Genomic DNA, 55,456 nt, shown 5'->3' on the forward strand with positions numbered 1-55,456 from the left:
GTTCGGCTGGGCGCAGCTTGCCGCTGGCGTCGGGGTTGTTCAACTGCATTTGCGCCAGGCTGTTGGCACCGGAAAGGGCGTCCACCCAGGGGTAGGCCGACTTTATGAGCACTGCATTGCCTGGGCCGTGTGCGCTGAAGTTGAGCGAGTCACCTCCGCGGGCGTAATACATGTAGATATGCCCGCCATCGAGAAACAGCGCCCTGCGCTTTTCTGTGTAGCCAAGCGAGGCATGGCTGCCCTTGTCAGTCAGGTAATAGGCCTCGGTTTCGATGATCCGTGCGGCCAGCCACAGGTCGCCATGCCGATGGCGGATGACCTTGCCCAGCAGGGCTTTGGCCAGGGTCTGGGCGTCTCGGTCGAAGAAGCTGTCGGGCAAGGCGCGGGCAGGGCAGGGGGTTGTGTCTGGCATGCTGGCGGTTCGTCGTGGTCAGGCGCGGATGATAGCAACGATTGGCTTAATCGAGGCTGAACCAAGACAGTTCGATAAGGCCGGTTACATCTTTCCTACAGATTCTTGTCTGCCATTTTCTACCATCCGCCACCCGCCGCTGGGCGTATACCTGCGCGGCAGTTATAATCAGCCGATTTCCCCTTCGCCAAGACACCGAACCCATGACTGAGTCCGTTCTTGACTACATGACCCGTTTGGGTCGCGCCGCTCGCCAGGCCTCCCGGGTGATCGCCCGCGCCAGCACTGCGCAGAAGAACCGCGCCCTGCAGGCTGCTGCCGATGCACTGGACGCCGCGCGTGCCGAGCTTACCGCAGCCAACGAACAGGACCTGGCCGCCGGCCGTGCCAACGGTCTGGAGCCTGCCCTGCTCGACCGCCTGGCCCTGACCCCAGCGCGTATCGACGGCATGATCACCGGCCTGCGCCAGGTGGCCAGCCTGGCAGACCCGGTCGGCGCCATCCGCGACATGAGCTATCGCCCGTCGGGTATTCAGGTCGGCAAGATGCGCGTGCCGCTGGGGGTGATCGGGATCATCTACGAATCGCGCCCGAACGTGACCATCGATGCCGCCAGCCTTTGCCTGAAGTCAGGCAACGCCACCATCCTGCGCGGCGGCTCCGAGGCCATTCACTCCAACCGCGCCATCGCCACCTGCATTCAGCGTGGCCTTGCCGAGGCCGGCCTGCCGGCCGCCGTGGTTCAGGTGGTCGAGACCACCGACCGTGAGGCGGTTGGCGCGCTGATCAGCATGCCTGAGTTTGTCGATGTCATCGTCCCGCGGGGCGGCCGTGGCCTGATCGAACGCATCAGCCGCGATGCCCGTGTGCCGGTCATCAAGCACCTGGACGGCATCTGTCACGTCTATGTTGCCGAGCACGCGGACCTGGACAAGGCCTTGCGCGTTGCTTTCAACGCCAAGACTTACCGTTACGGTATTTGCGGTGCGATGGAAACCCTGCTGGTCGACCAACGTGTGGCTGAAGGTTTCCTGCCGGAAATGGCCCGCCGTTTCCAGGAAAAGGGCGTCGAACTGCGCGGGTGCGAGCGTACCCGTGCGCTGATCGAGGCCAAGCCGGCCAGCGAAGACGATTGGCACACCGAGTACCTCGACGCCATCCTGTCGATTCGTGTGGTCGATGGCCTGGACCAGGCCATCGAGCACATCAACCACTATGGCTCGCATCACACCGATTCGATCATTACCGAACACCAGGGCCAGGCCCGTCAGTTCATGGCCGAGGTGGACTCGGCATCGGTGATGCTCAACACCCCGACCTGCTTCGCCGACGGCTTCGAGTATGGCCTGGGCGCGGAGATCGGTATTTCCACCGACAAGCTGCACGCCCGCGGCCCGGTCGGCCTGGAAGGCCTGACCTGCGAGAAGTACGTAGTGATCGGCGATGGCCAACTGCGCGGCCAGGAGTCCTGCTGAGTTGAGCAAGGCCCAGGCAGTCCGGCGCATCGGCATTCTTGGCGGTACTTTCGACCCCGTGCACATTGGCCACCTGCGCAGCGCGCTTGAGGTCGCCGAGTTCATGGGGCTGGAAGAGATGCGCCTGTTGCCCAATGCCCGGCCGCCACACCGCGACACCCCGCAGGTGGCGGCCGAAGATCGCCTGGCGATGGTGCGTGGGGCCGTGCAAGGCGTCGAACGCCTGAGCGTGGATGCCCGCGAGCTTGAGCGCGACAAACCGTCCTACACCATCGATACGCTGGAGTCGGTCCGCGCCGAACTGGGCGCTGCTGACCAGCTGTTTCTGGTGTTGGGCTGGGATGCCTTCTGCGGCTTGCCTGGCTGGCACCGCTGGGAAGAACTGCTGCAACACTGTCACATCCTGGTGCTGCAACGCCCGGATGCCGACGTTGAACCCCCTGACGAGCTGCGCAACCTGTTGGCCGCGCGCTCCGAGAGCGATCCCACCGCCATGTCCGGCCCGGCGGGTAGTATTTCGTTCGTCTGGCAGACACCGCTTGCGGTGTCGGCTACACAGATCCGACAGCTGCTGGCCAGCGGCAGGTCGGTGAGGTTCCTGGTGCCGGACGCCGTACTGGCCTACATCGAGGCGCATGAACTGTATCGTGCGCCTAACTGACGGTGCCCTGTGGGCGCCTCATCCAACGAGTTGAACGAGTTTTATATGAGCAAGCAGAAAATCAATGGCGAAGAACTGGTCAAGCTGACCATCAGCGCGCTGGAAGACGTCAAGGCCCAGGATATCCAGGTCATCGACGTTCGCGAGAAGCACAGCCTGACCGACTACATGATCATTGCCACCGGTACCTCCAATCGCCAGATCAACGCGATGCTGGAAAAGGTCCGTGAAGCGGTCAAGAAAGAAGGTGCGCAGCCGCTGGGCGAAGAAGGCAAGGGCGACAGCGACTGGGTGCTGCTGGACCTGAACGACGTCATCGTGCACATGATGACCGCCGCTGCCCGCCAGTTCTACGACCTGGAACGCCTGTGGCTGGGTGCCGAGCAGAGCCGCGCCGCCGATGCCAAGCACCACAGCCCGGAAAACGCCAGCGACTACTTCACCGACAAGCTCAAAGACCGGGAATAAGGAAGCGTCGTGCGTCTGCGCCTGATCGCGGTCGGCTCGCGCATGCCCAAGTGGGTCGAGGAAGGCTGGCATGAATATGCCAAGCGCCTGCCCCAGGAGCTGTCGCTGGAGCTGGTGGAAATTCCGCTGAACACCCGTGGCAAGAATGCCGACGTCGCCCGCCTGATTCGTCAGGAGGGTGAGGCCATGCTGAGCAAGGTTCAGCCCGGGGAACGCATCGTCACCCTCGAGGTCCATGGCAAGCCCTGGAGTACCGAGCAATTGGCGACCGAGCTGGACCGCTGGCGGCTGGATTCGCGCACGGTGAATTTGATGGTGGGCGGCCCGGAAGGGCTGGCGCCTGAGGTTTGTGCGCGCGCCGAGCAACGCTGGTCGCTGTCGCCGCTGACCCTGCCGCACCCGTTGGTAAGGATACTCATCGGCGAGCAGATCTACCGCGCCTGGACCGTGTTGTCCGGGCACCCTTACCACAAATGAGCCTGTAAGCAGTCCGATGTCGCAGCCGATCCGCCTCAAGGACCACGAGAAAGACGCCCGCCTGGTGCGTAACCGCGTCGTGGTCGGCGCCGTCGCGATCATGCTGCTTGTCTGCGTGTTGATCGCACGCCTGTACTACCTGCAGATCATCCAGTACGACTACCACTCCACGTTGTCAGAGAACAATCGGGTGCACGTGCAGCCGATCCCGCCGACGCGCGGGCTGATCTTCGACCGCAATGGGGTGATCATCGCCGATAACCGGCCGAGCTTCAGCCTGTCCATGACCCGTGAACGTGCGGGTAACTGGCAGGAAGTGCTGGACAATATCGTGGAAGTGCTGGAGCTGACGCCGGACGATCGTGCACTTTTCGAAAAACGCATGAGGCAGGGGCGAAGGCCGTTCGAGCCAGTGCCGATCCTGTTCGAGCTGAACGAAGAGCAGATCGCCCGCGTGGCGGTCAACCAGTTCCGTTTGCCTGGCGTCGAAGTGGTCGCCCAGTTGGTGCGGCATTACCCGCAAGGTGCGCATTTCGCCCATTCGGTAGGGTATGTCGGGCGGATCAACGAGAAAGAGCTCAAAAGCCTAGATCCTGTGAACTACAGCGGCACCCACCATATCGGCAAGACCGGCATCGAGCGCTTCTACGAAGCCGACCTGCACGGCCAGGTCGGTTACGAGGAAGTCGAGACCAACGCTCGCGGGCGCGTGCTGCGGGTCCTCAAGCGTACCGACCCGAAACCTGGCAAGGACATCGTGCTGAGCCTGGACATCAAGTTGCAGGAAGCTGCCGAAGCGGCCCTGGGTGGGCGCCGCGGTGCGGTGGTAGCGCTCGACCCGCGCAACGGCGAAGTGCTGGCGATGGTCAGCCAGCCGAGTTTCGACCCCAACCTGTTCGTCACCGGCATCAGTTTCAAGGCCTACGCCGAGTTGCGCGACTCGATCGACCGGCCGCTGTTCAACCGCGTGCTGCGCGGCTTGTACCCGCCGGGTTCGACCATCAAGCCGGCGGTTGCCATCGCCGGCCTCGACAGTGGTGTGGTCAACGCCGGCAGTCGTGTGTTCGACCCGGGGTATTACCAACTGCCCAACTACGATCACAAATACCGTAACTGGAACCGCAGTGGTGATGGCTGGGTCGACCTGGATACCGCAATCATGCGTTCCAATGACACCTATTTCTACGATCTTGCCCACAAGATGGGTATCGATCGGCTGTCCATCTACATGAACAAGTTCGGCATCGGCCAGAAAGTTGCCCTGGACATGTTCGAGGAGTCGGCCGGGCTGATGCCGTCGCGTGAATGGAAGCGCGCCACCCGCCGCCAAGCCTGGTTCCCAGGTGAAACCCTGATTCTGGGCATCGGCCAGGGCTACATGCAGGCAACACCGCTGCAACTGGCCCAGGCCACAGCGCTGATCGCCAACAAAGGCGTTTGGAACCGCCCGCACCTGGCCAAGACCATCGAAGGCCAGCCGCCCGTGGACCCGAACCCGATGGAAAACATCATCCTGCGTGACAAGTCCGACTGGGCCAAGGTCACCCACGGCATGGAGCAGGTGATGCACAACGCCCGCGGTACTGCACGCAAGGCTGCGGCCGGTGCCCAGTACCGCATTGCCGGCAAGAGCGGTACCGCGCAGGTGGTAGCGATCAAGCAGGGCGAGAAATACGACCGCAACAAAATTCAGGAGCGCCACCGCGACCATGCGTTGTTCGTCGCCTTCGCCCCGGCCGACGATCCGAAGATCGTGGTTTCGGTGATGGTCGAGAACGGCGAGTCCGGCTCCGGTGTAGCCGCACCCGTGGTGCGGCAGATCATGGACGCCTGGCTGCTCGACGAGAACGGTCGGCTCAAGCCTGAGTTCGCTCCTGCCACTGTCGCCCAGGAAACGGCCCCGTGAAGAACAATTTCGATCGCATGCTCTCCAGCGAGGACGTGATGCGTCGACGCGCCAGCTTCCTGCAGCGCATCCACATCGACGGCCCCTTGCTGGTCATCCTGCTGACCCTCGCCGCCGGCAGTCTGTTCGTGCTCTATTCTGCCAGCGGCAAGAACTGGGATTTGCTACTTAAGCAGGCCACTTCATTCGGTATCGGGCTGGTGTCGATGTTCGTCATCGCTCAGCTTGAACCCCGCTTCATGGCGCGCTGGGTGCCTCTTGCCTATCTCACTGGGGTGCTGCTGCTGGTCGTGGTGGACGTCATGGGCCATAACGCCATGGGTGCCACGCGCTGGATCAACATACCCGGGGTAATACGCTTCCAGCCCTCGGAGTTCATGAAGATCATCATGCCGGCGACCATCGCCTGGTACCTGTCCAAACGCACCTTGCCGCCTCATTTGAAACACGTGGCCATCAGCCTGGTGCTGATTGGCGTGCCGTTCATCCTCATCGTCCGCCAGCCGGACCTAGGTACGGCGTTGCTGATCCTTGCCTCCGGCGCCTTCGTGCTGTTCATGGGCGGCCTGCGCTGGCGCTGGATCCTCAGCGTGCTGACGGCGGCCGTGCCTGTGGCGGTGGCCATGTGGTTCTTCGTCATGCACGACTACCAGAAACAGCGTGTGCTGACGTTCCTCGACCCTGAAAGCGACCCGCTGGGCACCGGCTGGAACATCATCCAGTCCAAAGCGGCCATTGGCTCGGGTGGCGTGTTCGGCAAGGGCTGGCTGCTGGGCACCCAGTCGCACCTGGACTTCCTTCCCGAGAGCCATACCGACTTCATCATCGCCGTGCTCGGCGAGGAGTTCGGCCTGGTCGGCATCTGCCTGCTGCTGATCGTCTACCTCTTGCTGATCGGTCGTGGGCTGATGATCACGGCTCAGGCGCAGACCTTGTTCGGCAAGCTGCTTGCAGGCAGCCTGACCATGACCTTCTTTGTATATGTATTCGTCAATATCGGTATGGTCAGCGGCCTATTGCCCGTGGTGGGCGTGCCGCTGCCCTTCATTAGTTATGGCGGAACTTCGTTGGTGACGCTGCTGTCAGCGTTTGGCGTTCTCATGTCGATCCATACGCACCGTAAATGGATCGCACAGGTTTGAAAAAGGTGAAGAATTTCATGCAAGCAGTGCGTAACTGGGCTGCCCGTTTTGCGCCGTGGTTCGGCGCGGTGGGCCTGTTCGCCGCTGTCCAGCAGGCGCATGCCGGCGATTATGACGGCTCGCCTCAGGTGGCCGAATTCGTCGGTGAGATGAGCCGCGACTATGGCTTTGCCAGCGAGCAGTTGATGGGCGTGTTCCGCGAGGTTCAGCGCAAGCAATCGATCCTGGACGCCATATCGCGGCCGGCCGAGCGGGTAAAACCGTGGAAGGATTACCGACCGATGTTCATCACCGACGCGCGCATCGCCCGCGGTGTGGACTTCTGGCGCCAGCATGAAGCGGTGCTGGCCCGGGCGGAGCAGGAGTACGGCGTACCGGCGCAGTACATCGTCGCGATCATCGGTGTGGAAACCTTTTTTGGCCGCAACACTGGCAACTACCGTGTGATCGATGCCTTGTCGACCCTGGGCTTCGATTACCCGCCGCGCGCCGAGTTCTTCCGCAAGGAGCTGCGTGAATACCTGCTGCTGTCGCGCGAAGAGCAGCTCGACCCGCTGACCCTCAAAGGTTCATACGCCGGTGCCATGGGCCTGCCGCAGTTCATGCCGAGCAGCTTTCGCAACTACGCGGTGGACTTCGATGGCGATGGCCACATCAATATCTGGAACAACCCTGACGATGCCATCGGCAGTGTCGCCAGCTACTTCAAAGAGCACGGCTGGGTGGCTGGGCAGGGCGTGGTCAGTCGTGCCCAGGTCAGTGGTGCGCGGGCAGACGAAGGCCTGACCACGGGTATCGAGCCGGTGAAAACGGTCGCAGAGTTGCAGGCGCTTGGCTGGTCGAGTCATGATGCGTTGCGCGGTGATCTGCCAGTCACCGCCTTCCGTCTGGAAGGCGCAAACGGGCCTGAATACTGGTTGGGCCTGAAGAATTTCTACGCGATCACTCGCTACAACCGCAGCGTGATGTATGCCATGGCGGTGCATCAGCTTTCGGAACAGCTGGTCCAAGCACGGGGCGTCAAGTAATGCGCGCAATGATTTCTGCCAATACCTTCAAGTTGCTGGCCTGCATGGCCGTCGGCATGCTGCTGGTCAGTTGCTCCTCCAGCCGGCCGGCCCCCCAGAAAAGCGGCAATACCGTTCGTGCGCAGCCTGGCCTGGATATCAACCGTGCCCACAAGGACGGTGCGCCGTGGTGGGACGTGGATGTGAACAAGATCCCGGACGCGACGCCGACCGTGCACACTGGCAACTACAAGGCCAACCCTTACACGGTGCTGGGCAAGACCTACTACCCCATGCAGGACTCGCGCAACTACCGTGCCGAAGGCACCGCCTCCTGGTACGGCACCAAGTTCCACGGGCAGAACACCGCCAATGGTGAGTTGTACGACCTGTATGGCATGAGCGCAGCCCACAAGACCCTGCCACTGCCGGCCTACGTGCGGGTGACCAACCTTGCCAACGGGCGCAGCGTGATCTTGCGGGTTAATGACCGTGGCCCGTTCTACTCCGACCGCATCATCGACCTGTCCTATGCCGCAGCCAAGAAGCTCGGCTATGCCGAGAGCGGCACCGCGCACGTGCGGGTCGAAGGTATCGATCCCCAGCAATGGTGGGCTCAGCGTGGCCAGCAGCCGCCGTTGATGCTCAAGGAGCCTAAGGCCACCCAGCCTCAGGCGATTGCGGCCAGCACCGGGCGTGTCGAGCAATGGTCGCCGCCGGCGCAGCAACACGCAGCGCCCGTAGTGCCAGTGCAAGTGGGTGGCAACAATGTGCCGGCAGGCAACGGTGGCAGCTTCCTGCAGGTGGGCGCGTTTGCCAACCCGGACGCCGCCGAGCTGTTGCGTTCGAAGCTGAGCACCATGGTCAGCGCACCGGTGTTCATCAGCTCCATCGTGCGCAACCAGCAGACCCTGCACCGCGTGCGCCTGGGGCCGATCAGCAGCCAGGGCGAAATCCAGCAGGCGCAGGACAGCATTCGCCTGGCGAACCTTGGCCAGGCCAAGCTGGTCACAGACTGACGGCAGCGGCAAGCGGCAAGCGGCAAGCTTCAAGAAGAAGCCAAGGTGCGCGTCGCCTTGTCTTGCAGCTTGAGGCTTGAGCCTCTAGCTGTCTGTTTTGTCATGAATTGACGGGCGCGGCCATGTACAATGTCCGCTTTTGCCCGCAGCGACATAAAGCCGCACTTCCTGGGCTCGGCCCTGAGCCGCAAAAACTAGACTGACTGGCGCTGGGCACACGATGTGGCCCAGGGAACATCTCAGACCATTAGCGATTTTCGAGAGACGGATGAACATCACCAACCTTGCCAAACGACTTTGCCTGCCCGTACTGCTGATGATCACGCCTGCTGCCTTTGCGGCAGAGCAGATGATGCCGGCACCACCGCAACTGGCAGCCAAGTCCTACGTACTCATGGACGCGTCCAGCGGCAATGTGCTGGTCGAGAACAACGGTGACGAGCGCCTACCGCCGGCCAGCCTGACCAAGCTGATGACCGCCTACATCGCCACCCTGGACATCCGCCGTGGCCAGATCGGCGAGAACGATCCGGTCACCGTCAGCGAGAATGCCTGGCGCACCGGTGGTTCGCGCATGTTCATCAAGGTCGGTAGCCAGGTCACCGTCAGTGACCTGCTGCATGGCATCATCATCCAGTCGGGCAACGACGCATCGGTCGCCTTGGCCGAGCACATCGCTGGCAGCGAAGATGCCTTTGCCGACATGATGAACAAGACTGCCGCCGACCTGGGTCTGTCCAACAGCCACTTCATGAACCCGACCGGTCTGCCGCACCCGGACCACTACTCCTCGGCCCATGACATGGCTACCCTGGCGCGCGCGATCATCAACGTCGACCCGGCCCACTACGCGATCTACTCGCAGAAAGAGTTCTTCTGGAACAACATCAAGCAGCCAAACCGCAACCTGCTGCTGTGGCGTGACAAGACAGTCGATGGCCTGAAGACCGGCCACACCGAAGAAGCCGGCTACTGCATGGTGGCCTCGGCTGTACGCGACGGCCAACGCTTGATCGCGGTGGTGTTCGGCACCAACAGCGAGCAGTCCCGTGCTGCCGAAACCCAGAAGCTGCTGACCTATGGCTTCCGCTTCTTCGAAACCCAGACCTTCTATCAGAAGGGCACGGAACTGACCCAGGCCCCGGTCTGGAAAGGCGCCACCAGCATCGTCAAGGCCGGCCTGGCCGACGACCTGACCCTGACCATGCCCAAAGGCCAGATGAAGCGCCTCCAGGCTTCGATGACCATGAACCCGCAGCTCACCGCACCGATCGCCAAAGGTGACGTGATCGGTAAAGTGGAAGTCAAACTGGACGAGAACGTGGTTCACAGCGCCGACCTGATCGCCCTCGATGGCGTAGAGGAAGGTGGTTTCATCCGTCGTATGTGGGATAGCATCCGTCTATTCTTCTACGGGTTGTTCAACTGATACGTGACCTGCACGCCCCCTTAATCCTGCGGGGGCGTTGTTGTTGCCACGGCTTACGAGGCCGTTTCCGCCATGAGCGAACCTGACGTCAAGTCGCACAAGATCGAATTCCCCTGCGCCGATTACCCGATCAAGGTCATCGGCGATACCGTTGTCGGCTTCAAGGACATGGTGATCGAGGTCCTGAGCAAGCATGCCAAGGTCGACCTCGCCACTTTGGCCGAGCGCCAGAGCAAGGAAGGCAAGTACACCACGGTGCAGTTGCACATCGTTGCCGAGAGCGAAAATCAGCTGCACGATATAAACAGCGCCCTGCGTGCCACCGGCATCGTGAAAATGGTGCTCTGATGTCCCTTTGTCTCGGTTTTCGCGAGCTTGGCCTGCAGCCCTATGAACCGGTGCTGGAAGCCATGCGTCGCTTCACCGAGCAGCGTAGCCCGGACAGCCAGGATGAAATCTGGCTGGTAGAGCACCCCGCGGTTTTCACCCAGGGCCAGGCCGGCAAGGCCGAGCACCTGCTGGTACCGGGCGATATTCCGGTGGTGCAGACCGATCGGGGTGGCCAGGTGACCTACCACGGCCCCGGGCAACTGGTTGCCTACCTGCTGCTGGACGTGCGCCGCCTTGGCTTTGGTGTGCGCGAACTGGTCAGCCGCATCGAACAGACGCTGATCGAGCTGCTTGCCAGTTACGGTGTCAGCGCTGCGGCCAAGCCCGATGCGCCGGGTGTCTATGTCGATGGAGCGAAAATCGCCTCCCTCGGCCTGCGAATCCGCAATGGCCGTTCTTTTCACGGCCTTGCTCTGAACGTGGACATGGACCTTGCGCCATTCCGCCGAATCAACCCCTGCGGGTATGCGGGGCTGGCCATGACCCAGCTGCGTGACCTGGCAGGCCCGATCGAACTCGACGAGGTCAGGACAAGGCTGCGCGGACAGCTGGTCAAGCACCTCGACTATGCTGAGCAGACGACCCTGACGGGCGGAATCGACTGAATATGACAACTGTGCAAGAAGCCGTGCCGAACCTGATACCTACCCAGGATGCCACCCCGCGCCCAGCGCCGAAGAAGGTGGAAGCTGGGGTCAAGCTGCGTGGTGCCGACAAGGTGGCGCGCATTCCGGTGAAGATCATCCCTACCGATGAGCTGCCCAAGAAACCCGACTGGATCCGCGTGCGCATCCCGGTTTCCCCTGAGGTAGACCGCATCAAGCAACTGCTGCGCAAGCACAAGCTGCACAGCGTGTGCGAAGAAGCTTCCTGCCCGAACCTGGGTGAGTGCTTCTCCGGTGGTACCGCCACCTTCATGATCATGGGCGACATCTGCACCCGTCGCTGCCCGTTCTGCGATGTCGGCCACGGCCGGCCGAAACCGCTGGATGTGGACGAGCCGAAAAACCTGGCTGTTGCCATCGCCGATCTGCGCCTGAAGTACGTAGTGATCACCTCGGTGGACCGCGACGACCTGCGCGACGGTGGTGCCCAGCACTTCGCCGACTGCATCCGCGAGATCCGCGCGCTGTCGCCGGGCGTACAGCTGGAAACCCTGGTGCCGGATTACCGTGGCCGGATGGATGTGGCCCTGGAGATTACCGCGCAAGAGCCACCGGATGTTTTCAACCACAATCTTGAAACCGTACCGCGCCTGTACAAGGCCGCACGTCCCGGTTCGGACTACGACTGGTCGCTGGACCTGCTGCAGAAGTTCAAGCAGATGGTGCCGCACGTACCGACCAAGTCTGGCCTGATGCTCGGCCTGGGCGAGACGGACGAAGAAGTGATCGAAGTGATGCACCGCATGCGTGAGCATGACATCGACATGCTCACCCTCGGGCAGTACCTGCAGCCTTCGCGCAGCCACCTGCCAGTGCAGCGTTTCGTGCACCCCGACACCTTCGCCTGGTTTGCCGAGGAAGGCTACAAGATGGGCTTCAAGAACGTCGCATCGGGCCCGTTGGTGCGTTCGTCCTACCATGCCGACCAGCAGGCTCACGAAGCCAAGATCAAGCTCTGATCCTGGTTTGAGCCGTACATGCCGATGCACGCCGAAAGGCGGCATCGGCTTTTTTGTTTTTGTGCCCAGCGCTGCAAGGAGTTGCGATGAATTGCGCCGAAACGTTTGAACACCGCCTGCCCGCCGCGCTGCCGGACAATGCCTGCTTTGCCATTGTCGCTCCGGCGGGGCCGGCAAGGCTGGATGCGCAAAAGGCTGGCCAGTGGTTTGCCGAGCGCGGTTATCGCTGCCGTATCTACCCTGGAGTGGGGCATGCCGAAGGCTATCTGGCGGGCTCCGATCAGCAACGGTTACAGGATCTGCACGATGCCTTCGCTGACCCGACCATCGACGCAGTCCTGTGCATGCGCGGTGGCTATGGCAGCATGCGCCTGCTCGATCAGCTCGACTTCGACCTGATCCGGCGCAACCCCAAGCCGCTGATCGGCTACAGCGACATCACTGCGCTGCACACGGCTATCTATCGTCATAGCGGCTTGATCAGCTTTCATGGAGCGATGCTCAACGCTGACCTGCTGGGTGCCAAGCTCGCACCGACCGAGTCGTCGCTGATGGCGCAGTTGAGTGGGGCGTTAGGGGAGGGTGATGCCATCGTGCACCCGGCTGAATTCGTCTTGAATTGCGTGGTGCCTGGTGTTGCCAGGGGGCGTTTGCTGGGCGGCAACCTGTCGATTCTGGGGGCGACCCTGGGAACACTGGCGCAGATCGATACGAAGGGCTGCATCCTGTTCATCGAGGACGTCAACGAGCCGCTTTACCGGGTGGACCGGCTGCTGACCCAGTTGCGTCTGGCAGGCAAGTTGGCGGGGGTGAAGGGGGTGCTGGTGGGGGATTTTGCCGGTATCACCGTGGCGGCGTTGACGCCCCTGTTGCTGGACATCTTCGCGCCGTTGGGTGTGCCAGTGCTGTCCGGGTGGCGCAGCGGGCATTGTGACCCGAACGTGTGTTTGCCGCTGGGTGCAGAGGTGGTGCTGGACAGCGAGGCGCGGAGCCTGGTATTGGCGCAGGATTTGTTCAAGGGGTGAGATTGTCGGGGCCGCTTTGCGGCCCTTTCGCGACGCAAGGCCGCTCCTACAGGGGGATGAGCGATTTCTCGTGTCGCGATGGGGCGCAAGGCGCCCCCGGCATTATCACCGTTGACGCAGGCTATCGAGCAACTTGTGCGTCGGGTACCCATCTGCTGGCCACCCAAAACCCTGCTGCGCATTGCGAATGGCCTTACGGGTATTGGCACCGATGATGCCATCGGGGTTGCCCGCATCATGCCCGTTGGCGTTGAGCAGGTTCTGCAGCTCCATGCGCTCGCTGCGGCTCAGCGGCAAGTCTTCTTTGGGCCAGCTGCCTGCGATGAAGCCCCAGCCCGAAAAACGATCGCCCAGCAAGCTCACGGCCAGTGCATAGGACGATGAGTTGTTGTACTTGAGAATGGCGCGGAAGTTGTCCAGCACCAGGAATGCTGGGCCACGGGCGCCGGCCGGCAGCAGCAGGGCTGCGGAAAGTTCGTTGCTGCCCATCGGCAGTTTGGTGCCCGCCGGCAGTTTCACACCCAATTGCAACCACTCACTGACGGGCTTGCGCAGCGCGCCATCGGCCAGCCAGAAGTCGAAGCCTGCAGGTACCTGAACCTCGAAACCCCATGGTTGCCCGCGCTTCCAGCCGGAGCTTTGCAGGTAATGCGCAGTCGATGCCAAGGCATCCGGAGTGCTGTTCCAGATATCGCGGCGGCCGTCACCGTCGAAGTCCACTGCATGGGTGTTGTAGGTGGTGGGAATGAACTGGGTCTGGCCCATGGCGCCGGCCCAGGAACCACGCATGGCCTCTGGCTGGATGTCACCATGCTGGATGATCTGCAGCGCGGCAATCAGCTGATCCTGGGCAAACTGCGGGCGGCGGCCTTCATACGCCAGGGTCGCGAGTGAGCGAATTACCGACTTGCTGCCTTGGAACTGGCCAAAGTTGCTCTCCATGCCCCAGACCGAGACCAGGACCTGACGGTCTACACCATAGCGCTGTTCGAGGCGGGCCAGCAGCTCGGCATTCTGCTCAAGCAGTTTCTTGCCGTTTCGCACTCGCAGCGGCGACAGTGCTCCCTCCAGGTATTCCCACACCGGGCGGGTGAATTCGGGCTGGCTGCGGTCTGCCTTGATCACATCCATGTCCGGCGTCACGCCAATGAACGCGCGGTCGAAAGTGCTTGCCGAGATACCAGCCTGCAGCGCTTGCTGGCGGAAGCCGGCCTGCCATTGGGCAAATGTTTGCAGCGGCTGAATTTCAGTGCTGACGTCGGGCGTGGCGCTGGGCAGAGTCACTACCGGCGCGGGCTGGGCGGGGGCCAGCGGCAGGGCGTCGGCGGCGGTGGGCTTTTCCGCGCAGGCGACGAGCAGGATTAAGCTGGAGGCCGCGAGCAGCTGGCGGGATTTCCAGCGAGGGGTAAGACTGAAGGGCATGCACAGATCCAGAATTTCAGGTCAGGTGCCGACCATATCATGCCTGCGCTTTCGATGCTTTCATGCGGCCAAAAAGTAAGAAGCCTCCCAATCTCTCGATTGGAAGGCTTCGCGGCGGTAGCTGCCTTTGCCCTTGTCCGGTCGCTCCTGGCGGCAGCGGAACAAGGGTTGGGCGACGATGGATTTGGCCTTGTTGGGGCCGTGCTTCTTCGGCTTTTTGCTCATGGCGGGATTCCCGGGTCGGGTGGGTTTCGGGGCGGACTCTAGGCCTGTAGAGAGGCCGGGGCCAATTGATTGTGTCAATGGTTTGAAATACCGGGGCTGCAAACAAGCTCCCAGTATTTGAGTCACTCAGGCGGTAGAGCCAACCGCTGCCCGGCCATGAGCAATGACAAGCGTGACAGCCCGGTCCATGGTGACCCCACGGCTTGCCCCTTGATCTGCGCATCGATGCGCTGGGCATCCTGCAGCAGCTGCGCCCAGCGCTGCGCCGACAGGCGCTGCAGGGCTTTGCTGACCAGCGGCCGGCGCTTGTCCCATACCGGTGGGCGGGCCTGGCTGAAGGCCTTGTCCAAGGGCACACCCTGGCTGAACTGCTGCGAAAGCCCCGCCAGCAGACGCAGTTCGCGCGCCAGGGCCCACAGAATCACAGGTGGCTCCACGCCTTCACCGCGCAGGCCTTCGAGCATGCGCAGGGCATGCGCAGCTTCGCCATTGAGAATGGCATCGACCAGGCCGAAGACATCGAAGCGCGCGCTGTCGGCAACGGCCGCCTGCACCGTGTCTACGGTGATCTGGCTGCCGTCGGCGAGCAGCTTGAGCTTTTCGATTTCCTGGGCAGCAGCCAGCAGGTTGCCTTCGACACGTGCGGCAATGAGGTCGACCGCATCACGCTGGGCCGAAAGGCCGGCCTGTGCCAAACGCTGGTTGATCCATTGCGGCAACTGCTGGGCATCCACCGGCCAGATCTGGATGAACTGGCAGTGGCTGCCCTCGATCAGGGCCTTGCCCCACTTGGTCTTCTGCGCACTGCCATCGAGTTTGGGCAGGCTGACCAGCAGCAGGGTATCCTCGGCAGGGTTGGCGCAGTATTCCATCAGCGCCGCTGCGCCTTTGTCACCAGGCTTGCCCGAGGGCAGGCGCAGTTCCAGCAGCCGGCGTTGGGCGAACAGGGACAGGCTGGCGCCCGCCTGCAGCAGGGTGCCCCAGTCGAAACTGGCGTCGGCGCTGAACACCTGGCGCTCGTCAAAGCCCTGCTGACGCGCAGCATTGCGTATGGCGTCGGCGGCTTCCTGGCACAGCAGCGGATCGTCGCCACTGACCACATAGACCGGGGCCAGAGCGCCTTGCAGGTGCTTGTTGAGTTGGGCGGGGGCGAGCTTCATCGGAAACAGGCGGGGCACCGGAGTGCCCCGCACGGGCTCAATTGCCCGGAATTTCCAGCGGCGATTGCTGCGGCGTTTCCGCCTGCTGGCTGCGCGCGGCCTCCAGTGCGGCGGCTTCGGCCTTGGCGCGTTCGTCAGCTTCGCGCTGCAACTGGTCCAGCTGAGGCGGCGTCAGCATCTGCAGGCGCACGACCATGGCGTTGACCAGGTCGCGGCGCATTTCTTCGCGGGCAACAGTGGCTTCCTGGTCGGAACCGGTGATGTTGCCGCCGTCGCGTACATAGATTTTGCGCACTTCCAGCTTGTCGCTCATCAGCTCCAGGTTGTTCAGGCCAAGGATGCTGTAGCTGAGCACTGTGGTCAGTTCGTACTCGGCAGATTGGTTGCTGCTGGCGTAGGACGCTGCGCGCTGGGTTTGCTGTTCGTTGGTCAGTACCAGGCGATACGGGGCGCCGGTGTGCACATTGACGCCGCTGCGCTCCAGTACTTCGCGCAGTTGAGTCACGGTCGGGCCGTAGGCATCACGTGCACTGACGTCCATTTCCTTGACGCTGAGCTCGGAGGTGCCGGTGCCGCGCAGCTGGAAACCGCAGGCGCTGAGCATGATGGCCAGGCCCAATACCAGCAGATTGCGTTTGATCATGTTGTTGCTCCCTTGTGGGCCGATACCGCCCACCCGCACTGGCTGCAGGTGGGCGTTGCCATCAGTTGGCGACGATGTTGACCAGCTTGCCTGGCACTACGATGACCTTGCGGATGGTCAGGCCATCGATGAAGCGCAGGACATTTTCGTTGTTGCGGGCGGCGGCTTCGATTTCTTCGCGGCTGGCGGCTGCAGGCATTTCTACCTGGCCACGCAGTTTGCCGTTGACCTGGACCACCAGGGTTACGGTGTCCTGCACCAGAGCGCTTTCATCGACAACTGGCCAGCCAGCATCGATAACCGCTTGCTCATGGCCCAGCGCCTTCCACAGTTCGTGGGAAATGTGCGGGGTGATCGGGGCCAGCAACAAGGTGACGGCCTCCAGGCCCTCTTGCAGCAGCGCACGGTCTTGCTCGGTGCCCTGGGGGGCCTTCTCCAGGACGTTCATCACGGTCATCACCTGGGCGATGGCGGTGTTGAACTTGTGGTACTGGCCCACATCGGTGCTGGCCTGCTTGATCGCGGCGTGAATTGCACGGCGGATGACCTTCTGCTCGTCGTTCAGCGTGGCGAGGTCCAGTTTACCCGGCAGGCCCTGGTTGACGTGGCCCTGGGCCAGGCGCCAGACACGACGCAGGAAGCGGCTTGCACCTTCGACGCCAGAGTCCGACCATTCCAGGCTCATGTCGGGCGGCGAGGCGAACATCATGAACAGGCGGCAGGTGTCGGCGCCGTAGGCTTCGATCATCGACTGTGGGTCGACGCCGTTGTTCTTCGACTTCGACATCTTCTCGGTGCCGCCGATTTCCACCGGCAGGCCGTCGGTCTTCAGGCGTGCGCCAATGATTTTGGCCTTGGCATCGCGCTCGATTTCGACGTCGGCCGGGTTGAACCAGTCCTTGCCACCGTTGCTGGCGACGCGGTAGTAGGTATCGGCGACCACCATGCCCTGGGTCAGCAGGTTCTTGAACGGTTCATTGGAGGTGACCAGGCCTTCGTCACGCATCAGCTTGTGGAAGAAACGCGCGTAAAGCAGGTGCAGAATGGCGTGTTCGATGCCGCCGATGTACTGGTCGACCGGCAACCAGTGGTTGGCCGCTTTCGGATCGACCAGGCCCTTGTCGTAGTTCGGCGAGGCGTAGCGGGCGAAGTACCAGGACGACTCGACGAAGGTGTCCATGGTGTCGGTTTCACGCTTTGCCGCGGCGCCGCATTTCGGGCAGCTGCACTCGTAGAACTCGGGCATGCGCGCCAGTGGCGAACCGGCGCCGTCCGGCACCACGTTCTCTGGCAGGGTGACCGGCAGCTGGTCTTCCGGCACCGGCACGTCGCCGCAGGACGGGCAGTGGATGATCGGGATCGGGCAGCCCCAGTAACGCTGGCGGCTGATGCCCCAGTCGCGCAGGCGGAACTGGGTGCGGGATTTGCCCAGCTCCTTGCGGATCAGGGCTGCCTCGATGGCGTCGAAGGCGCCAGCGAAGTCCAGGCCGTCGAACTCGCCGGAGTTGATCAGCTGGCCGTGCTCGCCGTAGGCCGCCTGCCATTCGCTGCCGACTTCGTCGCCGGCGCTGGTGCGCACCACAGCCTTGACCGGCAGGTTGTACTTGTGGGCGAACTCGAAGTCGCGCTCGTCGTGGGCCGGTACGGCCATTACGGCACCGTCGCCGTAGTGCATCAGCACATAGTTGGCGACCCATACCGGCAGCTTTTCACCGCTCAGGGGGTGCTCGACCAGCAGGGAAGTGGGCATGCCCTTCTTCTCCTGGGTGGCCATGTCGGCCTCGGCAACGCTGCCGCTCTTGCACTCGTCGATGAATGCCTGCAGCGCCGGGTTGCCCTGGGCGGCCTGGGTAGCCAATGGGTGCTCGGCGGCAACGGCAACGTAAGTCGCGCCCATCAGGGTGTCCGGACGGGTGGTAAAGACTTTCAGCGTACCTTCGTGGCCGATGCTCGCCTGATCGTACGGGAACTGTACTTCCATGCCGCGCGACTTGCCGATCCAGTTGCGCTGCATGGTCTTGACCTGCTCAGGCCAGCCCGGCAGCTCGTCGAGGCTTTCCAGCAGCTCGTCGGCGTAGTCGGTGATGCGGAAGTAGTACATGGGGATTTCGCGCTTTTCGATCAGCGCGCCCGAACGCCAGCCGCGGCCGTCGATGACCTGCTCGTTGGCGAGCACGGTCTGGTCGGCCGGGTCCCAGTTCACGGTACCGTTCTTGCGGTAGATGATGCCTTTTTCGAACAGGCGGGTGAACAGCCACTGTTCCCAGCGGTAGTAGTCCGGCTTGCAGGTGGTGACTTCACGTGCCCAGTCGATGGCAAGGCCCAGGCTCTTGAGCTGGGTCTTCATGTAGTCGATGTTTTCGTATGTCCACTTGGCCGGGGCGACGTTGTTTTTCATCGCCGCGTTTTCCGCGGGCATGCCGAAAGCGTCCCAGCCCATCGGTTGCAGGACGTTCTTGCCCAGCATGCGCTGGTAGCGGGCAATCACGTCGCCGATGGTGTAGTTGCGCACGTGGCCCATGTGTAGCTTGCCGCTCGGGTACGGGAACATCGATAGGCAATAGTAGGTGTCTTTGCCTGGCTGTTCGGTAACAGCGAACGACTGTTGCTCGTCCCAGAAATGCTGGGCGGCGGCTTCGATATCACGGGGCGTGTATTGTTCGTGCATGGCTACTTTTGGCTGAGAGAGAAGAGACCTTGTTCCAGGCAGCGGAACCTCGCTGCGTCCGGCACTCCGGTGTCGTGAGAGTGAACGCCGTAGCATACAGTAGCGCCGCGCATCGTGGGAAACCCTGATTGCGAATGGCCGCTGGTCGCTGCACCGGGCTGCTTTTCGAAGCGGCGCTAAGCTCAGGTGTGGGGGGAGATATTCTTTATCTTCAATGAGGTGAACGGATGGGAGAGACGCAGCTACCCGCAATCAAACCGGAGCTTTACGAACGCCTGATCGACCGTCTTGGCCTGGCCCTGGAAGTCGCCAGAACGTCGGTACGATTGCGCGACGAGATGCCAGCCGAGCTGGAGTTGCGTGGCCTGAGCCATGCAGAGTTCGAAGTGATCAAGGCTTACCTGGACTCGGTCCCGGAACGCCGTAATGCCTGCGCCGGTAGTTACCCGCATGCGGAACCGACATCGGCGAAGATCATCTGGCTCAAGGACAAGAAACGCCCCGCCACGACGGCGACACCCAGGACGCTGCCACATCGCTAGCCGTTCAGGGCGCCCGGCGCAGGCCATCGCGCCCCGGTAATTCAACAAACACTTCACTCGATCGGCGCCGGCAGCGCACTTGTTGACCGGCGCCGATCCTCATAGGCTGCACGCCTGCCAAGGAGGTGTAGCCGATGCCGATTCGATTTTTCATCAAACAATGGTTGATGCCGCCGGGCATCCTGTTCCTGCTGTTGCTGGCGGCCTGGTGGTTGCGCGCCCGGCGCCCGCGGCTGGCGGCGCTGTGCTTTGTGCTGGGGCTGGGTGGGTTGTGGTTGATGAGCCTGCCGCTGGTGGTGCAGCACGGTGCGCGCCTGCTGGAAACCGAGCCCCCGCTGGCATCCGGCGATTGGGCCAGCCTGGCGCGCAGGGCGGATGCCATCGTCGTGCTCGGCGCAGGGCGTGAGCGCGGTGATCCGGCCTGGGGCGGTGAGGACCAGCCCTCGGCAACGGCGCTTGAGCGTATGCGCTTTGCCGCGCGACTGGCCAAGGCTTCGGGCTTGCCGGTGCTGACCAGTGGCGGTTTGCACTACGATACCCCGCCGAGCGAGGCGCGGCTAATGGCGGATCGGCTGCGTGAAGATTTCGCTGTCGAGGTCAAATGGAAGGAAGAGGCCAGCCGAACCACGTGGGAAAATGCCCAATTCAGCGCGCAATTACTCAAGCCACTGGGTATTGGGCGTGTGGTGCTGGTGACCCAGGCGTGGCACATGCAACGTTCGCGCTGGAGCTTCGAGCAGGCCGGGTTTGAAGTGATACCGGCGCCGATGGGGTTCCTTGGGCGGGACCATGCGCGGCCGTTTGCCGGGTTGCTGCCGGAAAGCCGGGCGATGTGGCAGAGCGGGCAATTGCTGAATGAAGCGGTAGGGTTGGCGGGCTATCGGTTGTTCTATTGATTCAAGAGAGCACTCGAGCCCGCGTAGGAGCGGCCTTGTGTCGCGAAAGGACTGCGCAGCAGTCCCAGGATATCTGTGGCGCCGCTGATATCCTGGGGCCGCTTCGCAGCCCATCGCGACACAAGGCCGCTCCGGCCTGATCAGACGGTTTTGGCTATGCGCCCCGCCAGCAATGCCCAACCCAGCAGCAAGGCACAGACAATCGCCAGCGGCCACGAGCGCCACTGCAGGTACGGCGTCAGTTGCTGCATCGGGACCACTTCGCCATACAGCACGGCCCGCTGGAACTGCGGAACCTGGGCCGTGATCCGGCCAAACGGGTCGATCAGGGCGGTGACGCCGTTGTTGGTGGCGCGGATCATCCAGCGGCCGGCTTCCAGCGCGCGCATCTGCGCCATCTGCAGGTGCTGCAGCGGGCCGATCGAGGTGCCGAACCAGGTGTCGTTGCTGATGGTCAGCAACAGGTCGCTGCGCGCCGCCAAGCCCGCAGCGAACTCGGGGTAGACCACCTCGTAGCAGATGTACGGGGCAATCTGGTAACCCTTGGCCTGGAGCAGTGGCTGGTCCTCAGGGCCGCGGGCGAAGTCCGACATCGGCAGGTTGAAGAACTCGATCAGGCCGCGAAGCATGTCCTGCAGTGGCACGTATTCGCCGAAGGGCACCAGCTTCTGCTTGAGGTAGGTGCCATCGCCTTCGCCTGTCACGGTCACGCCGTTGTAGTAGCGGCGTTGCTGATGCACCACTTCGCGCACCGGCACGCCAGTGATAAGTGCCGAATGCCGGTCGGCGGCAAAACGCCCCATCACGTCGATGTAGCCTTGGGCCTGGTCCTTGAGGATCGGCACGGCTGTCTCTGGCCAAACCAGCAGATCCACCGGTTTTGAGCTGAAGCTCATGTCGCGGTACAGCGCCAGTTGTGCATCGATGTGCGCCGGGTCCCATTTCAGCTCTTGTTCGACGTTGCCCTGCAGGGCTGCGACCGTCAGTGGGTCGCCAGCAGGCTTGGTCCAGGCGTGGTCTTTGAGGGCCATGCCGACAGCCCAGGGGGCCAGCAGCAACAAGGCTCCCACGGCAAGGAACGATGGGCGTGCACGCAGGCGGTGCAGGTTGCACAGCAGCGCCGCGCTCAATGCCAGGGCGAAAGAGATCAGCCACACGCCGCCCAGCGGCGCCAGGCCAGCCAAAGGCCCGTCCAGTTGGCTGTAGCCGGCATAAAGCCAGGGGAAGCCGGTCAGGAACCAGCCACGGAAAGCCTCTTGCAGCAGCCACAGGGCGGCAAAGCACAGCGCATCGGCCAAGGGGGCTTCATTGCGGCGCAGCCAGCGCGCCCACAGCCAGGTGGGCAGGGCAAAGAACCAGGCAAGGGCGGCGAAGAACGCCACCAGCAGCACGATCGCCAGCAGCGGCGAGGCGCCGCCGTAGGTGTTCATGCTGACGTAGATCCACCAGGTGCCGGCCCCGTACAGGCCAAACCCGAACCACCAGCCGCGCCACATGGCCTGGCGCGGGGTGAGCTCGCGCAGGCCGAGGTAGAGCACCGCGATGGACAACAGGGCCAGCGGCCAGATGTCGAATGGCGCCAGGGCCAGAAGGGTAGAGGCGCCGGCCGCCAAGGCCAGCAGGTTACCGGGCCAGCCGGGGCGGGTGATCCAACGCATGTTTGTCCTTAGCGGGTGATCGGGGTCAGGCGCAGCAAGTGTATCCGCCGGCTGTCGGCATTGAGAATACGGAACTTGTAGGGCCCGATCTCAGTGGTCTCGTTGCGCTTGGGCAGGTGGCCGAAAGCGCTCATCACCAGGCCGCCAACCGTGTCGAACTCATCATCGGAGAACTCGCTGTCGAAGAACTCGTTGAAGTTCTCGATCGGCGTGAGCGCCTTGACCAGGAAGTCGCCGCTGGGCAGTGGCTTGATATAGCTGTCTTCCTCGACATCATGCTCGTCTTCGATGTCGCCGACGATCTGTTCGAGCACGTCCTCGATGGTGACCAGGCCCGCCACGCCGCCGTACTCGTCGATGACGATGGCCATGTGGTTGTGGTTGGCGCGGAACTCGCGCAGCAGCACGTTCAGGCGCTTGGACTCGGGCACGAACGTGGCCGGGCGCAGCAGGTCCCTGATGTTGAAGCTGTCGCCGTTCTCTTTGAGGATCAGCGGCAGCAGGTCCTTGGCCAGCAGGATCCCGAGCACATCGTCATGGCTTTCGCCGATCACCGGGTAACGCGAGTGCGCGGCGTCGATGACGGCCGGCAGGAATTCGCGAGGCGACTGGGTAGCCTTGATGCTGATCATTTGCGAACGCGGCACCATGATGTCGCGTACCTGCAGGTCGGCGACCTGGATGGCGCCTTCGACGATGGTCAGCGCTTCGCTGTCGAGCAGCTTGTTCTGATGGGCTTCGCGCAGCAGCTCGAGGAGCTCCTGGCGGTTTTTCGGCTCATGGGCAAAAGCCTGGGTCAGTTTACCCAGCCAGGACTTCTGCCCGTTGCTCGATCGATCTTCGCTCATGGCGTTTCTCGTGATCCTTGCAGTATCAGTGTGTGATTGAATCGTTTTCATCATCGGCATACGGGTCAGGGTGACCCAGTTCTGCCAGCAATTCCCGTTCCAGCGCTTCCATTTCCTCGGCCTCATCGTCTTCGATGTGGTCGTAGCCAAGCAGGTGCAGGCAGCCGTGGATGACCAGGTGCGCCCAATGCGCTTGCAGCGACTTGCCCTGTTCGGCAGCCTCACGCTCGACCACCGGCACGCAGATCACCAGGTCGCCCAGCAGCGGGATATCGAGCAGTTCATCGGGCACATCGGCCGGGAACGACAGCACATTGGTCGCGTAGTCTTTGTGCCGGTAGGTGTGGTTGAGCTCGCGGCCTTCGGCTTCGTCGACCAGACGGATGGTCATTTCCGAGTCGGCGCTGCGCTGGCGCAAGGCCAGTTCGCACCAGGCGCGCAAAGCGGCATCGTCAGGGGTGGCGGCATCCGTGGCGCGCTGCAGGTCAAGTTCAAGCATCTTTGCCGGGCGCCTCGGGCTTGGCCTGGCGGGCATCGAAGCGGTCATAGGCCTCGACAATGCGCTGCACCAGTGGGTGACGAACCACATCTTTGGGTTGGAAGTGGGTAAAACTGATACCCGGAACGTCCTTGAGCACCTCGATCACATGAGCCAGGCCCGACTTGGTGCCACGTGGCAGGTCGACCTGGGTGATGTCGCCGGTGATCACCGCAGTGGAGCCGAAGCCGATACGGGTCAGGAACATTTTCATCTGCTCGAGCGTGGTGTTCTGGCTCTCGTCGAGGATGATGAAACTGTTGTTCAAGGTACGGCCGCGCATGTAGGCCAGCGGGGCGATCTCGATCACCTGGCGCTCGATCAGCTTGGCCACGTGCTCGAAGCCGAGCATTTCGTACAGGGCGTCGTACAGCGGGCGCAGGTACGGGTCGATCTTCTGGGCCAGGTCGCCAGGCAGGAAGCCAAGCTTTTCGCCGGCCTCGACCGCCGGGCGCACCAGCAGGATGCGGCGCACCTGCTCGCGCTCCAGGGCATCGACGGCGCAGGCCACGGCCAGGTAAGTCTTGCCGGTACCGGCCGGGCCTACGCCGAAGTTGATGTCGTTGGCCAGGATTTCCTTGACGTAGCGCTGCTGGTTGACGCCGCGTGGGCGAATGTTGCCCTTGCGCGTGCGCAGGGAAACGCTGACCTCGTTGACTGCCGGGTTTTCGATGTTCTCGACGGTCGATTCCTGCAGGTACAGGTGCACGGTTTCCGGCGACAGCTCGGTGGCCTTGGCCTCGCGATAGAGGCGGCGCAGCAGTTGCTCGGCAGCAGAGGTGGTCTTGGGTTCGCCGATCAGCTCGAATTGATTGCCGCGGTTGCGGATTTCGATAGCCAGGCGTTGTTCGATCAGGCGCAAGTGCTCGTCGAACTGGCCGCACAGGTTGGCGAAGCGGTGGGCCTCGAAGGGTTCGAGGATGAAACGATGAGGTTGTATGGGTGCGTTCAAGGTCGTTTTTAGCCGCTCGACGGCAATAATGGTGAACTCAAGAATAACCCTTGAAGGGCAGGGGCGAAAGCACTGAAACGTTCAACGGTATCGGCGGCACAGATCAACGGGCCTGTCTGTTATGATGCGCGCCTTTTCTTACGCATGTGTTATCCCGGCAAACATGAGCAAACGCGAACCCGCCATCTATAAAGTGATCTTCCTCAATCAGGGGCAGGTCTTCGAGATGTATGCCAAACAGATCTATCAGAGCGACCTGTGGGGCTTCCTGGAAATCGAGGAATTCGTTTTTGGGGAGCGCACCCAGATCGTGGTCGACCCGAGCGAAGAGAAGCTCAAGAACCAGTTCGAAGGTGTGATCCGCAGCTTCGTGCCGATGCACTCGATCGTGCGTATCGACGAGGTCGAGCGCCTGGGCACGGCCAAGATCAGCGAAGCCAAGGGAAGTGGCAATGTGATGCCGTTCCCTATGCCGATGCCAGAGAAGTAAAGCGAGTCAGGGGAGCGGCGAGAACGGCGTGCGCCCTTCGGCGCTTTGCAGTTCCAGCAGGTATTTGCGGAAGATCTGGCCGAGCACCTGGGTGGCATGCTCCAGTTCATCGCGGGGCATCTGCTCGGTGACTTCGTCGGCCATGTCCAGCGCATCTTCGGCGCCGTTGACCGCCGCCATTTTCAGCAGGATATAGGCCTGTACGTTGTTGGCCTCGACCCCTTCACCATGAAAGAACATGCCGCCAAGGCGATACTGGGCTTGTGCATGGCCCTGCAGCGAGGCTTTTTCGAACCAGTCCAAGGCCATTTTCAGGTCTTTGGGGGTTTGCGCATAGTAGTACTCACCCAGTTCGTACTGCGCCTGGGCGTCCCCGGTCGCCGCCATCTGCTCGCAAGCCTTGAGGGCGTTTTGCTGGTCCTCTGGCTGGACATTGAGCGTGCAGCGCCCCGTTGCAGGAATCAGCAACGAGTTACCGCCCTCCGCCAGTGCCAGCAGGGGCTGAAGAAGCAACAGGCAGCCCAGGGCAAGGGCGCGGCCGGTGCGGTTCATGGGGATCGACTTACCTCTGCAAAGCTACGGCCAATGTCTCTGGTGGCACATTATGGGATAAGCAGCGCCAACCTTACAAAGTTTTACTCGAATTTATGTACCGGTGGGAAAAGTTACTGGTGATGGACGGGCATTTATCGCCAGAGCTCTTCGCGGGTTTACCCGGCGAAGAGCTCTGACCGCGCTTTACTTCAGTGCGGCAAATGCCCGCTCAGCCGCATCCAGGGTGATCTGCAGCTCCTTGTCACCGTGTGCGATCGAGGTAAAGCCGGCCTCGAACGCGCTAGGTGCCAGGTAGACGCCACCGTCGAGCATCAGGTGGAAGAAGCGCTTGAAGCGCTCGGCATCGCTGGCCATCACGTCATCGAAGGTGACGATATCGTCGGCGCCGCTGAAGTACAGGCCGAACATGGCACCTGCCTGGGTTGTCACGAACGGCACGCCAGCGGCATCTGCGCGCTGCTGCAGGCCGTCGAGCATGCGGCTGGTGAAGCCGCTCAGCTCGTCGTGGAAGCCCGGGCGGCTGATCAGCTTCAGCGTGGTCAGGCCTGCGGCCATGGCCAGCGGGTTACCCGACAGGGTACCGGCCTGATACACAGGGCCCAGCGGAGCGATGCAGCCCATGATCTCGCGCTTGCCGCCGAAACAGCCGACCGGCATGCCGCCGCCGACGATCTTGCCGAAGGTCGACAGGTCCGGCGTGATGCCGTAGTAGCCTTGGGCGCCGCCCAGCGAGACGCGAAAGCCCGTCATCACTTCGTCGAAGATCAACACTACGCCGTGCTTGTCGCACTGCTCGCGCAGGCCTTCGAGGAAGCCAGGCGCTGGGGGTACGCAATTCATGTTGCCGGCCACTGGCTCGACGATGATGCAGGCTACGGTCTGGCCGACTTCCGCCAGGGTCTTCTCGACTGCAGCGATGTCGTTGAACGGCAGGGTCAGGGTGTGCTTGGCGAAGTCCGCCGGCACGCCTGCCGAGCTTGGCACGCCCTGGGTCAGCAAACCGGAGCCGGCCTTGACCAGCAAGCTGTCGGAGTGGCCGTGGTAGCAGCCTTCGAACTTGATGATGGCGTCGCGGCCGGTGTAACCCCGGGCCAGGCGGATCGCGCTCATGGTGGCTTCGGTGCCGGAGCTGACCATGCGTACCATTTCCATGGACGGCACCAGCGAGCAGACAAGGTCTGCCATCTCGGTTTCCATGGCGGTCGGCGCGCCGTAGGACAAGCCGTGCTGCAACTGGTTGCGCACCGCGTCGAGCACCTGTGGGTGGCCGTGGCCGAGGATCATCGGGCCCCACGAACCCACGTAGTCAACATAGCGCTTGTCGTCTTCGTCGACGACATAGGCGCCCTCGGCATGCTTGAAGAACAGCGGGGTGCCGCCGACGCTCTTGAAGGCGCGGACCGGCGAGTTGACGCCACCTGGGATGTGCTTCTGGGCTTGGGCGAACAGGGATTCGGAACGGGACATGGGATCTTCTCTTGAAATCAGGAAGCGAACAGGGCGTTGAAGGCGCGGGCGCGGCGGGTGACTTCCTGCGCGCTGTCGGCACCGAACAGGCCATGGATCACCGCCAGCAGGTCGGCACCGTGGGCGACCAGCGGAGCGGCGTTGTCGAGGGTGATGCCGCCGATCACGGCGAGCGGCAGTTTGACCTGGGCCCGGGCCTGCGCGAGCAGGCCAACATCGGCAGCGGGTGCACCGGGCTTGGTCACGGAATTGAAGAAACGGCCAAAGGCGACATAACTGGCGCCTTCGCTGGCGGCCTGGGCGGCCAGGTCGAGGCTGGCGTGGCAGGTCGAGCCAATGATGGCCTGGCGGCCCAGCAGCGCACGCGCCGGGGTCAATGGGCCGTCGGTCTGCCCCAGATGCACACCGACGCCCAGGCGCGCAGCCAGTTCGGCGTCGTCGTTGATGACCAGCTCGGTGCCGTAGCGCTCGCAGAGCTTGAGAAGCGCTTGGGCTTCGCGCAGTCGACGGGCGGCATCATCGCTTTTATCGCGGTACTGCAGCAGGCGCACGCCGCCTTCCAGTGCCGCCTCGACATGGGACAGGAAACGGCCGGCGAGCAGCTGGCTGTCGGTGATTGCATACAGACCGCGTAGCTTCATCAGAAAGCCTCGTATCAGGAGCAGAAGTCCAGGGGCAGGCGGCGCGGGACGAACTGGCCCTTGCCCAGCTGCTCGGCGTCACGCAGGGTGCGCCAGGTGTAGTCGAGTGCACTGCGCACGGCGCTTTGCAGGGCTTCGCCCAAGGCCAGGCGGCCGGCCAACGTGCTGGCCAGGGTACAACCCGAGCCGTGGTAGCTGCCAGGCAGGCGCTGGCAGGTCCAGGTATGATGCTGGCCATCGCGGCTGTACAGGCGGTTGTGGATTTCGTCTTCGTCGCCGTGGCCACCGGTGATCAGCAGGTGTTTGCAGAACGGCAACAATTTTTCGGCACACTCGTCTGCCGTACCTTCGGGCAGTTCGGCAAGAATGCGGGCCTCGGGCAGGTTAGGGGTGGCGATGGCGGCCAGCGGCAACAGGCGCTCGCGCAGGGCATAGCCGACCTCGTCCTTGCCCAGCCGGCCACCGCCACCGGCGCGCAGCACCGGGTCGCAGACCACCGGCAGGTGCGGGTGGGCACTGAGCAGTTCGGCGACGGTATCGACCATTTCGATCGAGCCGAGCATGCCCAGCTTGACCGCGGCTACCGTGGAGTCGGCCAGTACGGCATTGGCCTGGGCCAGCACCCACTCGCGGTCGAGCACGCGGAAGTCGGAAACATTGACGGTATCCTGCACGGTCAGGGCGGTCACCGCAGGTGCGGCGTGACAGCCTTGGGCGATCAGGGCTTCGATATCTGCCTGCAAGCCGGCACCGCCACTTGGGTCGTGGCCGGATAGACAGAGGACAACGGGGCGGGAGCTGTAGGTATTCATGGTCGGCGAGCTTACCACCAAACCCTTTTGTACGGATCGTCCTACAAACGGGTTTTGTTGATCGATGGGTCAGCTTTGTGCTTTTAGCTGGCCTGAAAGCACTGATCTAGAGCCTTTTAAGCTTAAATCAAGATGGCCCGTTGCCAGCCTTCAAAGCTATGCTAGAGTGCTCGGATAACTCGATAAACGGGCTTTGCCGGAATTCGTCGTCTCATAGGGATAGGGGGCCATTGCGACGTGTCCGGGCACGCCATGCTGGGGCCGTATGCGCTATTTGCTGATTTTGCTTCTGGGCTGCTTGCCCGTGCTGGCCACTGCGGTCGATTTCGACGACACCACCCGGTACCTTTCGCTGGGCAGCACCATGCAGGTCTATGAAGACCGCGAGGGCAGCGCCAGCATCGCCCAGGTTACCGCGCCCACCTTCGCCAAGCGTTTTCGCCTGCACCGTGAACAAGTGCTGAATGCCGGCTATTCGACTTCGGTGTTCTGGCTCAAGGTCGATTTGCGCTACCTGGCCTCGGCCAACCCCGCACCGCGCCAATGGTTGCTGGAGCTGGCGTACCCGCCGCTGGATCACCTCGAGCTCTATCTGCCGGGCGCCGATGGTACCTACCGCCTGGCACAGCGTACCGGCGATGCCTTGCCCTACGACAGCCGGCAGATCCGCCAGAACAACTACCTGTTCGAACTGCCGCTGCAGCCCAATCAGGCGACCACCGTCTACCTGCGCCTGCACAGCCAGGGCTCGGTACAGGCGCCGTTGGCGCTGTGGTCTGCCGAGGCCTACATGGAAGAGCAGCCCACGCGCCTGTATGTGCTGGGGATGATCTACGGGGTGTTGCTGGTGATGCTGGTGTACAACCTGTTCATCTTCCTCAGCGTTCGGGACGTCAGTTACCTCTACTACATCCTCTATATTGCCTCGTTCGGCTTCTACCAGGTGTCGGTCAACGGCGCAGGGGTGGCGTACTTCTGGCCGAACAGCCCCTGGTGGGCGAATGCCGCCACGCCCTTGTTCATCGGTGCTGCCGGCTTGTTCGGTTGCCAGTTCGCCCGCCACTTCCTGCGCCTGGGCACGATCAGCCGAGGGTTCGATCGGCTGCTGCAACTGTTGATGCTCGGGGCAGTGCTGGTGATGCTGCTGGCGGTGAGCATGCCCTATGGCATTGCCTTGCGCATGGCCACTGTGCTGGCCCTGCTGTTCACCGTCAGCATTTTCACTGCGGGGCTATACGCCTGGGTGCGCGGTCTGCGCGTGGCTCGCTGGTTCATCATTGCCTGGACGGCGTTCCTGCTGGGCGGGCTGGTCAATACCCTGATGGTGCTGGGGTACCTGCCCAATGTGTTCCTGACCATGTATGCCAGCCAGCTCGGTGCGGCGCTGGAAGTGGCGTTGTTGTCCCTGGCCCTGGCCGACCGTATCAACAGCATGCGCGAACAGCAGGCGCAGACCCTGCGTGATACCGGGCGGACACTGGAACAACTGAACCAGCAGCTGGCCAGGAGCAACCACCTCAAGGATGAATTCCTCGCCACGATCACCCATGAACTGCGCACCCCGATGAACGGTGTTATCGGCTCGCTGGAGCTGATGCACACGTTGCCGCTGAGCGCCGAGATGGCCCAGTACCACCGCACGGCGGTGGGCTCTGCGCAGAACATGATGGACATGGTCGACGATATTCTTACCCTCACCGAGCTGCAGGCAGGTCGCCTGCGCGCGCAGCCGGTGCCGTTCAGCTTGCGCCGCACGCTTCAGGACCTGCGTGCCGGCTACGCTGGAACGGCCCTTGGCAAAGGGCTTTACCTGAGCCTGGACATTCCCGCAGAGCTGCCGGACGAACTGCTTGGCGATGCGCATAAGTTGACGCGCTGCCTGGGTTGCCTGGTAGACAATGGCCTGAAGTTCACCCACCAGGGCGGCGTGATGGTTCAGGTGCGCGGCCGTCGGCTTGGGCCCGACAGCCTGGCGCTGACTTTCACTGTCAGTGACAGCGGCATCGGCTTCGATGACCTGGACCAGGCGATCCTGTATCAGCGCTTCTTCCAGGTCGATGGCTCGATGACCCGGCGCTACGGTGGCCTGGGCATCGGCCTGTCGATCTGCCGGCAGTTGGGCGAGGTGCTGGGGGGCACGTTGATGCATGAGTCTACGCGGGGGTTGGGGAGCCGTTTCGAGTTGACGCTGAATGTGGCGATAGCGCAGGTGCAGGTAACGGCGGGCAGGGCGGCTTCGGGGGTTACCCGGTTCTGAAGGCTGCCGGGCGCATGCCACGATGGTGTGCGTTGCCACCTGTTTAGTCATTATTGTCACTTTGACTGGCCCACAGGGAGTGCTTCACTGGGACTTTCATGCATACCCGGCCCCAGGAGCTCCCGATGAACCTGCACCAGTACGCTGAAACCCACGAAGTCACCAATCAGCCACCGTCCCTCGACGGCGCCAACCTGTACCGCCTGGACCTGCCACTGCAGGAGTGGTCGCGGCGTTTCGGTGCCGGCTGGGCCGAATCGCGGATCGATGCCTACGGTGCCTTGGCCGGTGGGCCCCTGATGGCCGCAGGCTTTCTGGCCAACGCGCACAAACCAGCGTTCAGCAGCCATGACCGTTACGGGCACCGCATCGACCTGGTGGAGTTCCACCCCGCCTACCACGAGCTGATGCGTACGGCCGTCGAACACGGCCTGCCGTCGTTGCCCTGGGCCGAGCCGCGCCCCGGTGCCCATGTAGCCCGGGCATCGATGACTTACCTGCACAGCCAGGCAGAAGCCGGTACCGGTTGCCCGCTGACCATGACCTTTGCCGCTGTCCCCGCACTCAGGCTGCAGCCTGAGCTGGCCGAGTACTGGTTGCCGAAGATTCTCGCCCGCGAGTACGACCCCCGCAACGTCGGCGATCAGCACAAGGCAGGTGTGACCATCGGCATGGCCATGACAGAAAAGCAGGGCGGTACCGATGTACGCGCCAACACCACCCGCGCCTATCCTGTCGGCAGCCCGGGGTCGGGCCAGGCCTACGAGCTGGTTGGGCATAAATGGTTCTGTTCGGCGCCGATGTGCGACGCCTTCCTGACACTGGCGCAGACCGACAAAGGCTTGAGCTGTTTCCTGTTGCCACGCCATCGCCCGGATGACAGCCGTAACCAGTTCTACATCCAGCGCCTGAAGAACAAGCTCGGCAACAGCTCCAATGCTTCCAGCGAAGTGGAGCTGCGTGGCGCTCTGGCCTGGATGGTCGGCGAGGAGGGGCGGGGAGTGCCAACCATCATCGAGATGGTGGCCATGACCCGCTTCGACTGCATGGTCGGCTCAAGCGCCCTGATGCGCCAGGCCTTGACCCAGGCCACCCACCACTGCGCACACCGCAAGGTCGGCGGCCGGGTGCTGAGCGAGCAGCCGCTGATGCAGAACGTGCTGGCCGATCTGGCACTGGAAAGCGAAGCGGCCCTGGCCTTGAGCCTGCGCATGGGGCAAGCGCTAGAGCAACTCGATGATCCGCAGCAGGCGCACTTCGCCCGGTTGGTCACGGCGGTGGGCAAGTACTGGATCTGCAAGCGCGCGCCCGCGATGATCAACGAAGCTGCCGAATGCCTGGGCGGCGCCGGTTATGTCGAGGACAGCATCCTGCCGCGCTTGTACCGCGAAGCACCGGTCAATTCCACCTGGGAAGGTTCGGGCAACGTCCAGTGCCTGGATGTGCTGCGGGCCTTGTCCAAGGAGCCGGGCGTGCTCGACGCGCTGTTCGCTGAACTGGGCGATGGCCATGGCGATCCACGGCTGGCGGCGCACATCGGCAATCTCAAGGGCGCGTTCGCCGACACGGGCGACATTCAGTATCGTGCCCGGCAGCTGACCGAGGACATCGCCCTGGCCCTGCAGGCCAAGCTGTTGCTGGAAGCGGGCAACACCTCAGTCAGCGATGCCTTCATCGGCAGCCGGCTGGCCGGCGGCGGTCGCGTTTACGGGGCATTGCCGCGCGGCGCCGATGTCCAGGCGCTGGTGGCACGGGCCACGCCGGTCTGGCCCGGCTGACAGGGGGTGTTTTTACCGGCGAAGGCAGGCAAGATGGCTGACATGCATGTCCAGACAGGAAGCACAGTGTGAGCCAAGCCTTTGTAGTCGTTGATACCCCCGAACAGGCCGTCGACCGTCTGGCGGCCTTGCATGAACAGGCCACCGGGGCCCTCAGCCAGGCCCTCAAGCGTTACCTGAAGGACCGCACCGAGCCGGACGCCGACGAGCGCGCCGTTTACCGCTACCCGGCCTTGCGCCTGACCTATTACAGCCACGGCGAAGTCGCCGCCACCACCCGTGCCTATGCCAAGGTACAGGTGGCGGGCACCTACAGCGTCACAGTCACCCAGCCTGCGGCATTTCGGGGTTATCTGCTCGAGCAGTTGCGCCCCTTGATGCACGACTACACCGTGACCGTCGAGGTAGGTGTCAGCGAGCAGAACATCCCGTACCCTTACGTGGTCGACCAGGGCGATGAACTGGCGGGCAGCGGCATCACTGCCGCCGAGCTGGCACGGGTATTCCCCAGTACCGATCTGTCCGCCGCCACCGACAACATCGCCGATGGGCTGTGTGACTGGGGCAGTGCCGAAACCCTGCCACTGGCGCTGTTCGACGCCGCCCGCGTGGACTTCTCGCTGCGCCGCCTGGTGCATTACACCGGCAGCGACTGGCGCCATGTGCAGCCTTGGATCCTGCTGACCAACTACCACCGTTATGTCGACCAGTTCATCAGCCATGGCCTTGAACAGCTGCGTGACGACCCGCGTTTCGTGCGCATGGTGCTGCCGGGCAACGTGGCGATCGAAAAAGGCATGGACCATGGTGAGGCCCAGGCCCTGGTGGCCAGCGTGGTCTGGCACCGCTATCAGATGCCGGCGTATCACCTGATCGCCGCCGACGGTGATGGTGTCACCCTGGTCAACATCGGCGTCGGCCCGTCCAACGCCAAGAACATCACCGACCACCTGGCCGTGCTGCGTCCGCATTGCTGGCTGATGATCGGCCACTGCGGGGGCCTGCGTCAGTCGCAGACCATCGGGGACTATGTGCTGGCGCACGCTTACATGCGCCGCGACGGTATCCTTGACCGGGTGGTGCCGCCGAACATCCCGATCCCGGCCCTGGCCGAGGTGCAACTGGCGTTGCAGGAGGCGGCAGCCCAGGTTACCGGCGAACGTGGCGAGGAATTGAAGAAGCGCCTGCGTACCGGCACCGTGCTGACATACGACGACCGTAACTGGGAGCTGCGCTGGGCCCAGGAACGGCCGCTGATCAACCTGTCGCGGGCCGTGGCGGTAGACATGGAGAGCGGCACCATCGCCGCCCAGGGTTATCGCCTGCGAGTGCCATATGGCACCTTGCTGTGTGTGTCCGATAAACCGCTGCACAGCGAAATCAAGCTGCCTGGGTCGGCCAACGCCTTCTACAACCGCGCGGTCAGCCAGCACTTGAAGATCGGTATCGCCGCCCTCGACCTGCTGCGCACCGAGCTCAATTCGCTGCACTCGCGTAAACTGCGCAGCTTCGATGAGCCGCCGTTCCGCTGAGGATCCATGCCACTGCCACCCCGTTCCAAGCCGCGCCACCCCAAGGCGCGGCCTGCCGGCCCAAAGCGCCAGCCCAAGGCGCCACCGGCCGAGCCTCGCCTGATCCTGTTCAACAAACCGTTCGATGTGCTTACCCAGTTCAGCGACAGCGATGGCCGTGCCACGCTCAAGGATTACATCGATATTCCTGGCATTTACCCGGCCGGGCGGCTGGACCGTGACAGTGAAGGGTTGCTGTTGCTGACCAACGACGGCGGTTTGCAGGCGCGCATCGCCGACCCCAGGCACAAGCTGGCCAAGACGTACTGGGTACAGGTGGAAGGCGAGCCGAGCGATGAGCAGCTAACGCGTTTGCGCGAGGGCGTGCAGCTCAATGACGGGCCGACCTTGCCTGCCGAAGCACGGCGCCTCGATGAGCCTGAGCTGTGGCCGCGCAACCCGCCGGTACGCTTTCGCAAGAGCGTGCCGACCAGTTGGCTGGAGTTGGTGATTCGCGAGGGGCGTAACCGCCAGGTGCGGCGCATGACAGCGGCGGTGGGCTTGCCGACTTTGCGCCTGGTGCGGGTGCGGATCGGTGATTGGGCGCTGGATGGGCTGGAGCAGGGGTGTTGGCGCGAGGTGCCGGCCAAGCTGTAATGCTCGCTGGCTTCATCGCCGGCAAGCCGGCCCCCACAGAAAATGCGCAGGCCTTGGCATTTGTGGGCGCCGGCTTGCCGGCGATGCGGCTTGAGAGGGCGCTACACCCCTTCCAGAAACCCCACGACCACGGTCTTGATGATAAAGGCCAGCACCCCCAGCCCTAGCACGAAGAACAGGATCATCGTGCCAAAGCGCCCGGCCTTGGATTTCTTTGCCAAGTCCCAGACGATGAAGCCCATGAAACCGATCAGCACGGTGACCAGGATGATCATCATCCATTCTTCAAATACAGCCGGATCCATCTGTGTGTTCTCCAGGCAAGCTCAGCAGCCAATCAACGAAGGTGGGTCAGGGGCAGTTCGGTACTCGCCAGCACCTGATTGAGCACGAAGCTCGAGCGCACGCTGGTGACGCCTTCGATGCGGGTCAGGCTGCCCAATAGCAGTTTCTGGTAGTGATCCATGTCCGGTACCACCACCTTGAGCTGATAGTCGGCATCCATGCCGGTTACAAGGCTGCATTCGAGCACCTGTGGCAAGTTGCGGATGGCTGCCTCGAAGGTCTCGAAGCGCTCCGGGGTGTGCCGGTCCATGCCGATCAGCACGTAAGCCGTCAGGCTCAGGCCAAGCTTTTTGCGGTCGAGCAGGGCGACTTGCCGTGAGATATAGCCGTCGTCTTCCAGTTGCTTGACCCGACGAGAGCAGGGTGAGGGCGACAGGCCAATGCGTTCGGCCAGCTCCTGGTTGGAAATGCGCGCATCGCGCTGCAATTCGGCGAGGATGCTCAGGTCGTAGCGGTCAAGCTTGCTCATGGAAAAGGCCTTTTCTGATCAGATTGCGGTGAATTATCGATCCAGGGTTAAAAATTGCGCAAGTGCTATTTATCTGAGCAATATTCGCAATCCGCTGCCGCCCCCTGTCCCGTATCTTTATCAACAGAATCACTGCCCGGACATCAGTCCACGGCGACGCGCCCTAGGCGGGCGGTCGCGGCCAGCCATCCAACAGGATCCGCCAGGCCCCCGGGCTACGTACCTCCACAAGAGCGTATGAGGTGAGCCGGCGCCACAAGTGCCGAGCACGGACGACAATTCTCAAAGGGAGGCCTCAAGGCCTCCCTTTTTTCATGGCCGCGATTTCATCTGTTTGTCCGTTACGGGCACGGTAGACTGGCAGCGTGCCGTTATCTTGACCGTGAGGAACAACATGAAGTCGCGCATCTGGCAGTTGGCAGGTGTTGGTTTGCTTGGCGTGAGCATCTGCCTGGGGGCGATGGCCCAGGGCCCTGAAGACGGGCATGGTGGCAATGGCCGGCAGGATCCCAACGGTAGTTACGAAGGCCGTTCGCCGCTCAACTCGCGCGATGAAGTGCACCAGACCCAGCCCGCCCGCCAGGGCTACTACCAGGATATTCCCCGGCGCAATGCCGATTACCGGCACTGGGAGGCTGGCGGCCCTGGTCAACGGCCTGGTGGCGACTGGCAGGGGCGGCCGGATGGCCATGGCAATGGTTGGGGGCCGGGGCCGCAGTATCGCCCCGGGCACAGCATCGACCGTTTCCCGGACCGCTACTGGAAAGTGCCCTACCGTGGGCAGGACTATTTCTACTCAGGTGGTTACTGGTACCAGCCGCATGGCGGCAGCTACATCGTGGTAGCCCCGCCGTACGGGGTGCGGGTCGGCTACCTGCCATCCTATGCACGTGAAGTGTGGGTGGGGGGTGCCTTGCTCTTCCTGGTGGCCGATACGTATTACCAGTACCTGGCAGACAGCCAGGAGTACGTGGTGGTCAGCCCGCCTGCGGTTGCACCGGCACCGGTGCCCGTGGCGCAAGCCCCTTCAGGCAACGCATACGATGTGGTGGCCTACCCGATGCATGGGCAAGGCCAGGAGCAGCAGGACCAGGACCGCTACCAGTGCCACCGTTGGGCGGTGAGCCAGTCCAACTTCGACCCTGCAACCGCCCCCAGCGCACCGCCGGCCAATGTTGCAGACAACTACCGGCGGGCGCTGGGGGCGTGTTTCAGTGGCCGGGGCTACAGTATCAATTGAGCCTCAGACGGGGTCGGCATGCACCATCACATCCGCCTGTGGATAACGCTGGCGGATGACTTCAGAGGCCTGGACGCACAGGGCATGTGCTTCGTGCAACGGCAACTGCCCCGGCAGCTCCAGATGCAGTTGCACGAACCACTGATTGCCCGACACCCTGGTGCGCAGGTCATGTACTCCCTTGACCCCGGCAATGCCCAGCACCAGTTCGACCATGCCCTCGCCGATGTCGCCGGGCAGTTCCTTGTCCATCAGGATTGCCGTGCTTTCCCGGGCGATCTGCAGTGCACTCCACAGGATGTACAGCGCGATACCCAGGCCAAACAGCGCATCCAGCTGCGGCCAGCCGTAGCGTGCCAGCAGCAAGGCCAGCAGGATGCTGCCATTTAGCAGCAGGTCAGAGCGATAATGCAGCGAGTCGGCACGCACCGCCGTTGAGCCTGTCACACGCACCACCTTGCGTTGCAGCGCCAGCAAGGCCAGCGTCAGTACCAGCGACAGCAGCATCACGCCGATACCGACGGCAGTATCACCCAAGGGCTGTGGCGATTGCAGGCGCTCGGCGGCCTGAACCCCGATCAGTACCGCACTCACGCCGATGAACACTGCCTGGGCCATGCCTGCCAAGGCTTCTGCCTTGCCGTGGCCGAAGCGATGGTCATCATCAGCCGGGCGTAGCGCATAGTGCACTGCGAGCAGGTTGAGGAACGAGGCGACCGCGTCCAGCGCCGAATCGGTCAGCCCGGCCAGCAGGCTGACCGAGCCACTCAGCCACCAGGCCACAGCCTTGCTCAGCACGAGGATGCTGGCCACCGCGAGCGAGGCGCGGGTGGCCAGGCGTAGCAGGCGCTGGTGTTCAGCCGAGGTGATCATGCCGAGGGTGGTTTCCTTGCAGGTTTCAGGCTGTCGGCACCAGGCCGAACGCTGCCAGTTGCTCGACGCTGCCGCGATGCTGGATCAACCGCGGGTCGTCCAGCGGCAGGCGCTGGCCCAGTTCGCTTTCGAGAATGGCCTGCAGCTTGAGGTTGTCGACCTTGCCATCGGACTTGATGGCCTCGCGCAGTTTTTCTGGCGCTACTTGTGCCGTGGTGCCCCCAGGGTAGTAGATGGCACCTGTGGCGAAGTCGACGCCAAAGGCAATTAGGCCTGGGATCACGTAGAACAGGATGCCGATGGCATCGAGGGCGACGATTACCGGGTCGACCTTGCCCTCGATCTGCCCGCGGCGTTCGGGGTAGAACAGTGTGCCGCAGGCCGTCAGCTGGGTCAGCAAGGTGGCGATGAGGGCGCCACCGATGACGCGGGATGGGATGCGCATTTGAATCTCCGAAGAAAGTTGCCACAAGGTGGGGCGATACGCCGGCACCTGATGCTAAGACCATGATAGAGCAGGCTGGGTTCGCCGTTATACTCGCCAGACTGTTCGAGGACCACCATGATTTCCTTACCGATCGATGCTGCCCTGCCGGCTTTACGCCATGCCTTGGAAAACCGTCACGAAGCGGTGCTCGAGGCGCCGCCCGGCGCAGGCAAGACCACCCGTGTACCGCTGGCACTGTTGAATGAACCCTGGCTGGCCGGGCAGACCATCGTGATGCTGGAACCCCGCCGGCTGGCGGCGCGCGCGGCAGCCGAACGGCTGGCCAGCGAGCTGGGCGAAAAAGTCGGCGAAACCGTGGGTTACCGCATTCGCCTGGACAGCAAGGTCGGGCCCAATACCCGTATCGAAGTGGTCACCGAAGGTATCCTGACCCGCCGGTTGCAGGCAGACCCTGCGCTGGAGGGGGTAGGGCTGCTGATCTTCGATGAGTTTCACGAGCGCAGCCTGGATGCCGACCTGGCCCTGGCGCTGAGTCTCAATGGCCGGGAACTGCTGCGCGACGATCCGCCGCTGAAAATTCTGCTGATGTCCGCAACCCTGGAGGGCGAGCGCCTGTCCCGGCTGCTCGACGACGCGCCGGTGATCAGCAGCGAAGGCCGCATGTACCCGGTTGATATTCGTTGGGGCCGGCCGTTCCAGCCTGGGGAATTCATCGAGCCACGGGTGGTGGACAGCGTGCTACAGGCCTTGGCCGATCAACCCGGCAGTGTGCTGGTGTTCCTCCCAGGCCAGGCTGAGATCCGCAGGGTTCACCAACGTTTGCAGGAATCATTGGCCGAGCGCCCGGACATTCTGCTGTGCCCCTTGCATGGCGAACTCGACCTCAATGCCCAGCGTGCCGCCATCGATCCGGCGCCCCAGGGCCTGCGCAAGGTCGTGCTGGCCACAAACATCGCCGAGACCAGCCTGACCATCGACGGCGTGCGCGTGGTCATCGATGCCGGCCTTGCCCGGGTACCGCGTTTCGACCCCGGCAGCGGCATGACGCGCCTGGACACCCAGCGCATCTCCCGTGCCAGCGCCACCCAGCGGGCTGGCCGTGCCGGTCGCCTGGAGCCGGGCGTGTGCTACCGCTTGTGGTCAGAGGCGCAGCACGACCAGCTGGCAGCACATGGCAGTGCCGAAATCCTCCAGGCAGACCTTGCTGGCCTGGCGCTGCAACTTGGCCGATGGGGTGTTACGCCTGACCAGTTGCGTTGGCTGGACCAGCCTCCAGCGGCGGCATTTTCCCAGGCGCAGGACCTGCTGGCGCGGCTTGGCGCTTTCAAGCTGGGCAGCCGCGACAACCTCAGTGAACACGGCCAGGCCATGGCCGAGCTTCCGGCTCACCCGCGAATCGCTCACCTGCTGCTGCGCGGCCAGGACCTGGGCTTGGCCGCGATGGCTTGCGATGTTGCCGCCTTGTTGGGCGAGCGCGACATCCAGCGCGCAGGTGGCGCCGACCTGCATGACCGGCTGGCGCTGATCAGCGGTGACAGCAAAGCCAGCCGTGGCGGCCAGGGCGGTGTGCAGCGTGCCCGGCAGTTGGCCCGACAGTATCGGGGGCTGCTGCGCGGCAAGGCCGGTGCGGCGGTTGCCGATCCTGAGCATCCACGCTGGCTCGGCGCCCTGCTGGCGTTGGCTTATCCCGACCGGGTTGCCCAGCAGCGTCGCGAGGGCGGGGCCGAGTATCGCCTGGCCAACGGCCGTGCCGCGTTGTTCGCCGAGGCCGATGCGCTGATGAAATGCCCGTGGTTGGTCATCGCCGACCTGGGCAGCCGCCAGGGGCAGCGGGAAGAGCGGATTTACCTGGCTGCCGAATTCGACCCGGCGCTGCTCGACGATGTGCTGGCCGAACAGGTGGAGCGCGTCGACATTCTCGACTGGGACGAGCGCGAGCAGGTGTTGCGTGCCGAGCGTCAGACCAAGGTCGGCGAACTGGTACTCAGCCGTGAACCGTTGCCTGGGCTGGATGATGACGCCCGCGCCAGGGCACTGCTAGGCCTGGTGCGGCGCAAAGGCCTGAACCTGCTGAACTGGACGCCAGAGTTGCGCCAGTGGCAGGCGCGAATAGCGCTGTTGCGCCAGCTCGACCTGGAAAAAGACGGCCACAGCGAGTGGCCCGACCTGGGTGATGAGGCGCTGCTGGCCAGCCTGGAGCACTGGCTGCAGCCTTATCTGGGCAAAGTCTCCCGCCTGAGCCATTTCGCCGCCCTGGACCTGCCTTCGATCTTGCGCAATCTGTTGCCCTGGCCGCTGCCCCAGCGCCTGGACGAATGGGCGCCCGCGCACCTGGCTGTGCCGTCGGGCTCCAGTATCCGGCTCGACTACAGTGAAAACCCGCCGATCCTCGCCGTGCGCCTGCAAGAGCTGTTCGGCATGGCTGACACGCCGCGCATCGCCCAAGGTCGCCAGCAGGTCAAGCTGCACCTGCTGTCGCCAGCGCGGCGGCCAGTGCAGGTGACGCAGGATTTGGCCAACTTCTGGCGCACCACCTATGCAGAGGTGAAGAAGGACCTCAAGGGTAGATACCCCAAGCATTACTGGCCGGACGACCCGCTGGTGGCGGAGGCCACCGCGCGGGCCAAACCGCGCGGTACCTGACTGGGAGACAGTTCAGGCGTCGTTCTTGCTCTCCAGCAGCATGAACAGGCGATACAGCACCACGGTACTGAACAACTGCAGGAAGCCGAGCAGGCTGGCCATGGCCAGCTCCAGGGCGGGTGCAGGCTCGGGGAAGGCGATCAGCAGCAGCCCGTCAATCAGCCAGATCGGGGCGAGCACGGCAAGTACGCAGAGCATGATGCGCATGAAGTGCCCGGTGGTCATGCGTGCGCTTTCGCGCATCGACTGCACCACCGGCAGGCCGCGCAGCACCAGCAGATACTCGGCGAACACCAGGTTGATCATGATCCATACCCCCGGGAAGACCAGCAGCGCCAGCCCGGCCATGATCAGCAGCGAACTGATCATGATCAGCAGCGCCAATTGAGGCCATAGCTGCATGGCGCGGGCAAACAGGTCGCGCTTGGGGATGTCCTGGCCGTTGCTGCGGGTGTCGAGGTAAAGAATCAGCGCCGCACTGTAAAGCGGGTAGAACAGCAGGCTCACCAGCATGCTGTAGGCCGGTGAGGCCTGGTCGCCCAACTGCTGGTACAACAGTTGGGTTACCAGGGCTTCGAGTACGACCAGCGGCAAGCACAGCGGGATGATGTTTGCCAGGTGGCGGCGGAAGAAGTAGAGGGAGTCGCGCAAAACGCTCAGCGGATTCATCGGTCAACATCGCATGGCAGTAAAAGCAGGGGCCTAACTTTAGCCCAGAGCAGTCAATTGCTGAAAAAAGTTTCACCAGGCCAGTAATTGAATCCGCCGCCTGCGCGCCCCATCTTTGACACGTCCGATGTCCTGCTCCCCATGAGGTAGCCCATGAACACTGAAGAACAAACCCTGATCGATGGCCTGTTTGGCCGCATCAAACAAGCCGAAGACCCCAGCCAGCCGCGTGATGCACAGGCCCAGGCGCGCATCGAGGAACACCTGCGCGAGCAGCCGGCGGCGCCTTACTACATGGCCCAGGCAATCCTGGTACAGGAGGCTGCGCTCAAGCGCCTGGACGAACAGAACAAGCAACTGGAAGCAGAGCTCAAACAGGCTCGTGCCCAGGTCGAGGCTTCCCGCACCAGCAGCACCAGCAGTGGTGGCTTCCTTTCCAGCATCTTTGGCGCCACTGGGCGTAATCCGCAGCCTGCCCAACCATCACAGCAGCCCCAGCGGCCTGCCACGCCGGTCGCTTCGGCAGGCGGTTGGCGGGAGCCGAGTGCCCCGGGCTTCTCCCAGCCGCAGGCGGCGCAACCTGGTTTCGGCGCCGCGCCGGCTCGGGGTGGTGCCAGCAGCTTCCTGGGTGGTGCGATGCAGACCGCTGCCGGTGTGGCCGGTGGTGTGTTGCTGGCACAAGGCATCAGCAGCCTGTTCAACCACCACTCGCAGCCGGAAGAGGTGGTCGAGGTGATCAAGGAAGAACCGGCCCCGGCCAGTGATACCGCTGGCTGGAACGACGAGGGCGCGCAGCCGCAGGTGGCCGACAATAGTGGCTGGGGCGCTGATCAGGGTGGTTTCGCTGACAGCGATTATGGCAGCGATGATGGCGGCTTCTTCTCGGACGACGACACCTTCGTCTGATCGGTCTGGCATACTGCTGGCATTTTCGGGGGCGCGTTGCGCCCCTTCAGCCGAGGGTATGTAGTGAAGAAAATCGCACTGTTCGCCGATGTGCAGAACCTCTACTACACCGTGCGCCAGGCCCACGGCTGTCACTTCAACTACACCGCGCTGTGGTCTGAAGTCAGCCGCGAGGGTGAGATCGTCGAGGCCGTGGCGTATGCCATCGACCGTGGGGACAGCAAACAGCAGCAGTTCCAGCAGATCCTGCGCAACCTTGGTTTCGATGTGCGCCTCAAGCCGTTCATCCAGCGCAGCGATGGTTCGGCCAAAGGTGACTGGGATGTGGGGATAACCCTGGATGTGATCGATGCAGCCAGCCGTGTCGATCAGGTAGTACTGGCTTCGGGCGATGGTGATTTCGACCTGCTGCTGGAGCGGGTGATACAGCGTCATGGCGCCGAGGCGGTGGTCTACGGTGTGCCGGGGTTGACCGCCATGTCGCTGATACGAGCGGCCAGCCGCTATGTGCCGATCGAAGGGCGTCTGTTGTTGAAGCATTGAAGCTCGGCGGCGCTTGATTGCCATTGCGCCGTATACCCCAGCCATTACGCAAAATTGTGCTGCCCAATTAATCCGGTTTTGTAACTTAATCTTGGCGGCGAGGCTCCCTAAACTCATTTCCCCGTAAACGGATTTCGAGTTTTGCCATGCCTGCCTCCCGCCGCTTCCCGTTATTGCTGATTGGTGCCTTTCTGGCCTTGTACCTGGTCTGGGGCTCGACCTACCTGTTCATTCGCATCGGTGTGGAGTCCTGGCCACCGATGCTGATGGCCGGGGTGCGATTCCTTATCGCCGGGGGCCTGCTCTATGGGTTTTTGCGCTGGCGCGGGGTGCCGGCACCGACCTGGCCGCAATGGCGTGCAGCAGGGGCCGTGGGTTTTCTGCTGCTCAGTTGCGGCAATGGCGGCGTGACGGTTGCAGAGCATGCTGGCGTTGCCTCTGGCGTCGCTGCGCTGGCGGTGGCTACGGTGCCGCTGTTTACCTTGGTGTTTGGCCTGCTGTTCGGCCATCGCAATTCGCGCCTGGAGTGGGCAGGCATCTTCCTTGGGCTGGTTGGCATCGGCCTGCTCAACCTCGGCTCTAACCTGCAGGCCAGCCCCATCGGTGCGGCGCTGATCCTGTTTGCGGCTGCCGCGTGGGCGTTCGGGTCGGTCTGGAGCAAGAGCCTGCCGTTACCCCAAGGCCCCATGGCCAGTGCGGCCCAGATGCTGGTCGGTGGTGCGGTATTGCTGTTGGGCAGCGCCCTGTCGGGTGAGCGCCTGACTCAGATGCCCACTGCGGCAGGTTGGGGCGCATTGGCTTATCTGGTCTTGTTCGGCTCGATCCTGGCATTCAGCGCCTACATGTACCTGCTCAAGCATGTGCGCCCGGCGGCGGCCACCAGCTACGCCTATGTCAACCCGGCGGTTGCAGTGTTGCTTGGTATCGTCTTTGCCGGCGAGCAGATCGGCGCAGAGGAATGCCTGGCGATGGCGGTGATCATCAGTGCCGTGGTGCTGATCGGCCTGCCGCAGTGGCGCAGGCCGGCGCAGCCCACTGCATCGCTCGAGGGCGAAACCTGCAAGTAGGCTGGGGTGTTGCGGTAAACTTGCCGCCTTCGCTGAACCCCCTGACGGTATTGCCATGAATTTCGCCAAACTCGGCCTGATCGAACCGTTGCTGCGCACCCTGCAGCAGCTGGACTACACCACCCCGACCCCGGTCCAGGCCCAGGCCATCCCCGCCGTGCTGGCCGGCCGCGACCTGATGGCCGCGGCCCAGACCGGCACCGGCAAGACTGCCGGTTTTGCGCTGCCTGTGCTGCAGCGCCTGGCGCTGGAAGGGGAAAAGGTCGCCAGCAACTCGATCCGTGCCCTGGTGTTGGTACCGACCCGTGAATTGGCCGAGCAGGTGCACAACAACGTGCGCGAATACGCCGAAAACCTGCCGCTGAGCACGTACGCGGTGTATGGCGGGGTCAGCATCAACCCGCAAATGATGCGCCTGCGTCGTGGCGTCGACCTGCTGGTGGCTACCCCGGGGCGCTTGCTCGACCTGTTCCGCCAGAACGCGGTGAAGTTCAACCAGGTACAGACCCTGGTGCTCGACGAAGCCGACCGCATGCTCGACCTGGGTTTTGCCGAAGAGCTGCAGTCGGTATACGCGGCACTGCCGCGCAAGCGCCAGACGCTGCTGTTTTCCGCTACTTTCTCCGACCAGATCCGCATGCTGGCAGGGCTGGCGCTCAATGACCCGCTGAGCATCGAGGTCAGCCCGCGCAACGCGGCTGCCACCACGGTCAAGCAGTGGCTGGTGCCGGTGGACAAGAAGCGCAAGGTCGACCTGTTCTGCCACCTGCTGCGCAAGCAGCGCTGGAAGCAGGTACTGGTGTTTGCCAAGACTCGCAATGGCGTAGACCAGTTGGTGGAGCGGCTGCTGGGCGAGGGGGTGAACGCCGATGGCATTCACGGTGACCGCCCGCAAGCCACGCGCCAGCGCGCGCTGGACAGCTTCAAGGCCCGTGAGATCCAGGTACTGGTCGCCACCGACGTTGCCGCCCGCGGCCTGGACATCGACGACCTGCCGTTGGTGGTCAACCTCGACCTGCCGATCGTGGCCGAGGATTATGTGCACCGTATTGGTCGCACGGGCCGTGCCGGCAATAAAGGCGAGGCGATCTCGCTGGTGTGCGCCGATGAAGTGCAGCAGTTGGCAACGATCGAGACGCTGATTCGCCAGACCTTGCCGCGCCATGAAGAACCGGACTTCATCCCCGATCACCGGGTGCCGATGACCGATGCCAGTGGCCAGGTGATCAAGAAGCCGAAAAAGCCCAAGAAGCCGAAAGAGAACAGTGCCAAGCGCGGGCTGGGGCGCTGGATGGACAGTGGCGACGAGGCTCCGGTCAAGTCGGTGCGCAAAGTGCCCAGCTTCAATACCGGGCCCAAGAAGCGCAAGCCTTGAGGTTTTGGGGCTGCTTTGCAGCCCTTTCGCGACACAAGGCCGTTCCTACGGGCGGTCGCGAAAGGGTCGCAAAGCGGCCCCGCATCCTGTCACGCAGACCGCGCCAGCCATTGCGCCGCTGCCCGCCCGGCCCGCAACCCACTGGCAAAGCACGCCGTCAATAGATACCCCCCTGTCGGCGCCTCCCAGTCCAGCATCTCGCCGGCACAGAACACGCCAGGCATGCCCTTGAGCATCAACCCCTCATCCAGCCCCTCGAAGCGCACGCCACCGGCACTGCTGATCGCCTCGTCCAGCGGCCGGGTGCGTACCAGCGTGATCGGTAACGCTTTGATCGCTCGCGCCAGCGCGGCCATATCGGCAAACGTCGCCTGATCCGTCAGTTCACGCAGCAGTGCCGCCTTCGCCCCGTCGATGCCCAGTTGGCTGTGCAGGTGCTTGGCCATCGACCGCGAACCACGCGGCTTGGCCAGGGCCTGGGCAATCTTGTCCACAGGCTTGTCCGGCAGCAGGTCGAGCAGCAGCGTTGCCTGGCCGTCGCGGTTGATGGCCTCGCGCAACGGTGCAGACCAGGCATACACCAGGCTGCCCTCGACACCCTGGGCGGTAAGGATGAACTCACCTTTGCGCGTTGCCGTGCCTGGCATGCCCAGGGCGATGTTCTTCAGCGGCGCGCCGGCGAACTTGTCCTTGAGCAGCGCACTCCAGCCTGCGACTTCAAACCCGCAGTTGCTCGCTTGCAAGGGGGAGATATCCACAGCCCGTTCGGCCAGCACAGGTTGCCAGGCGCCGTCGGAGCCCAGCCTGGCCCAGCTGCCGCCACCCAAGGCCAACACAACAACATCAGCCTTTACCTGCAGTTCGCCCTGTGGATAAGCGATTTGCAAGGCGCCGTCGGCGTGCCAGCCCAGCCAGCGATGGCGGGTGTGGATAACCACGCCGCTGTCGCGCAGGCGTTTGAGCCAGGCGCGCAGCAATGGCGCGGCTTTCATGTCGGTCGGGAATACTCGGCCCGAAGTGCCCACGAAGGTATCGATGCCCAAGCCGTGTATCCACTGGCGCAGGGCATCGGCATCGAAGTCGCCCAGCAGCCGCTTTATCTCGCTTTCGCGTTCGGCATAGCGCGCCACGAACTGGGGATAGGGCTCGGAATGGGTAATGTTCATGCCGCCGACGCCCGCCAGCAGAAACTTGCGGCCCACCGACGGCATGGCGTCGAACACCTGCACTGCCAGGCCCGCCTGGGCCAGGGCTTCGGCGGCCATCAGGCCGGCGGGGCCGGCGCCGATGACGACAGCCAGGGGAGGGGATGCGGGGCGTAGATCGGACATGGTGGTCAGCAGGCTGTGGAAAAGACCGCGCATTCTAACGCAGCAGGGGCCATGCAAGCACTGAGCAAAAAATGATCAGTATGCTGCAGGGCACGGTGGTAAAGGGCTGTAGCGGCTTTCCAGCAGGTTATCCACAGGCGGTTCCACAGTCATTGTGAACAACTGATGACCTTCGCCGCGCTGTGGTGGAGGATGCCGTGGCGCCGCGCCAAGGCTTCCCTGTCCTTGCTGTAGCCGCCGCCGATCACGCCGACCACCGGGATATCCCGCCCCAGGCAGTGGCGCATGACATGCTCGTCGCGCGCAGCCAAGCCGGCATCGGTCAGTTGCAGGTAGCCGAGGGCATCGTCCTTATGTACGTCCACACCGGCGTCATACAGCACCAGGTCGGGTTGATACAGCGGCAACAGGTAGTTGAGCGCATCTTCCACCACTTTCAGGTAGGCGGCGTCACCCATGCCCCGCGGTAGCGGAATGTCCCAGTCGCTGTGGGCCTTGCGCGCCGGGAAGTTCTGTTCGCAGTGCAATGATACGGTGATGGCGTCCGGGGTGTCCTGCAGGATGCGCGCGGTGCCATCGCCCTGGTGCACGTCGCAATCGAAGATCAGCACCCGGTGCACCCGCCCGGCTTCAAGCAGGTAGCGGCTGATCACGGCCAGGTCGTTGAAGATGCAGAAACCGGCTGGGTGGTCAAAGTGGGCGTGGTGGGTACCGCCGGCCAGGTGGCAGGCCAGGCCGTGTTGCAGCGCCATTTCGGCAGCCAGCAACGAGCCGCCCACTGCCCGCACGGTGCGCCGCGCCAAGGCCTCGCTCCAGGGCAAGCCCAGGCGGCGCTGGTCCTCGCGCGACAGTTCGCCGTGCATATAGCGCTCGATGTAGTCGCGGTCGTGGGCCAGGGCGAGGATGTCGTTGGGGCAGATTTGCGGGCGCAGCAAAGCCTGGTCGGTGGTCAGCCCGCTCTCGACCAGGTGGTCGCGCAGCAGGCGGAACTTGTCCATGGGAAAACGATGCTCGGGTGGGAACTCCGGGCTGTAGTCATCGTGGTAGATCAGCGGCAACGGCATGGTGGGTTCGCAATCGGGGCCAGTGCTGATCTTGCCAGTTGTTGGGTTGTGGGTAAAAGTGCTGCGCCGCGCCTACGCTGAACCTGTAGCACGGCAAAACCGGAGCACGCCCCATGACCCCCATCCTTGAACTGGAAAGCGCCCGCCTGGTGTTACGCCAATGGCATGACGACGACCTGCGCGAGTTCGCCGCCATGAGCGCCGACCCGCAGGTGATGCGTTACTTTCCAGCCCCCATGACGCGGCTGGAGGCGGCGGCACTGATCGGCAGGATCCGCGGCCATTTCAACGAATACGGCTTCGGCCTGTGGGCCCTGGAACGCAAGGACAGCGGCGCCTTCATCGGCATGACCGGCCTGCTCAACGTCAACTTCGATGCGCCGTTCGCGCCGGCCGTGGAAATCGGCTGGCGCCTTGCCCGGCGGCACTGGGGCCTGGGCTTTGCCAGCGAGGCGGCGTGGACCTGCCTGCGTTGTGCTTTCGCCCAATTGCGCCTGGAGGAGGTGGTGTCGTTCACTACCGAGGCCAACCTGCCGTCGCAGAAGGTCATGCAGGCCATCGGCATGGAGCAGGACCTGCAAGGCAGTTTCGAGCACCCGCGCCTGCCCGCCGGGCACCCGCTGCGGCCCCACGTGCTGTACCGCATCGACCGGCCCCGCTGGGAGCAGACCTTGCGCGCTGAATGAGCGGTCATGCGCGGTGCCGATGACAAACCCTGTATCATTTGCCTTCATGAAAGCGCCGTAGAGCTGTGATGCCTTGCTAGGAGAACCCCCGATGAGTCATGTGTTGGACGACCTGGTCGACCTGTTGAGCCTCGAGTCGATCGAGGAGAACCTGTTCCGTGGGCGCAGCCAGGACCTGGGCTTCCGCCAGCTGTACGGTGGCCAGGTGCTGGGCCAGTCACTGTCGGCGGCCAGCCAGACGGTCGAAGACGCGCGCCATGTGCATTCGCTGCACGGCTACTTCCTGCGCCCGGGCGATGCCAGCCTGCCGGTGGTCTATTCGGTCGACCGTGTGCGCGATGGCGGCAGCTTCAGTACCCGGCGCGTGACGGCCATCCAGAAGGGCCAGACCATTTTCACTTGCAGTGCGTCGTTCCAGTACGACGAGGAAGGTTTCGAGCACCAGGCGCAGATGCCTGATGTGGTCGGGCCGGAGAACCTGCCGAGCGAGGTCGAACTGGCCCGCGCCATGGCCGACCACCTGCCTGAGCGCATTCGTGACAAGGTGCTGTGTGCCAAACCGATCGAGATACGCCCGGTCACCGAGCGTGACCCGTTCAACCCCAAGCCCGGCGACCCGGTGAAATACACCTGGTTCCGCGCCGACGGCACCCTGCCGGACGTGCCCGCGCTGCACAAGTACCTGCTGGCCTACGCCTCGGACTTCGGCCTGCTGACCACCTCGCTGTTGCCCCATGGCAAATCGGTGTGGCAGCGCGACATGCAGATCGCCAGCCTCGACCACTCGTTGTGGTTCCACGGCAACCTGCGCGCCGATGAGTGGCTGCTGTACGCCACCGACAGCCCATGGGCCGGCAATGCCCGTGGTTTCTGCCGGGGCAGTATCTACAACCGTGCGGGGCAGCTGGTGGCGTCGTCTTCGCAGGAAGGCTTGATCCGTCATCGCAAGGACTGGGCATGAGCCTGGCCGAAATCCGCAACTGGGTGTTCGACATGGACGGCACCCTCACCGTGGCAGTGCATGATTTTGCCGCCATTCGTGAGGCACTGGAGATTCCGCCCGAGGACGACATCCTCACCCACCTGGCGGCATTGCCTGCGGCGCAAGCGGCCGCCAAGCACGCGTGGCTGCTGGAGCACGAGCGCGACCTGGCGGTTGCCTCGACTGCTGCTACCGGTGCCGTTGAGCTGGTGCGGGAGCTGGCCGGGCGTGGCTGCCGGTTGGGCATCCTTACCCGCAATGCACGTGAGCTGGCGCATGTCACGCTGGAGGCGATCGGCCTGGCGGATTGCTTTGCCGTCGAGCACGTGCTCGGTCGTGACGAGGCGGCGCCCAAGCCCAACCCCGATGGCCTGCTGAAGATCGCCAGTGCCTGGGGTGTGGCGCCGAGCGAACTGGTGATGGTGGGTGACTACCGCTTCGACCTGGATTGCGGCCGAGCGGCCGGGGCGCGCACGGTGCTGGTAAACCTGCCGGATAACCCATGGCCGGAACTGGTGGACTGGCATGCGGTGGACTGCCGGGCTTTGCGGGCGTTGCTGGGCTGAGTTTTCGGTCGTCTGCGCTTGCCCTGCCGCCGGCAAGTTGATCACCGCTGCTCAAGGCTGCCCGAGCACCTGTGGGAGCCGGCTTGCCGGCGATAGGGCCGTTACTGTCTATGCTCACCCCCAGTCTTTTCCCCAAACGGAGAACCAGCCATGACCCATAAAGCCATCTACGTGCAACCCGGCGGCGGCTACGACAAGGTCGAAGTCGGCACCTGCGAGGCGGCTGCGCCCAAGCCCGGCGAGATCACCGTACGCCTGCACGCCAGCTCCCTCAACTACCACGACTTTGCCGTGGTCAGCGGCATGTGGGGGCCGAGCGAGCGGCGCATTCCCATGGCCGATGGCGCTGGCGAAGTGACCGCTGTCGGGGCGGGCGTCAGTGAGTTCAAGGTAGGCGACAGCGTGGTCAGCACCTTCTTCCCGGACTGGCTCGATGGCCAGGCACTGGTCGAAGGCTTCGCCAGCGTGCCGGGCGACGGCATCGACGGCTACGCCCGTGAACAGGTCACCGCCCGCGCCACCTCCTTCACGCTGGCACCCAAGGGCTACAGCCACGCCGAGGCCGCCACCCTGACGACCGCCGGCCTCACGGCCTGGCGTGCGCTGATGAGCGACGATCACCTCAAGCCCGGTGACACCGTACTGGTACAGGGCACTGGCGGCGTGTCGATCTTCGCCCTGCAGTTCGCCAAGCTGGCAGGCGCCACGGTAATCGCCACCTCGTCCAGCGATGCCAAGCTCGAACGCCTCAAGGCCCTGGGCGCCGACCACCTGATCAACTACAAGAGCACCCCGGCCTGGGGCGAGAAGGTGCGTGAGCTCACCGGCAACCGTGGCGTCGATCATGTGATCGAGGTAGGCGGGCCGGCGACGCTGGAGCAGTCGATGATTGCCGCACGGATCGGCGGCCATGTGTCATTGATCGGCATCCTTACCGGTGTCGCCGGGCAGTTGCCGCTGGTTCAGGCGCTGGTTCGGCAGATCCGTCTGCAGGGCGTGCTGGTGGGTAGCCGCGCGCAGCAGCAGGCGATGGTCCGGGCGATCGACGCCAACGGCTTGCTGCCTGTGGTGGACAAGCATTTTGAGCTGGAGCAGATCGTCGAAGCGTTCCGCTACCAGGAGAGCAACCGGCATTTCGGCAAGATCTGCCTGACCTGGTAGTCGCCGGTCTTAGTCCGGCAACAAGCGGTCCCGGCTGTTGGACAGATGCAGGCAGATCGCCGCCCGCGCCGCATCCGGGTCCTGCCGGCCAATGGCGTTGAGAATCGCCTCATGCTCCAGGTTGGCCAGGTAGGCATGCCGGGCCAGGTTGGCCCCGGCGCGTTCGGCGATGGCCATGCGGTTGCGAGGAATCAGGCCATTGCCCAGCTGCGCCATCATCTCGCTGAAGTACAGGTTGCCGGTGGCCTCGGCGATCAGCAGGTGAAAGCGGCGGTCCGCTTCGATGCAACTGTCACCGGCCGCGGCGAGGTCCTGATAATCGTCCAGCGCCTGGCGCATGCGTGCCAGGTGTTGTTCGTTGCGGCGCACGGCGGCGAGGGCGGCTGCCTGGCCCTCGAGGCCGATGCGCAGTTCCAGCAGGTCGCGCACGCTTGCGGCATTCTCCACTCCCACCCGTAACCCGGCCTGCGCCGGGCGCGCCATCACGAACGTACCAATTCCGTGGCGCGGTTCTACCAGGCCGGAGGCCTGCAGTTTCGAAAGGGCTTCACGCACCACGGTGCGGCTGACACCGTGCTCGCGCACCAGGGTGTTTTCCGACGGCAGTTTGTCGCCCGGCTTGATGGTGCCCAGCAGGATTTGCTGGGTCAGGCTGGAGACCAGGTCGTGGGCACGGCTGTGGCCTGTTTTGCGGGGCTGCTGGGGCATGGGCCGCTCCGGTTGGCGAGTTATCTTGTACGACAAGTTAGCCGATAAAAATATTTTCTGCCTGTTTTTTCGCGGCGCTGGGTAACCTGAAAAGTGATCTTAGGAACGTTATCGCCGCTTTTATACGATCTATAAGCTTGTATTTTGTGTTTTTAACGACAATCGCCATCTTGTCGTACAACTTCGCCGCGCATATGCTCTGCCCACTGTCATGTCAGACCACCTCGACCCGCACAAAAACAATTAGTGGGAGATACACAAGTGAACGACACCCTCGATCCGTCTGCCCGTAACGGCGGCGACGTGCTGGCCAGCGCCGTGGCCAAGGTCAAGCGCCACGTCCTGCCGCTGTTCGTGATCATGTTCATCGTCAACTACCTCGACCGCGTCAACATCGGCTTCGTCCGGCCACACCTGGAAAGCGACCTGGGCATCAGCGCTGCGGCCTATGGCTTTGGTGCCGGGTTGTTCTTCATCGGCTATGCGCTGTTCGAAGTGCCCTCGAACATGCTGTTGCAGCGCGTCGGCGCCCGCCTGTGGCTGACCCGCATCATGTTCACCTGGGGGCTGGTGGCCACGGCCATGGCCTTCGTGCAGAACGAAACCCAGTTCTACGTGCTGCGCTTTTTGCTCGGTGTTGCCGAGGCCGGCTTCTTCCCTGGGGTGATCTACTACTTCACCCGCTGGCTGCCAGGTGCCGAACGCGGCAAGGCGATTGCCATCTTCCTCAGCGGCTCGGCGCTGGCTTCGCTGATCTCCGGCCCACTGGCCGGCGCGCTGATGCAGATCCAGGGCCTGGGCATGCATGGCTGGCAGTGGATGTTGTTCATCGAGGGCATGGCCTCGGTCACGCTGTGCTTCTTCGTGTTCTTCTGGCTCGACTCCAAACCGCACGACGCCAAGTGGCTGAGCAAGGCCGAGCAGGACGCGTTGGTCGATACCATCGACCGCGAGCAACGTGAGCGCGAAGCCACCGGCGCCGTCAAGGTATCGTCCTGGAGCCTGCTCAAGGACCGCCAGATCGTGCTGTTCTGCCTGATCTACTTCTGCATCCAGCTGACCATCTACGCCGCGACATTCTGGTTGCCCAGCATCATCAAACGCATGGGTGACCTGAGCGACCTGCAGGTCGGCTTCTTCAACTCCATCCCGTGGCTGATCTCGATTCTGGCCATGTATGCCTTCGCCGCTGGCTCCTCACGCTGGAAGTTCCAGCAGGCCTGGGTGGCTGCTGCCCTGGTGATCGCGGCCATCGGCATGTTCATGTCGACCACGGGCGGGCCGGTGTTCGCCTTTGTCGCGGTGTGCTTTGCCGCCATCGGTTTCAAGTCGGCTTCGTCACTGTTCTGGCCGATCCCCCAAGGCTATCTGGACGCGCGTATCGCTGCGGCGGTGATCGCCCTGATCAACTCGGTGGGCAACCTGGGCGGCTTCGTCGCGCCCACCACCTTCGGCCTGCTCGAGCAGCAGACCGGGTCGATCCAGGGTGGCCTGTACGGCCTGGCCGTGACCTCGGTGCTGGCGGCCATTGCGGTGTTCTTCGTGCGCACTCGCCCAAAGGGCGTCCCCTCCAATGACCTCAAGGCCCCTTCGGCCTTGGGCCAGACCCACTGATGACTGCGAGACAACAACCATGAACATGCAGACGACTCCCGCACTCCACACCAGCACCCCCGTGGTCACCGACCTGCGCGTGATCCCGGTAGCCGGCCATGACAGCATGCTGCTCAACCTCAGTGGCGCCCATGGCCCGTTCTTCACCCGTAACGTTGTGGTGCTGCGTGACAGCGCCGGCAACACGGGCCTGGGCGAAGTGCCCGGCGGCGAGAAGATCCGCCAGACCCTGGAAGATGCCCGCAGCCTGGTGGTCGGCCAGCCGATCGGTCACTACCAGCGTGTGCTCAATGCCATGCGCCAGACCTTCGCCAACCGCGATGCCGGCGGGCGTGGCCTGCAGACCTTCGACCTGCGCATTACCGTGCATGCGGTGACGGCCATCGAATCGGCGCTGCTGGACTTGCTCGGCCAGCACCTCAATGTGCCCATGGCCGCGCTGCTCGGTGAAGGCCAGCAGCGCGACGCGGTGAAAATGCTCGGCTACCTGTTCTATATCGGTGACCGCCAGCAGACTGACCTGGCTTACCGCAATGAGGCCGACGCCGATGATGACTGGTTCCGCCTGCGTCACGAGAAGGCACTGACCCCTGAGGCCGTGGTGCGCCTGGCTGAAGCCGCCAAGCAGCGCTATGGCTTCAGCGACTTCAAGCTCAAGGGCGGCGTGCTGCGTGGCGAAGAGGAGATGGAGGCGGTGACGGCGCTGGCCGAGCGCTTCCCCGAAGCGCGTATCACGCTAGACCCCAATGGCGCCTGGTCATTGCAAGAGGCCATTGCCCTGTGCCGTGACAAGCACCACGTGCTGGCCTACGCCGAAGACCCGTGCGGTGCCGAAAACGGCTATTCGGGCCGTGAGGTGATGGCCGAGTTCCGCCGTGCCACCGGCTTGCCCACCGCCACCAACATGATCGCCACCGACTGGCGCCAGATGGGCCATGCGATCCAGTTGCAATCAGTGGACATCCCCTTGGCCGACCCACACTTCTGGACCTTGCAGGGCTCGGTACGGGTGGCGCAGATGTGCAACGACTGGGGCCTGACCTGGGGTTCGCATTCGAACAACCACTTCGATATTTCATTGGCGATGTTCACCCAGGTAGCTGCGGCGGCGCCGGGTGAGATCACGGCGATCGACACCCACTGGATCTGGCAGGACGGCCAGCGCCTTACCCGCGAGCCGCTGCGCATCGTCGACGGCCATGTGCATGTGCCAGAGCGCCCCGGGCTGGGGGTGGAGCTGGATGAAGACCAACTGGCCAAGGCCCATGAGTGCTACCGCAGCATGGGGCTGGGAGCGCGGGATGACGGTGTGGCGATGCAGTTCCTGATCCCCGGCTGGACGTTCGATAACAAGCGGCCTTGCCTGGTGCGTTGAAGCCCGGTGCCCTATCGCCGGCAAGCCGGCTCCCACTGGGTTTGCGCTGAGCTTGAGAGCAGCGGGGTACCTGTGGGAGTCGGCTTGCCGGCGATTGGGCTGCGCAGCAGCCCCCTCACCCCGCCTCAAAAAATGCCCGAGCCATCGCCACAAACGCGCCCAGCACTGGGTTCGGATTATCCCGGCAATACGCCAGAAAGATCTCCGCCTGCTGGTCCATCCCCATCAGTGGCTTGAACACCACCTGCTCCAGCCGCAGCGCCTGCGCCGATGCCGGCACCACCGCACAGCCCAGCCCGACATTCACCAACCCCAGAATCGAATGCGTCTGCCCCAGTTGGTGCAGATAACGCGGCTGCACCTCGTGGCGGGCAAACAGATTGGCGATGCGATCATGGAAGTAGCGCCCCTCGTTGGCGCTGTACATCACGAACGGCTGCTGATCGAAATCGGTCGGCTTGAGCCGCTCGCGCGCTGCCAGTGCATGCCCGTCGGGCAGGGCAGCGACGAAGGGCTCGCGGTGGATCGGCAGGTACTCCACGCGCGCGCTGGGCAGTACCTGGCGCACCAGACCGACATCGATCAGCCCAGCCTCCAGGTCATGCACCTGGGTTGCGGAGATGCGCTCGCTGAGCA

The 55,456-nt window shown here is 63.4% G+C and carries 55 protein-coding genes (2 of these 55 only partly in view); 32 read left to right on the forward strand and 23 right to left on the reverse strand.

Annotation, left to right across the window (positions count from 1 at the left end; translation table 11 throughout):
• Positions 1-412, reverse strand: partial view of a DNA-3-methyladenine glycosylase gene (locus ACMGF5_RS11855; RefSeq protein ID WP_046785127.1) — the 5' portion only. 281 nt of this gene lie to the left of the window's left edge; only the first 412 of its 693 coding nucleotides appear in the window; the start codon lies at positions 410-412; the stop codon falls past the left edge of the window.
• 203 nt (positions 413-615) lie between these two features.
• Between ACMGF5_RS11855 and ACMGF5_RS11860 the strand changes: the two genes are divergently transcribed.
• From ACMGF5_RS11860 to ACMGF5_RS11920, 13 genes are all read left to right on the forward strand, one after another.
• Positions 616-1,887 carry a glutamate-5-semialdehyde dehydrogenase gene (locus ACMGF5_RS11860; protein WP_414157805.1) on the forward strand — a complete coding sequence of 424 codons (1,272 nt, stop codon included), beginning with the start codon at positions 616-618 and terminating at the stop codon, positions 1,885-1,887.
• Entirely contained in the window at positions 1,856-2,548 is a 693-nt protein-coding gene (nadD, locus tag ACMGF5_RS11865; RefSeq protein WP_046785129.1) for a nicotinate-nucleotide adenylyltransferase, read from the forward strand. The genes ACMGF5_RS11860 and nadD overlap by 32 nt, the downstream gene beginning before the upstream one ends.
• Positions 2,549-2,593: 45 nt before the next feature.
• Entirely contained in the window at positions 2,594-3,016 is a 423-nt protein-coding gene (gene rsfS / locus ACMGF5_RS11870; RefSeq protein ID WP_012312550.1) for a ribosome silencing factor, read from the forward strand.
• A 9-nt stretch (positions 3,017-3,025) separates the two neighbouring features.
• Positions 3,026-3,493, forward strand: a complete 468-nt coding sequence (rlmH, locus tag ACMGF5_RS11875) for a 23S rRNA (pseudouridine(1915)-N(3))-methyltransferase RlmH (protein ID WP_008090421.1) — start codon at positions 3,026-3,028, stop codon at positions 3,491-3,493.
• Between the two features lie 16 nt (positions 3,494-3,509).
• Positions 3,510-5,399: a penicillin-binding protein 2 gene (gene mrdA / locus ACMGF5_RS11880; protein ID WP_046785130.1), complete on the forward strand. Its 1,890-nt coding sequence runs from the start codon at positions 3,510-3,512 to the stop codon at positions 5,397-5,399.
• A gap of 38 nt (positions 5,400-5,437) precedes the next feature.
• Positions 5,438-6,541, forward strand: a complete 1,104-nt coding sequence (gene rodA / locus ACMGF5_RS11885) for a rod shape-determining protein RodA (protein WP_042111868.1) — start codon at positions 5,438-5,440, stop codon at positions 6,539-6,541.
• A gap of 17 nt (positions 6,542-6,558) precedes the next feature.
• The gene (gene mltB / locus ACMGF5_RS11890) at positions 6,559-7,569 is read left to right on the forward strand and encodes a lytic murein transglycosylase B (protein WP_046785178.1); all 1,011 of its coding nucleotides are present in this window, start codon (positions 6,559-6,561) and stop codon (positions 7,567-7,569) included.
• Complete coding sequence (locus ACMGF5_RS11895; protein WP_046785131.1) at positions 7,569-8,567, forward strand: septal ring lytic transglycosylase RlpA family protein; 999 nt, start codon at positions 7,569-7,571, stop codon at positions 8,565-8,567. Before mltB ends, ACMGF5_RS11895 begins: the two co-directional genes overlap by 1 nt.
• A gap of 268 nt (positions 8,568-8,835) precedes the next feature.
• On the forward strand, positions 8,836-9,996 hold the full coding sequence (locus tag ACMGF5_RS11900) for a D-alanyl-D-alanine carboxypeptidase family protein (RefSeq protein ID WP_046785132.1): 1,161 nt from the start codon (positions 8,836-8,838) through the stop codon (positions 9,994-9,996).
• A gap of 72 nt (positions 9,997-10,068) precedes the next feature.
• Positions 10,069-10,344 carry a DUF493 domain-containing protein gene (locus tag ACMGF5_RS11905; RefSeq protein ID WP_012312556.1) on the forward strand — a complete coding sequence of 92 codons (276 nt, stop codon included), beginning with the start codon at positions 10,069-10,071 and terminating at the stop codon, positions 10,342-10,344.
• Positions 10,344-10,991 carry a lipoyl(octanoyl) transferase LipB gene (lipB, locus tag ACMGF5_RS11910; RefSeq protein WP_012312557.1) on the forward strand — a complete coding sequence of 216 codons (648 nt, stop codon included), beginning with the start codon at positions 10,344-10,346 and terminating at the stop codon, positions 10,989-10,991. The genes ACMGF5_RS11905 and lipB overlap by 1 nt, the downstream gene beginning before the upstream one ends.
• Before the next feature lie 2 nt (positions 10,992-10,993).
• On the forward strand, positions 10,994-12,010 hold the full coding sequence (lipA, locus tag ACMGF5_RS11915; protein WP_012312558.1) for a lipoyl synthase: 1,017 nt from the start codon (positions 10,994-10,996) through the stop codon (positions 12,008-12,010).
• Between the two features lie 86 nt (positions 12,011-12,096).
• Positions 12,097-13,035: a S66 peptidase family protein gene (locus ACMGF5_RS11920; RefSeq protein ID WP_414156221.1), complete on the forward strand. Its 939-nt coding sequence runs from the start codon at positions 12,097-12,099 to the stop codon at positions 13,033-13,035.
• Between the two features lie 105 nt (positions 13,036-13,140).
• Here ACMGF5_RS11920 and ACMGF5_RS11925 read toward each other — a convergent pair whose 3' ends face one another.
• The 5 genes from ACMGF5_RS11925 to leuS form a co-directional block, all read right to left on the reverse strand.
• Positions 13,141-14,457 (reverse strand): lytic murein transglycosylase, encoded by a 1,317-nt coding sequence (locus ACMGF5_RS11925; protein WP_115273493.1) that lies wholly within the window; start codon positions 14,455-14,457, stop codon positions 13,141-13,143.
• 60 nt (positions 14,458-14,517) lie between these two features.
• Positions 14,518-14,682 carry an alternative ribosome rescue factor ArfA gene (arfA, locus tag ACMGF5_RS11930; protein WP_016489355.1) on the reverse strand — a complete coding sequence of 55 codons (165 nt, stop codon included), beginning with the start codon at positions 14,680-14,682 and terminating at the stop codon, positions 14,518-14,520.
• A gap of 122 nt (positions 14,683-14,804) precedes the next feature.
• The gene (gene holA, locus ACMGF5_RS11935; protein WP_115275467.1) at positions 14,805-15,842 is read right to left on the reverse strand and encodes a DNA polymerase III subunit delta; all 1,038 of its coding nucleotides are present in this window, start codon (positions 15,840-15,842) and stop codon (positions 14,805-14,807) included.
• A 37-nt stretch (positions 15,843-15,879) separates the two neighbouring features.
• Positions 15,880-16,485, reverse strand: coding sequence for an LPS assembly lipoprotein LptE (gene lptE, locus ACMGF5_RS11940; protein ID WP_012312563.1), 606 nt, complete (start codon positions 16,483-16,485; stop codon positions 15,880-15,882).
• Positions 16,486-16,546: 61 nt separating this feature from the next.
• A complete protein-coding gene (gene leuS, locus ACMGF5_RS11945) occupies positions 16,547-19,153 on the reverse strand; it encodes a leucine--tRNA ligase (protein WP_046785135.1) in 2,607 nt (868 codons plus the stop codon).
• Between the two features lie 227 nt (positions 19,154-19,380).
• Here leuS and ACMGF5_RS11950 point away from each other — a divergent pair, with 227 nt between their 5' ends.
• Together ACMGF5_RS11950 and ACMGF5_RS11955 are read left to right on the forward strand one after the other, a co-directional pair.
• Entirely contained in the window at positions 19,381-19,695 is a 315-nt protein-coding gene (locus tag ACMGF5_RS11950) for a hypothetical protein (RefSeq protein ID WP_012312565.1), read from the forward strand.
• Between the two features lie 134 nt (positions 19,696-19,829).
• Positions 19,830-20,591: a YdcF family protein gene (locus ACMGF5_RS11955; protein ID WP_046785136.1), complete on the forward strand. Its 762-nt coding sequence runs from the start codon at positions 19,830-19,832 to the stop codon at positions 20,589-20,591.
• 140 nt (positions 20,592-20,731) lie between these two features.
• Here the strand turns inward: ACMGF5_RS11955 and lnt are convergent, their stop codons facing one another.
• The 4 genes from lnt to ACMGF5_RS11975 are packed head-to-tail and all read right to left on the reverse strand — an operon-like array spanning position 20,732 to position 24,587.
• Positions 20,732-22,249 (reverse strand): apolipoprotein N-acyltransferase, encoded by a 1,518-nt coding sequence (gene lnt / locus ACMGF5_RS11960; protein ID WP_414157806.1) that lies wholly within the window; start codon positions 22,247-22,249, stop codon positions 20,732-20,734.
• 8 nt (positions 22,250-22,257) lie between these two features.
• Positions 22,258-23,097 carry an HlyC/CorC family transporter gene (locus tag ACMGF5_RS11965; protein ID WP_046785138.1) on the reverse strand — a complete coding sequence of 280 codons (840 nt, stop codon included), beginning with the start codon at positions 23,095-23,097 and terminating at the stop codon, positions 22,258-22,260.
• 25 nt (positions 23,098-23,122) lie between these two features.
• Entirely contained in the window at positions 23,123-23,596 is a 474-nt protein-coding gene (ybeY, locus tag ACMGF5_RS11970) for an rRNA maturation RNase YbeY (protein ID WP_012312569.1), read from the reverse strand.
• On the reverse strand, positions 23,589-24,587 hold the full coding sequence (locus ACMGF5_RS11975; protein WP_039601873.1) for a PhoH family protein: 999 nt from the start codon (positions 24,585-24,587) through the stop codon (positions 23,589-23,591). The genes ybeY and ACMGF5_RS11975 overlap by 8 nt, the downstream gene beginning before the upstream one ends.
• A 163-nt stretch (positions 24,588-24,750) precedes the next feature.
• On the opposite strand from ACMGF5_RS11975, the gene ACMGF5_RS11980 reads away from it, so the two are divergent.
• Positions 24,751-25,077 carry a DUF1820 family protein gene (locus ACMGF5_RS11980; protein WP_039601874.1) on the forward strand — a complete coding sequence of 109 codons (327 nt, stop codon included), beginning with the start codon at positions 24,751-24,753 and terminating at the stop codon, positions 25,075-25,077.
• Positions 25,078-25,083: 6 nt separating this feature from the next.
• Here the strand turns inward: ACMGF5_RS11980 and ACMGF5_RS11985 are convergent, their stop codons facing one another.
• The 4 genes from ACMGF5_RS11985 to ACMGF5_RS12000 all read right to left on the reverse strand — a co-directional run bounded on the left by ACMGF5_RS11985 (position 25,084) and on the right by ACMGF5_RS12000 (position 28,552).
• The gene (locus tag ACMGF5_RS11985; protein WP_119688210.1) at positions 25,084-25,629 is read right to left on the reverse strand and encodes a tetratricopeptide repeat protein; all 546 of its coding nucleotides are present in this window, start codon (positions 25,627-25,629) and stop codon (positions 25,084-25,086) included.
• A 186-nt stretch (positions 25,630-25,815) separates the two neighbouring features.
• Positions 25,816-27,099: a glutamate-1-semialdehyde 2,1-aminomutase gene (hemL, locus tag ACMGF5_RS11990; protein ID WP_115273497.1), complete on the reverse strand. Its 1,284-nt coding sequence runs from the start codon at positions 27,097-27,099 to the stop codon at positions 25,816-25,818.
• A 17-nt stretch (positions 27,100-27,116) separates the two neighbouring features.
• Positions 27,117-27,740, reverse strand: a complete 624-nt coding sequence (gene thiE, locus ACMGF5_RS11995; protein ID WP_115273498.1) for a thiamine phosphate synthase — start codon at positions 27,738-27,740, stop codon at positions 27,117-27,119.
• 14 nt (positions 27,741-27,754) lie between these two features.
• Complete coding sequence (locus tag ACMGF5_RS12000) at positions 27,755-28,552, reverse strand: hydroxymethylpyrimidine/phosphomethylpyrimidine kinase (RefSeq protein ID WP_115273499.1); 798 nt, start codon at positions 28,550-28,552, stop codon at positions 27,755-27,757.
• 265 nt (positions 28,553-28,817) lie between these two features.
• Here ACMGF5_RS12000 and ACMGF5_RS12005 point away from each other — a divergent pair, with 265 nt between their 5' ends.
• From ACMGF5_RS12005 to ACMGF5_RS12020, 4 genes are all read left to right on the forward strand, one after another.
• On the forward strand, positions 28,818-30,809 hold the full coding sequence (locus ACMGF5_RS12005; protein ID WP_046785142.1) for a hybrid sensor histidine kinase/response regulator: 1,992 nt from the start codon (positions 28,818-28,820) through the stop codon (positions 30,807-30,809).
• Positions 30,810-30,934: 125 nt separating this feature from the next.
• Positions 30,935-32,587: an acyl-CoA dehydrogenase family protein gene (locus ACMGF5_RS12010; RefSeq protein WP_119688212.1), complete on the forward strand. Its 1,653-nt coding sequence runs from the start codon at positions 30,935-30,937 to the stop codon at positions 32,585-32,587.
• A gap of 68 nt (positions 32,588-32,655) precedes the next feature.
• The gene (gene amn, locus ACMGF5_RS12015; protein ID WP_046785144.1) at positions 32,656-34,119 is read left to right on the forward strand and encodes an AMP nucleosidase; all 1,464 of its coding nucleotides are present in this window, start codon (positions 32,656-32,658) and stop codon (positions 34,117-34,119) included.
• Between the two features lie 6 nt (positions 34,120-34,125).
• The gene (locus ACMGF5_RS12020) at positions 34,126-34,755 is read left to right on the forward strand and encodes a pseudouridine synthase (protein ID WP_046785145.1); all 630 of its coding nucleotides are present in this window, start codon (positions 34,126-34,128) and stop codon (positions 34,753-34,755) included.
• A gap of 101 nt (positions 34,756-34,856) precedes the next feature.
• Here the strand turns inward: ACMGF5_RS12020 and ACMGF5_RS12025 are convergent, their stop codons facing one another.
• Positions 34,857-35,060, reverse strand: a complete 204-nt coding sequence (locus tag ACMGF5_RS12025) for a DUF2788 domain-containing protein (protein WP_012312580.1) — start codon at positions 35,058-35,060, stop codon at positions 34,857-34,859.
• A 32-nt stretch (positions 35,061-35,092) separates the two neighbouring features.
• Positions 35,093-35,569, reverse strand: a complete 477-nt coding sequence (locus ACMGF5_RS12030) for an Lrp/AsnC family transcriptional regulator (protein ID WP_003249795.1) — start codon at positions 35,567-35,569, stop codon at positions 35,093-35,095.
• A 394-nt stretch (positions 35,570-35,963) separates the two neighbouring features.
• On the opposite strand from ACMGF5_RS12030, the gene ACMGF5_RS12035 reads away from it, so the two are divergent.
• Positions 35,964-36,809, forward strand: a complete 846-nt coding sequence (locus ACMGF5_RS12035) for a DUF6515 family protein (protein WP_174140978.1) — start codon at positions 35,964-35,966, stop codon at positions 36,807-36,809.
• Between the two features lie 3 nt (positions 36,810-36,812).
• Here the strand turns inward: ACMGF5_RS12035 and ACMGF5_RS12040 are convergent, their stop codons facing one another.
• Positions 36,813-37,682 (reverse strand): cation diffusion facilitator family transporter, encoded by an 870-nt coding sequence (locus tag ACMGF5_RS12040; RefSeq protein WP_323613416.1) that lies wholly within the window; start codon positions 37,680-37,682, stop codon positions 36,813-36,815.
• Between the two features lie 25 nt (positions 37,683-37,707).
• Positions 37,708-38,127 (reverse strand): polyribonucleotide nucleotidyltransferase, encoded by a 420-nt coding sequence (locus ACMGF5_RS12045; protein ID WP_323613415.1) that lies wholly within the window; start codon positions 38,125-38,127, stop codon positions 37,708-37,710.
• A gap of 117 nt (positions 38,128-38,244) precedes the next feature.
• On the opposite strand from ACMGF5_RS12045, the gene hrpB reads away from it, so the two are divergent.
• Positions 38,245-40,773 (forward strand): ATP-dependent helicase HrpB, encoded by a 2,529-nt coding sequence (gene hrpB / locus ACMGF5_RS12050; RefSeq protein WP_414157807.1) that lies wholly within the window; start codon positions 38,245-38,247, stop codon positions 40,771-40,773.
• Between the two features lie 12 nt (positions 40,774-40,785).
• Here the strand turns inward: hrpB and ACMGF5_RS12055 are convergent, their stop codons facing one another.
• Positions 40,786-41,442: a YciC family protein gene (locus ACMGF5_RS12055; protein ID WP_039603962.1), complete on the reverse strand. Its 657-nt coding sequence runs from the start codon at positions 41,440-41,442 to the stop codon at positions 40,786-40,788.
• Positions 41,443-41,595: 153 nt separating this feature from the next.
• Here ACMGF5_RS12055 and ACMGF5_RS12060 point away from each other — a divergent pair, with 153 nt between their 5' ends.
• The 4 genes from ACMGF5_RS12060 to ACMGF5_RS12075 all read left to right on the forward strand — a co-directional run bounded on the left by ACMGF5_RS12060 (position 41,596) and on the right by ACMGF5_RS12075 (position 45,333).
• Entirely contained in the window at positions 41,596-42,348 is a 753-nt protein-coding gene (locus ACMGF5_RS12060; RefSeq protein ID WP_414157808.1) for a DUF2076 domain-containing protein, read from the forward strand.
• A gap of 63 nt (positions 42,349-42,411) precedes the next feature.
• A complete protein-coding gene (locus ACMGF5_RS12065; protein WP_012312588.1) occupies positions 42,412-42,891 on the forward strand; it encodes an NYN domain-containing protein in 480 nt (159 codons plus the stop codon).
• A gap of 146 nt (positions 42,892-43,037) precedes the next feature.
• On the forward strand, positions 43,038-43,958 hold the full coding sequence (yedA, locus tag ACMGF5_RS12070) for a drug/metabolite exporter YedA (RefSeq protein WP_125923520.1): 921 nt from the start codon (positions 43,038-43,040) through the stop codon (positions 43,956-43,958).
• Positions 43,959-44,013: 55 nt separating this feature from the next.
• Positions 44,014-45,333 (forward strand): DEAD/DEAH box helicase, encoded by a 1,320-nt coding sequence (locus ACMGF5_RS12075; protein ID WP_012312590.1) that lies wholly within the window; start codon positions 44,014-44,016, stop codon positions 45,331-45,333.
• 89 nt (positions 45,334-45,422) lie between these two features.
• Here the strand turns inward: ACMGF5_RS12075 and ACMGF5_RS12080 are convergent, their stop codons facing one another.
• Entirely contained in the window at positions 45,423-46,664 is a 1,242-nt protein-coding gene (locus tag ACMGF5_RS12080) for a TIGR03862 family flavoprotein (RefSeq protein ID WP_414157809.1), read from the reverse strand.
• Positions 46,665-46,813: 149 nt separating this feature from the next.
• On the reverse strand, positions 46,814-47,728 hold the full coding sequence (locus tag ACMGF5_RS12085) for a histone deacetylase (protein ID WP_174140973.1): 915 nt from the start codon (positions 47,726-47,728) through the stop codon (positions 46,814-46,816).
• Positions 47,729-47,841: 113 nt separating this feature from the next.
• Between ACMGF5_RS12085 and ACMGF5_RS12090 the strand changes: the two genes are divergently transcribed.
• The 4 genes from ACMGF5_RS12090 (at position 47,842) to ACMGF5_RS12105 (ending at position 51,123) form a co-directional block, all read left to right on the forward strand.
• Positions 47,842-48,414, forward strand: a complete 573-nt coding sequence (locus ACMGF5_RS12090) for a GNAT family N-acetyltransferase (protein ID WP_046785152.1) — start codon at positions 47,842-47,844, stop codon at positions 48,412-48,414.
• 91 nt (positions 48,415-48,505) lie between these two features.
• The gene (tesB, locus tag ACMGF5_RS12095) at positions 48,506-49,375 is read left to right on the forward strand and encodes an acyl-CoA thioesterase II (RefSeq protein ID WP_012312594.1); all 870 of its coding nucleotides are present in this window, start codon (positions 48,506-48,508) and stop codon (positions 49,373-49,375) included.
• Complete coding sequence (locus ACMGF5_RS12100) at positions 49,372-49,962, forward strand: HAD family hydrolase (protein ID WP_196997427.1); 591 nt, start codon at positions 49,372-49,374, stop codon at positions 49,960-49,962. The genes tesB and ACMGF5_RS12100 overlap by 4 nt, the downstream gene beginning before the upstream one ends.
• A gap of 150 nt (positions 49,963-50,112) precedes the next feature.
• Positions 50,113-51,123 (forward strand): zinc-dependent alcohol dehydrogenase family protein, encoded by a 1,011-nt coding sequence (locus ACMGF5_RS12105; protein WP_039603560.1) that lies wholly within the window; start codon positions 50,113-50,115, stop codon positions 51,121-51,123.
• 9 nt (positions 51,124-51,132) lie between these two features.
• Here the strand turns inward: ACMGF5_RS12105 and ACMGF5_RS12110 are convergent, their stop codons facing one another.
• A complete protein-coding gene (locus ACMGF5_RS12110; RefSeq protein WP_012312597.1) occupies positions 51,133-51,831 on the reverse strand; it encodes a FadR/GntR family transcriptional regulator in 699 nt (232 codons plus the stop codon).
• Between the two features lie 261 nt (positions 51,832-52,092).
• On the opposite strand from ACMGF5_RS12110, the gene ACMGF5_RS12115 reads away from it, so the two are divergent.
• Positions 52,093-53,445: an MFS transporter gene (locus tag ACMGF5_RS12115; protein WP_046785155.1), complete on the forward strand. Its 1,353-nt coding sequence runs from the start codon at positions 52,093-52,095 to the stop codon at positions 53,443-53,445.
• A 19-nt stretch (positions 53,446-53,464) separates the two neighbouring features.
• Positions 53,465-54,820, forward strand: a complete 1,356-nt coding sequence (gudD, locus tag ACMGF5_RS12120; RefSeq protein WP_119688218.1) for a glucarate dehydratase — start codon at positions 53,465-53,467, stop codon at positions 54,818-54,820.
• Positions 54,821-54,935: 115 nt separating this feature from the next.
• Here the strand turns inward: gudD and ACMGF5_RS12125 are convergent, their stop codons facing one another.
• Positions 54,936-55,456: the 3' portion of a LysR substrate-binding domain-containing protein gene (locus ACMGF5_RS12125; protein ID WP_414157810.1), read on the reverse strand. 367 nt of this gene lie beyond the right edge of the window; the window shows 521 of its 888 coding nt (coding positions 368-888); its start codon lies off the right edge, out of view; it ends in the stop codon at positions 54,936-54,938.

Origin of the sequence: Pseudomonas sp. BNK-15 (genome assembly GCF_047456105.1) — a bacterium.
GTDB classification, from domain to species: domain Bacteria; phylum Pseudomonadota; class Gammaproteobacteria; order Pseudomonadales; family Pseudomonadaceae; genus Aquipseudomonas; species Aquipseudomonas putida_E.

Excerpts from the sequence above, each read along its gene's own strand:
- lnt (WP_414157806.1), bottom strand. The coding sequence starts at position 22,249 with ATGCGTTGGATCACCCGCCCCGGCTGGCCCGGTAACCTGCTGGCCTTG.
- ACMGF5_RS12000 (WP_115273499.1), bottom strand. The coding sequence starts at position 28,552 with ATGAATACCTACAGCTCCCGCCCCGTTGTCCTCTGTCTATCCGGCCAC.
- lptE (WP_012312563.1), bottom strand. The coding sequence starts at position 16,485 with ATGATCAAACGCAATCTGCTGGTATTGGGCCTGGCCATCATGCTCAGC.
- ACMGF5_RS12080 (WP_414157809.1), bottom strand. The coding sequence starts at position 46,664 with ATGTCCGATCTACGCCCCGCATCCCCTCCCCTGGCTGTCGTCATCGGC.
- rsfS (WP_012312550.1), top strand. The coding sequence starts at position 2,594 with ATGAGCAAGCAGAAAATCAATGGCGAAGAACTGGTCAAGCTGACCATC.
- ACMGF5_RS12030 (WP_003249795.1), bottom strand. The coding sequence starts at position 35,569 with ATGAGCAAGCTTGACCGCTACGACCTGAGCATCCTCGCCGAATTGCAG.
- thiE (WP_115273498.1), bottom strand. The coding sequence starts at position 27,740 with ATGAAGCTACGCGGTCTGTATGCAATCACCGACAGCCAGCTGCTCGCC.
- ACMGF5_RS12060 (WP_414157808.1), top strand. The coding sequence starts at position 41,596 with ATGAACACTGAAGAACAAACCCTGATCGATGGCCTGTTTGGCCGCATC.
- ACMGF5_RS12035 (WP_174140978.1), top strand. The coding sequence starts at position 35,964 with ATGAAGTCGCGCATCTGGCAGTTGGCAGGTGTTGGTTTGCTTGGCGTG.
- ACMGF5_RS12105 (WP_039603560.1), top strand. The coding sequence starts at position 50,113 with ATGACCCATAAAGCCATCTACGTGCAACCCGGCGGCGGCTACGACAAG.
- ACMGF5_RS12005 (WP_046785142.1), top strand. The coding sequence starts at position 28,818 with ATGCGCTATTTGCTGATTTTGCTTCTGGGCTGCTTGCCCGTGCTGGCC.
- hemL (WP_115273497.1), bottom strand. The coding sequence starts at position 27,099 with ATGTCCCGTTCCGAATCCCTGTTCGCCCAAGCCCAGAAGCACATCCCA.
- ACMGF5_RS12020 (WP_046785145.1), top strand. The coding sequence starts at position 34,126 with ATGCCACTGCCACCCCGTTCCAAGCCGCGCCACCCCAAGGCGCGGCCT.
- arfA (WP_016489355.1), bottom strand. The coding sequence starts at position 14,682 with ATGAGCAAAAAGCCGAAGAAGCACGGCCCCAACAAGGCCAAATCCATC.
- ACMGF5_RS12110 (WP_012312597.1), bottom strand. The coding sequence starts at position 51,831 with ATGCCCCAGCAGCCCCGCAAAACAGGCCACAGCCGTGCCCACGACCTG.
- ACMGF5_RS11895 (WP_046785131.1), top strand. The coding sequence starts at position 7,569 with ATGCGCGCAATGATTTCTGCCAATACCTTCAAGTTGCTGGCCTGCATG.
- hrpB (WP_414157807.1), top strand. The coding sequence starts at position 38,245 with ATGATTTCCTTACCGATCGATGCTGCCCTGCCGGCTTTACGCCATGCC.
- ACMGF5_RS12045 (WP_323613415.1), bottom strand. The coding sequence starts at position 38,127 with ATGCGCATCCCATCCCGCGTCATCGGTGGCGCCCTCATCGCCACCTTG.
- mrdA (WP_046785130.1), top strand. The coding sequence starts at position 3,510 with ATGTCGCAGCCGATCCGCCTCAAGGACCACGAGAAAGACGCCCGCCTG.
- ACMGF5_RS11860 (WP_414157805.1), top strand. The coding sequence starts at position 616 with ATGACTGAGTCCGTTCTTGACTACATGACCCGTTTGGGTCGCGCCGCT.
- ACMGF5_RS11985 (WP_119688210.1), bottom strand. The coding sequence starts at position 25,629 with ATGAACCGCACCGGCCGCGCCCTTGCCCTGGGCTGCCTGTTGCTTCTT.
- ACMGF5_RS11950 (WP_012312565.1), top strand. The coding sequence starts at position 19,381 with ATGGGAGAGACGCAGCTACCCGCAATCAAACCGGAGCTTTACGAACGC.
- lipA (WP_012312558.1), top strand. The coding sequence starts at position 10,994 with ATGACAACTGTGCAAGAAGCCGTGCCGAACCTGATACCTACCCAGGAT.
- yedA (WP_125923520.1), top strand. The coding sequence starts at position 43,038 with ATGCCTGCCTCCCGCCGCTTCCCGTTATTGCTGATTGGTGCCTTTCTG.
- nadD (WP_046785129.1), top strand. The coding sequence starts at position 1,856 with ATGGCCAACTGCGCGGCCAGGAGTCCTGCTGAGTTGAGCAAGGCCCAG.
- ACMGF5_RS11900 (WP_046785132.1), top strand. The coding sequence starts at position 8,836 with ATGAACATCACCAACCTTGCCAAACGACTTTGCCTGCCCGTACTGCTG.
- gudD (WP_119688218.1), top strand. The coding sequence starts at position 53,465 with ATGAACATGCAGACGACTCCCGCACTCCACACCAGCACCCCCGTGGTC.
- holA (WP_115275467.1), bottom strand. The coding sequence starts at position 15,842 with ATGAAGCTCGCCCCCGCCCAACTCAACAAGCACCTGCAAGGCGCTCTG.
- mltB (WP_046785178.1), top strand. The coding sequence starts at position 6,559 with ATGCAAGCAGTGCGTAACTGGGCTGCCCGTTTTGCGCCGTGGTTCGGC.
- ACMGF5_RS12075 (WP_012312590.1), top strand. The coding sequence starts at position 44,014 with ATGAATTTCGCCAAACTCGGCCTGATCGAACCGTTGCTGCGCACCCTG.
- ACMGF5_RS12010 (WP_119688212.1), top strand. The coding sequence starts at position 30,935 with ATGAACCTGCACCAGTACGCTGAAACCCACGAAGTCACCAATCAGCCA.
- ACMGF5_RS12085 (WP_174140973.1), bottom strand. The coding sequence starts at position 47,728 with ATGCCGTTGCCGCTGATCTACCACGATGACTACAGCCCGGAGTTCCCA.
- ACMGF5_RS11925 (WP_115273493.1), bottom strand. The coding sequence starts at position 14,457 with ATGCCCTTCAGTCTTACCCCTCGCTGGAAATCCCGCCAGCTGCTCGCG.
- ACMGF5_RS12090 (WP_046785152.1), top strand. The coding sequence starts at position 47,842 with ATGACCCCCATCCTTGAACTGGAAAGCGCCCGCCTGGTGTTACGCCAA.
- ACMGF5_RS12040 (WP_323613416.1), bottom strand. The coding sequence starts at position 37,682 with ATGATCACCTCGGCTGAACACCAGCGCCTGCTACGCCTGGCCACCCGC.
- ACMGF5_RS11955 (WP_046785136.1), top strand. The coding sequence starts at position 19,830 with ATGCCGATTCGATTTTTCATCAAACAATGGTTGATGCCGCCGGGCATC.
- tesB (WP_012312594.1), top strand. The coding sequence starts at position 48,506 with ATGAGTCATGTGTTGGACGACCTGGTCGACCTGTTGAGCCTCGAGTCG.
- ACMGF5_RS12100 (WP_196997427.1), top strand. The coding sequence starts at position 49,372 with ATGAGCCTGGCCGAAATCCGCAACTGGGTGTTCGACATGGACGGCACC.
- ACMGF5_RS11905 (WP_012312556.1), top strand. The coding sequence starts at position 10,069 with ATGAGCGAACCTGACGTCAAGTCGCACAAGATCGAATTCCCCTGCGCC.
- ybeY (WP_012312569.1), bottom strand. The coding sequence starts at position 23,596 with ATGCTTGAACTTGACCTGCAGCGCGCCACGGATGCCGCCACCCCTGAC.
- ACMGF5_RS12025 (WP_012312580.1), bottom strand. The coding sequence starts at position 35,060 with ATGGATCCGGCTGTATTTGAAGAATGGATGATGATCATCCTGGTCACC.
- lipB (WP_012312557.1), top strand. The coding sequence starts at position 10,344 with ATGTCCCTTTGTCTCGGTTTTCGCGAGCTTGGCCTGCAGCCCTATGAA.
- leuS (WP_046785135.1), bottom strand. The coding sequence starts at position 19,153 with ATGCACGAACAATACACGCCCCGTGATATCGAAGCCGCCGCCCAGCAT.
- rodA (WP_042111868.1), top strand. The coding sequence starts at position 5,438 with ATGCGTCGACGCGCCAGCTTCCTGCAGCGCATCCACATCGACGGCCCC.
- ACMGF5_RS11920 (WP_414156221.1), top strand. The coding sequence starts at position 12,097 with ATGAATTGCGCCGAAACGTTTGAACACCGCCTGCCCGCCGCGCTGCCG.
- ACMGF5_RS11965 (WP_046785138.1), bottom strand. The coding sequence starts at position 23,097 with ATGAGCGAAGATCGATCGAGCAACGGGCAGAAGTCCTGGCTGGGTAAA.
- ACMGF5_RS12055 (WP_039603962.1), bottom strand. The coding sequence starts at position 41,442 with ATGAATCCGCTGAGCGTTTTGCGCGACTCCCTCTACTTCTTCCGCCGC.
- ACMGF5_RS11980 (WP_039601874.1), top strand. The coding sequence starts at position 24,751 with ATGAGCAAACGCGAACCCGCCATCTATAAAGTGATCTTCCTCAATCAG.